At 41.9% G+C, this 53,880-nt stretch carries 73 protein-coding genes and 2 pseudogenes (2 of these 75 cut by a window edge); 17 read left to right on the top strand and 58 right to left on the bottom strand.

Translation table 11 applies throughout. The features are described 5' to 3' along the window. The 6 genes from H0S56_RS06440 to H0S56_RS06415 form a co-directional block, all read right to left on the bottom strand. On the bottom strand, positions 1-987 hold the start of the coding sequence (locus H0S56_RS06440) for a phage tail tape measure protein (RefSeq protein ID WP_195725951.1). 1,824 nt of this gene lie to the left of the window's left edge; only the first 987 of its 2,811 coding nucleotides appear in the window; it begins with the start codon at positions 985-987; the stop codon falls past the left edge of the window. 67 nt (positions 988-1,054) lie between these two features. Next, positions 1,055-1,462 carry a J517_1871 family lipoprotein gene (locus H0S56_RS06435; protein ID WP_195726061.1) on the bottom strand — a complete coding sequence of 136 codons (408 nt, stop codon included), beginning with the start codon at positions 1,460-1,462 and terminating at the stop codon, positions 1,055-1,057. Positions 1,463-1,470: 8 nt separating this feature from the next. Continuing rightward, on the bottom strand, positions 1,471-1,887 hold the full coding sequence (locus H0S56_RS14510; protein ID WP_195725950.1) for a DUF4236 domain-containing protein: 417 nt from the start codon (positions 1,885-1,887) through the stop codon (positions 1,471-1,473). A 9-nt stretch (positions 1,888-1,896) separates the two neighbouring features. Next, positions 1,897-2,022 (bottom strand): YHYH domain-containing protein, encoded by a 126-nt coding sequence (locus H0S56_RS06425; protein ID WP_195725949.1) that lies wholly within the window; start codon positions 2,020-2,022, stop codon positions 1,897-1,899. A 97-nt stretch (positions 2,023-2,119) separates the two neighbouring features. Continuing rightward, on the bottom strand, positions 2,120-2,965 hold the full coding sequence (locus H0S56_RS06420) for a KilA-N domain-containing protein (protein WP_195725948.1): 846 nt from the start codon (positions 2,963-2,965) through the stop codon (positions 2,120-2,122). Positions 2,966-3,045: 80 nt separating this feature from the next. Beyond that, positions 3,046-3,210 carry an Arc family DNA-binding protein gene (locus H0S56_RS06415; protein WP_068975694.1) on the bottom strand — a complete coding sequence of 55 codons (165 nt, stop codon included), beginning with the start codon at positions 3,208-3,210 and terminating at the stop codon, positions 3,046-3,048. Between the two features lie 114 nt (positions 3,211-3,324). Here H0S56_RS06415 and H0S56_RS06410 point away from each other — a divergent pair, with 114 nt between their 5' ends. After that, positions 3,325-3,663 carry an Arc family DNA-binding protein gene (locus H0S56_RS06410; protein ID WP_195725947.1) on the top strand — a complete coding sequence of 113 codons (339 nt, stop codon included), beginning with the start codon at positions 3,325-3,327 and terminating at the stop codon, positions 3,661-3,663. A gap of 443 nt (positions 3,664-4,106) precedes the next feature. On the opposite strand, the gene H0S56_RS06405 is transcribed toward H0S56_RS06410, so the two are convergent. The 36 genes and pseudogenes from H0S56_RS06405 to H0S56_RS06235 all read right to left on the bottom strand — a co-directional run bounded on the left by H0S56_RS06405 (position 4,107) and on the right by H0S56_RS06235 (position 24,663). Further along, positions 4,107-4,616 carry a hypothetical protein gene (locus H0S56_RS06405; RefSeq protein WP_154771687.1) on the bottom strand — a complete coding sequence of 170 codons (510 nt, stop codon included), beginning with the start codon at positions 4,614-4,616 and terminating at the stop codon, positions 4,107-4,109. 40 nt (positions 4,617-4,656) lie between these two features. Then, the gene (locus tag H0S56_RS06400; protein ID WP_195725946.1) at positions 4,657-5,595 is read right to left on the bottom strand and encodes a phage tail tube protein; all 939 of its coding nucleotides are present in this window, start codon (positions 5,593-5,595) and stop codon (positions 4,657-4,659) included. A gap of 78 nt (positions 5,596-5,673) precedes the next feature. Continuing rightward, positions 5,674-5,991 (bottom strand): hypothetical protein, encoded by a 318-nt coding sequence (locus H0S56_RS06395; RefSeq protein ID WP_195725945.1) that lies wholly within the window; start codon positions 5,989-5,991, stop codon positions 5,674-5,676. 194 nt (positions 5,992-6,185) lie between these two features. After that, positions 6,186-6,524 (bottom strand): annotated as a pseudogene (locus H0S56_RS14425) (phage antirepressor N-terminal domain-containing protein); the annotation flags it as partial. A gap of 156 nt (positions 6,525-6,680) precedes the next feature. Next, positions 6,681-7,091, bottom strand: coding sequence for a hypothetical protein (locus H0S56_RS06385; protein ID WP_195725943.1), 411 nt, complete (start codon positions 7,089-7,091; stop codon positions 6,681-6,683). Further along, positions 7,088-7,480, bottom strand: coding sequence for a hypothetical protein (locus tag H0S56_RS06380; RefSeq protein ID WP_195725942.1), 393 nt, complete (start codon positions 7,478-7,480; stop codon positions 7,088-7,090). Before H0S56_RS06380 ends, H0S56_RS06385 begins: the two co-directional genes overlap by 4 nt. 176 nt (positions 7,481-7,656) lie before the next feature. Beyond that, a complete protein-coding gene (locus tag H0S56_RS06375) occupies positions 7,657-8,022 on the bottom strand; it encodes a glutamate 5-kinase (RefSeq protein WP_195725941.1) in 366 nt (121 codons plus the stop codon). Continuing rightward, the gene (locus tag H0S56_RS06370; protein ID WP_195725940.1) at positions 8,022-8,399 is read right to left on the bottom strand and encodes a DnaT-like ssDNA-binding protein; all 378 of its coding nucleotides are present in this window, start codon (positions 8,397-8,399) and stop codon (positions 8,022-8,024) included. The genes H0S56_RS06375 and H0S56_RS06370 overlap by 1 nt, the downstream gene beginning before the upstream one ends. Positions 8,400-8,401: 2 nt before the next feature. Next, positions 8,402-8,623, bottom strand: coding sequence for a hypothetical protein (locus tag H0S56_RS06365; RefSeq protein ID WP_195725939.1), 222 nt, complete (start codon positions 8,621-8,623; stop codon positions 8,402-8,404). A 10-nt stretch (positions 8,624-8,633) separates the two neighbouring features. Continuing rightward, positions 8,634-9,653, bottom strand: a complete 1,020-nt coding sequence (locus H0S56_RS06360) for a hypothetical protein (protein ID WP_195725938.1) — start codon at positions 9,651-9,653, stop codon at positions 8,634-8,636. A gap of 9 nt (positions 9,654-9,662) precedes the next feature. Continuing rightward, complete coding sequence (locus tag H0S56_RS06355; RefSeq protein WP_195725937.1) at positions 9,663-10,382, bottom strand: hypothetical protein; 720 nt, start codon at positions 10,380-10,382, stop codon at positions 9,663-9,665. A 78-nt stretch (positions 10,383-10,460) separates the two neighbouring features. Continuing rightward, the gene (locus H0S56_RS14310) at positions 10,461-10,844 is read right to left on the bottom strand and encodes a hypothetical protein (RefSeq protein WP_227554937.1); all 384 of its coding nucleotides are present in this window, start codon (positions 10,842-10,844) and stop codon (positions 10,461-10,463) included. Between the two features lie 17 nt (positions 10,845-10,861). Next, on the bottom strand, positions 10,862-11,215 hold the full coding sequence (locus H0S56_RS06345; RefSeq protein WP_195725936.1) for a hypothetical protein: 354 nt from the start codon (positions 11,213-11,215) through the stop codon (positions 10,862-10,864). After that, complete coding sequence (locus tag H0S56_RS06340; RefSeq protein ID WP_195725935.1) at positions 11,212-12,333, bottom strand: minor capsid protein; 1,122 nt, start codon at positions 12,331-12,333, stop codon at positions 11,212-11,214. Before H0S56_RS06340 ends, H0S56_RS06345 begins: the two co-directional genes overlap by 4 nt. Next, positions 12,299-13,741 carry a DUF4055 domain-containing protein gene (locus H0S56_RS06335; protein WP_195725934.1) on the bottom strand — a complete coding sequence of 481 codons (1,443 nt, stop codon included), beginning with the start codon at positions 13,739-13,741 and terminating at the stop codon, positions 12,299-12,301. The genes H0S56_RS06340 and H0S56_RS06335 overlap by 35 nt, the downstream gene beginning before the upstream one ends. Then, entirely contained in the window at positions 13,742-15,232 is a 1,491-nt protein-coding gene (locus H0S56_RS06330) for a terminase (protein ID WP_195725933.1), read from the bottom strand. Between the two features lie 15 nt (positions 15,233-15,247). Continuing rightward, positions 15,248-15,760, bottom strand: a complete 513-nt coding sequence (locus tag H0S56_RS06325; RefSeq protein ID WP_195725932.1) for a terminase small subunit — start codon at positions 15,758-15,760, stop codon at positions 15,248-15,250. 4 nt (positions 15,761-15,764) lie between these two features. Next, complete coding sequence (locus H0S56_RS06320) at positions 15,765-16,250, bottom strand: hypothetical protein (RefSeq protein ID WP_195725931.1); 486 nt, start codon at positions 16,248-16,250, stop codon at positions 15,765-15,767. A 17-nt stretch (positions 16,251-16,267) separates the two neighbouring features. After that, entirely contained in the window at positions 16,268-16,495 is a 228-nt protein-coding gene (locus H0S56_RS06315) for a DUF551 domain-containing protein (protein WP_195725930.1), read from the bottom strand. Then, the gene (locus tag H0S56_RS14305; protein ID WP_227554936.1) at positions 16,495-16,773 is read right to left on the bottom strand and encodes a hypothetical protein; all 279 of its coding nucleotides are present in this window, start codon (positions 16,771-16,773) and stop codon (positions 16,495-16,497) included. Before H0S56_RS14305 ends, H0S56_RS06315 begins: the two co-directional genes overlap by 1 nt. Next, positions 16,703-16,936, bottom strand: a complete 234-nt coding sequence (locus H0S56_RS06310) for a hypothetical protein (protein WP_227554935.1) — start codon at positions 16,934-16,936, stop codon at positions 16,703-16,705. The genes H0S56_RS14305 and H0S56_RS06310 overlap by 71 nt, the downstream gene beginning before the upstream one ends. A 793-nt stretch (positions 16,937-17,729) precedes the next feature. Next, the gene (locus tag H0S56_RS06305) at positions 17,730-17,966 is read right to left on the bottom strand and encodes a hypothetical protein (RefSeq protein ID WP_005262234.1); all 237 of its coding nucleotides are present in this window, start codon (positions 17,964-17,966) and stop codon (positions 17,730-17,732) included. A 172-nt stretch (positions 17,967-18,138) separates the two neighbouring features. Further along, positions 18,139-18,636, bottom strand: a complete 498-nt coding sequence (locus H0S56_RS06300; protein WP_195725929.1) for a hypothetical protein — start codon at positions 18,634-18,636, stop codon at positions 18,139-18,141. Between the two features lie 12 nt (positions 18,637-18,648). After that, complete coding sequence (locus H0S56_RS06295; RefSeq protein ID WP_005026858.1) at positions 18,649-18,891, bottom strand: hypothetical protein; 243 nt, start codon at positions 18,889-18,891, stop codon at positions 18,649-18,651. Positions 18,892-18,903: 12 nt separating this feature from the next. Next, the gene (locus tag H0S56_RS06290) at positions 18,904-19,416 is read right to left on the bottom strand and encodes a RusA family crossover junction endodeoxyribonuclease (protein ID WP_195725928.1); all 513 of its coding nucleotides are present in this window, start codon (positions 19,414-19,416) and stop codon (positions 18,904-18,906) included. Then, on the bottom strand, positions 19,409-19,783 hold the full coding sequence (locus tag H0S56_RS06285) for a hypothetical protein (RefSeq protein WP_195725927.1): 375 nt from the start codon (positions 19,781-19,783) through the stop codon (positions 19,409-19,411). Before H0S56_RS06285 ends, H0S56_RS06290 begins: the two co-directional genes overlap by 8 nt. A 224-nt stretch (positions 19,784-20,007) precedes the next feature. After that, positions 20,008-20,307: pseudogene (locus H0S56_RS14505) on the bottom strand (hypothetical protein); the annotation flags it as partial. Next, positions 20,300-20,539 (bottom strand): hypothetical protein, encoded by a 240-nt coding sequence (locus H0S56_RS06275; RefSeq protein ID WP_195725926.1) that lies wholly within the window; start codon positions 20,537-20,539, stop codon positions 20,300-20,302. The gene H0S56_RS06275 and the pseudogene H0S56_RS14505, both read right to left, overlap by 8 nt. Then, positions 20,536-21,048 (bottom strand): hypothetical protein, encoded by a 513-nt coding sequence (locus tag H0S56_RS06270; protein ID WP_195725925.1) that lies wholly within the window; start codon positions 21,046-21,048, stop codon positions 20,536-20,538. The genes H0S56_RS06275 and H0S56_RS06270 overlap by 4 nt, the downstream gene beginning before the upstream one ends. Continuing rightward, positions 21,045-21,308: an IclR family transcriptional regulator gene (locus H0S56_RS06265; protein WP_195725924.1), complete on the bottom strand. Its 264-nt coding sequence runs from the start codon at positions 21,306-21,308 to the stop codon at positions 21,045-21,047. The genes H0S56_RS06270 and H0S56_RS06265 overlap by 4 nt, the downstream gene beginning before the upstream one ends. Further along, entirely contained in the window at positions 21,305-21,490 is a 186-nt protein-coding gene (locus H0S56_RS14295; RefSeq protein WP_227554933.1) for a hypothetical protein, read from the bottom strand. The genes H0S56_RS06265 and H0S56_RS14295 overlap by 4 nt, the downstream gene beginning before the upstream one ends. A 185-nt stretch (positions 21,491-21,675) precedes the next feature. Next, positions 21,676-22,338: a hypothetical protein gene (locus H0S56_RS06255; RefSeq protein WP_195725922.1), complete on the bottom strand. Its 663-nt coding sequence runs from the start codon at positions 22,336-22,338 to the stop codon at positions 21,676-21,678. Further along, complete coding sequence (locus H0S56_RS06250) at positions 22,331-23,176, bottom strand: hypothetical protein (protein WP_195725921.1); 846 nt, start codon at positions 23,174-23,176, stop codon at positions 22,331-22,333. Before H0S56_RS06250 ends, H0S56_RS06255 begins: the two co-directional genes overlap by 8 nt. After that, the gene (locus H0S56_RS06245; protein ID WP_195725920.1) at positions 23,176-23,874 is read right to left on the bottom strand and encodes a phage antirepressor KilAC domain-containing protein; all 699 of its coding nucleotides are present in this window, start codon (positions 23,872-23,874) and stop codon (positions 23,176-23,178) included. The genes H0S56_RS06250 and H0S56_RS06245 overlap by 1 nt, the downstream gene beginning before the upstream one ends. 51 nt (positions 23,875-23,925) lie before the next feature. Then, the gene (locus H0S56_RS06240; protein WP_195725919.1) at positions 23,926-24,417 is read right to left on the bottom strand and encodes a phage regulatory CII family protein; all 492 of its coding nucleotides are present in this window, start codon (positions 24,415-24,417) and stop codon (positions 23,926-23,928) included. 57 nt (positions 24,418-24,474) lie between these two features. Next, a complete protein-coding gene (locus H0S56_RS06235; protein ID WP_005266906.1) occupies positions 24,475-24,663 on the bottom strand; it encodes a hypothetical protein in 189 nt (62 codons plus the stop codon). A gap of 92 nt (positions 24,664-24,755) precedes the next feature. Between H0S56_RS06235 and H0S56_RS06230 the strand changes: the two genes are divergently transcribed. From H0S56_RS06230 to H0S56_RS06175, 12 genes are all read left to right on the top strand, one after another. Then, the gene (locus tag H0S56_RS06230) at positions 24,756-25,457 is read left to right on the top strand and encodes a LexA family protein (RefSeq protein WP_005266908.1); all 702 of its coding nucleotides are present in this window, start codon (positions 24,756-24,758) and stop codon (positions 25,455-25,457) included. A 67-nt stretch (positions 25,458-25,524) separates the two neighbouring features. After that, positions 25,525-26,523: a hypothetical protein gene (locus H0S56_RS06225; RefSeq protein WP_175967855.1), complete on the top strand. Its 999-nt coding sequence runs from the start codon at positions 25,525-25,527 to the stop codon at positions 26,521-26,523. A 22-nt stretch (positions 26,524-26,545) separates the two neighbouring features. Next, on the top strand, positions 26,546-27,148 hold the full coding sequence (locus tag H0S56_RS06220) for a hypothetical protein (RefSeq protein WP_175967856.1): 603 nt from the start codon (positions 26,546-26,548) through the stop codon (positions 27,146-27,148). Between the two features lie 217 nt (positions 27,149-27,365). Then, entirely contained in the window at positions 27,366-27,608 is a 243-nt protein-coding gene (locus tag H0S56_RS06215) for a hypothetical protein (RefSeq protein WP_195725918.1), read from the top strand. Next, the gene (locus H0S56_RS06210; RefSeq protein ID WP_195725917.1) at positions 27,605-28,111 is read left to right on the top strand and encodes a hypothetical protein; all 507 of its coding nucleotides are present in this window, start codon (positions 27,605-27,607) and stop codon (positions 28,109-28,111) included. Before H0S56_RS06215 ends, H0S56_RS06210 begins: the two co-directional genes overlap by 4 nt. Position 28,112: 1 nt before the next feature. Next, positions 28,113-29,033, top strand: a complete 921-nt coding sequence (locus tag H0S56_RS06205) for a recombinase RecT (RefSeq protein ID WP_195725916.1) — start codon at positions 28,113-28,115, stop codon at positions 29,031-29,033. Then, on the top strand, positions 29,030-29,689 hold the full coding sequence (locus H0S56_RS06200; protein ID WP_195725915.1) for a PH domain-containing protein: 660 nt from the start codon (positions 29,030-29,032) through the stop codon (positions 29,687-29,689). The genes H0S56_RS06205 and H0S56_RS06200 overlap by 4 nt, the downstream gene beginning before the upstream one ends. Continuing rightward, on the top strand, positions 29,686-30,120 hold the full coding sequence (locus H0S56_RS06195; protein WP_195726099.1) for a hypothetical protein: 435 nt from the start codon (positions 29,686-29,688) through the stop codon (positions 30,118-30,120). The genes H0S56_RS06200 and H0S56_RS06195 overlap by 4 nt, the downstream gene beginning before the upstream one ends. Further along, positions 30,113-30,352, top strand: a complete 240-nt coding sequence (locus tag H0S56_RS06190; protein ID WP_195725914.1) for a hypothetical protein — start codon at positions 30,113-30,115, stop codon at positions 30,350-30,352. The genes H0S56_RS06195 and H0S56_RS06190 overlap by 8 nt, the downstream gene beginning before the upstream one ends. Next, on the top strand, positions 30,345-30,659 hold the full coding sequence (locus tag H0S56_RS06185; protein ID WP_184104073.1) for a hypothetical protein: 315 nt from the start codon (positions 30,345-30,347) through the stop codon (positions 30,657-30,659). The genes H0S56_RS06190 and H0S56_RS06185 overlap by 8 nt, the downstream gene beginning before the upstream one ends. Further along, complete coding sequence (locus H0S56_RS06180) at positions 30,656-30,889, top strand: hypothetical protein (protein ID WP_195725913.1); 234 nt, start codon at positions 30,656-30,658, stop codon at positions 30,887-30,889. Before H0S56_RS06185 ends, H0S56_RS06180 begins: the two co-directional genes overlap by 4 nt. After that, positions 30,889-31,182 (top strand): hypothetical protein, encoded by a 294-nt coding sequence (locus H0S56_RS06175; protein ID WP_184413194.1) that lies wholly within the window; start codon positions 30,889-30,891, stop codon positions 31,180-31,182. Before H0S56_RS06180 ends, H0S56_RS06175 begins: the two co-directional genes overlap by 1 nt. Here the strand turns inward: H0S56_RS06175 and H0S56_RS06170 are convergent. The 8 genes from H0S56_RS06170 to H0S56_RS06135 form a co-directional block, all read right to left on the bottom strand. After that, positions 31,175-32,194: a tyrosine-type recombinase/integrase gene (locus H0S56_RS06170; RefSeq protein ID WP_195725912.1), complete on the bottom strand. Its 1,020-nt coding sequence runs from the start codon at positions 32,192-32,194 to the stop codon at positions 31,175-31,177. The genes H0S56_RS06175 and H0S56_RS06170 overlap by 8 nt on opposite strands. Before the next feature lie 254 nt (positions 32,195-32,448). Continuing rightward, positions 32,449-33,672: a sodium/glutamate symporter gene (gene gltS, locus H0S56_RS06165; RefSeq protein WP_195725911.1), complete on the bottom strand. Its 1,224-nt coding sequence runs from the start codon at positions 33,670-33,672 to the stop codon at positions 32,449-32,451. 124 nt (positions 33,673-33,796) lie between these two features. Next, positions 33,797-34,018 (bottom strand): hypothetical protein, encoded by a 222-nt coding sequence (locus tag H0S56_RS06160; RefSeq protein WP_195725910.1) that lies wholly within the window; start codon positions 34,016-34,018, stop codon positions 33,797-33,799. A 115-nt stretch (positions 34,019-34,133) separates the two neighbouring features. Next, complete coding sequence (locus tag H0S56_RS06155; RefSeq protein WP_195725909.1) at positions 34,134-34,865, bottom strand: hypothetical protein; 732 nt, start codon at positions 34,863-34,865, stop codon at positions 34,134-34,136. Between the two features lie 133 nt (positions 34,866-34,998). Then, on the bottom strand, positions 34,999-37,638 hold the full coding sequence (locus H0S56_RS06150) for a bifunctional aconitate hydratase 2/2-methylisocitrate dehydratase (protein ID WP_005252103.1): 2,640 nt from the start codon (positions 37,636-37,638) through the stop codon (positions 34,999-35,001). A gap of 297 nt (positions 37,639-37,935) precedes the next feature. Further along, a complete protein-coding gene (locus H0S56_RS06145) occupies positions 37,936-38,205 on the bottom strand; it encodes a hypothetical protein (protein WP_004645372.1) in 270 nt (89 codons plus the stop codon). Positions 38,206-38,412: 207 nt separating this feature from the next. After that, positions 38,413-38,772: a hypothetical protein gene (locus H0S56_RS06140; protein ID WP_195725908.1), complete on the bottom strand. Its 360-nt coding sequence runs from the start codon at positions 38,770-38,772 to the stop codon at positions 38,413-38,415. 113 nt (positions 38,773-38,885) lie between these two features. After that, positions 38,886-39,320, bottom strand: a complete 435-nt coding sequence (locus tag H0S56_RS06135; RefSeq protein ID WP_195725907.1) for an I78 family peptidase inhibitor — start codon at positions 39,318-39,320, stop codon at positions 38,886-38,888. Positions 39,321-39,670: 350 nt separating this feature from the next. On the opposite strand from H0S56_RS06135, the gene xseA reads away from it, so the two are divergent. Together xseA and xseB are read left to right on the top strand one after the other, a co-directional pair. Beyond that, positions 39,671-40,942 carry an exodeoxyribonuclease VII large subunit gene (gene xseA / locus H0S56_RS06130; protein WP_195725906.1) on the top strand — a complete coding sequence of 424 codons (1,272 nt, stop codon included), beginning with the start codon at positions 39,671-39,673 and terminating at the stop codon, positions 40,940-40,942. Continuing rightward, positions 40,932-41,126, top strand: a complete 195-nt coding sequence (xseB, locus tag H0S56_RS06125; protein WP_005103445.1) for an exodeoxyribonuclease VII small subunit — start codon at positions 40,932-40,934, stop codon at positions 41,124-41,126. Before xseA ends, xseB begins: the two co-directional genes overlap by 11 nt. 228 nt (positions 41,127-41,354) lie before the next feature. Here the strand turns inward: xseB and H0S56_RS06120 are convergent, their stop codons facing one another. The 7 genes from H0S56_RS06120 to H0S56_RS06090 all read right to left on the bottom strand — a co-directional run bounded on the left by H0S56_RS06120 (position 41,355) and on the right by H0S56_RS06090 (position 51,377). Beyond that, positions 41,355-41,555: a hypothetical protein gene (locus H0S56_RS06120; RefSeq protein ID WP_195725905.1), complete on the bottom strand. Its 201-nt coding sequence runs from the start codon at positions 41,553-41,555 to the stop codon at positions 41,355-41,357. Positions 41,556-42,208: 653 nt separating this feature from the next. Beyond that, positions 42,209-42,496: a hypothetical protein gene (locus H0S56_RS06115; RefSeq protein WP_195725904.1), complete on the bottom strand. Its 288-nt coding sequence runs from the start codon at positions 42,494-42,496 to the stop codon at positions 42,209-42,211. Positions 42,497-42,656: 160 nt separating this feature from the next. Then, positions 42,657-42,797, bottom strand: a complete 141-nt coding sequence (locus H0S56_RS06110) for a hypothetical protein (RefSeq protein ID WP_004645377.1) — start codon at positions 42,795-42,797, stop codon at positions 42,657-42,659. A gap of 157 nt (positions 42,798-42,954) precedes the next feature. Then, entirely contained in the window at positions 42,955-43,224 is a 270-nt protein-coding gene (locus H0S56_RS06105) for a hypothetical protein (RefSeq protein WP_195725903.1), read from the bottom strand. Positions 43,225-43,532: 308 nt separating this feature from the next. Beyond that, positions 43,533-43,736 carry a hypothetical protein gene (locus tag H0S56_RS06100; RefSeq protein WP_004278758.1) on the bottom strand — a complete coding sequence of 68 codons (204 nt, stop codon included), beginning with the start codon at positions 43,734-43,736 and terminating at the stop codon, positions 43,533-43,535. A gap of 324 nt (positions 43,737-44,060) precedes the next feature. Further along, a complete protein-coding gene (locus tag H0S56_RS06095) occupies positions 44,061-48,584 on the bottom strand; it encodes a translocation/assembly module TamB domain-containing protein (protein WP_195725902.1) in 4,524 nt (1,507 codons plus the stop codon). A 36-nt stretch (positions 48,585-48,620) separates the two neighbouring features. After that, positions 48,621-51,377, bottom strand: a complete 2,757-nt coding sequence (locus H0S56_RS06090; protein WP_195725901.1) for an autotransporter assembly complex protein TamA — start codon at positions 51,375-51,377, stop codon at positions 48,621-48,623. A 174-nt stretch (positions 51,378-51,551) separates the two neighbouring features. Between H0S56_RS06090 and H0S56_RS06085 the strand changes: the two genes are divergently transcribed. Further along, a complete protein-coding gene (locus H0S56_RS06085; RefSeq protein ID WP_195725900.1) occupies positions 51,552-52,871 on the top strand; it encodes an MFS transporter in 1,320 nt (439 codons plus the stop codon). Between the two features lie 3 nt (positions 52,872-52,874). Beyond that, positions 52,875-53,510, top strand: a complete 636-nt coding sequence (coq7, locus tag H0S56_RS06080) for a 2-polyprenyl-3-methyl-6-methoxy-1,4-benzoquinone monooxygenase (protein WP_195725899.1) — start codon at positions 52,875-52,877, stop codon at positions 53,508-53,510. A 146-nt stretch (positions 53,511-53,656) separates the two neighbouring features. Here coq7 and H0S56_RS06075 read toward each other — a convergent pair whose 3' ends face one another. After that, positions 53,657-53,880, bottom strand: the 3' end of a protein-coding gene (locus tag H0S56_RS06075) for a DUF1003 domain-containing protein (RefSeq protein WP_195725898.1). Its footprint extends 478 nt past the window's final position; 224 of the gene's 702 nt are visible here — the last part of the coding sequence; its start codon lies off the right edge, out of view; the stop codon is at positions 53,657-53,659.

Raw genomic sequence — 53,880 nt, 5'->3', positions numbered from 1 at the left:
TGCTGAAGCAAGCTCGCTCTTAAGGGCTGTAAAGCGCATTTGTACAGATTCGGTTTGAGCAGCCAATTCAATAGACTGCTCAACAGCCTTCTGACCAGTAAGAATTCCAGCCTCTTCCATTGCAGCCTGGTAGTCTTTCCATAACTTCCCACCATCCACAAGCAATGGAGCCAAGGCTGTGAGATCCGAACCCATTGATTCTAGATAGAATGACATTTCCTTTTGGTTAACACCTGCTTCCTCAAGCTTATCTACATAAGTTTGAAGTGCATCAATGCCATCCATCTTTGACATTTCTTCAGCAAGTTTCTTAGCGCCTTCAGCACCATCTTCAGTCTTGACAGCAATTTGCTCAAAGAAGTCAACCGCACCACCTGCGCCAATGGCATTAAACTCGCCGATTTTTTCATTGAAATCTTTCAGCATATCGGAGGTTTTTTCTTGAGAGACTCCGAAGGTTTGAGCGGCACCTGATAGGCCTTGAAAGTTCTGAATTGTAGTATTGGCTATTGCGGCAAATCTGGACAGCTCAACATTGTTTTTCGCTACCTCAATCGCAAGCCCTGCCAAGTAACCAGTAGCAGCAACCACCCCACCAACCAGTGCACCTGTTACGGCAGCTCCCACAAGAAGCGCACCTCCGCGAAATTCGGATAACTTACCGGTAGCACTTTGGATTTGTGAACCAAATTTTCCATCATTAGCTGCTTGAGCAAGTATATTTCTCAATTCACTCATTTTGCCTGACGTTGTTTTGGCTTGGGTTCCGGCACCACCTAAACTTTTAGATAAATCATCAACTTTTTTTGCTGATGTTGTTGATGTGCTTCCTGTGTCAGAGATAACTTTAGCAGTGTCTTTAACTGATTTTTCTGTTCTATTACCCTGAGTTTCCACATCCTTTAAAGACTTGGTAACATCATCAGCGCCCTTTTTGGCTTTCGCTGTGTCGATGACAATCTCTAAGCGACTTTGTTGTGCGGTCATGGAAACTCCTAAATTTTGGCAATAAAAAACCCCGCTTTCGCGAGGCTTCTTGGGATCTATTTAAATTTTAATTAATTTCTTTAGCGCATCTTGGTGTTGCTAACTTTAGCTCGTTATCAGCTCTATATTTCATATCAGCATTAAAAGCTGAGAAAGTTGTTTTGACATTTAAAAGCTGATTATTGATAGTGATTTTTTTTAATGCCATTCCATTTTGAGCATAAATCAAACTACCGGAATTGCGAAGTTGGTAGACATTAACGCTATTGCCATTATCTTCACACATTATCCCAGTGCCATCTTGGTTAAGTTTAATGGTTGATAAACCACCCGCAGCAGCAGTTGTCCAAATTCCTGTAACTTCAGGTTGTGTCAACTGCACATCTAGAAATTTATTATCAATCATCTGGGTTGCTGGACTAACACAACCTCCTATCAACAACCCCGAAATACCTATCAGTAGAATTTTCTTCATAAGCTTACTCATTTCAATAGCAAAATAAAAAAGATCATCCATCCAAAACTAACAAATCTTGCAAGTGTTGAATATCCTTGTCTTAGAGTAAACCATGAAAATATGTAAGGCATGAAAAATATTCCCAGTCCAAGAAGAATCGAAACACTTCTTTCCGCCTTGTAATTTAAGGGAGGTGGGGTGTCGCTGAATAGTGAATTTGGCTGACCGCGAACAGGTTTATTTTGAGTATTCTGCTTAAATGGCTGATGTGAACTATATGAAAGACCTGTGCCGGGTGCACTTATTGTAGATCTTGCACCCTTTTTCCCTACACTTACCCGAGCACCTTTGCCACCTACCGAAAGACTGCTAATACCTTTTTTACCTACATTAAGGCGAACACCTGGAGCAATCTTAAAGCTCTTTCTAAAATTTAGGCCCATATTTCCCCCTTAATGGCAGTGTCTTTCGCCTGTCTTTGTTTCCTTGTGGCAGCCGTTCTTGTCAGTACGCCCACCATGAGAATAAGCAGTTGTCGCAAAGCAGGTTATTAAAATCAGCAATATAACTTTTTTCATGATTATTCCTATTTTTATAATAAGAATAATAGTTATAGCTGACTTCGTATATTTTTCAAGCATTAAAAAACCACTCCGGAGAGTGGTTTGGTTTTAATTAAGCATTTCGCTCTTTTAGAAAATGCCGGCCTACTCGCAGCGTATCAGTACCATAAAGAAGATCCAGAACACTATCAAAGCGTTTCGTAAACTCAGCAATATCCATTGTTGGGTAAAAACCCGGCGGCAATGGCATTGCAGTCAGCACACCATTGCGAGCACTCACATGCCAAGAATCATACTTAGAGTTATTGAACTCATTGCTAATCTGTTGAGCCACCTGAATAACTTCTTGTGGATAAGGTAGAGCCTTAACCTCTTCTTTCTCAACCCTTTGCTTAACCTCCATTTCCAGCAGGTACTTAACTGCATCCTCAAAATGAATAGCCAGTAGCTCGTGATAAGAGTTAATTTTGAAGTGTCGGTTATGTCGCGTCCAGACCTGTGCACGTAAACCTTGATTGCCGTTTACCTTATGGTCAACGATTTTGTGAAGCGTGTCTTTTTGCTCAGGTGAAATGGATTGACGACTACCAACCTTCCATTGTGTTGTCAGCATTTTATACGCACGAATCACAATTAAGTGAAACTTTGCAGAAATCCACATAGCGTATGAGTAGACCAGATCTTCAACAACATAAGTGCCTCGGTTGTTGCCCCCATGGATGGTGTTGACTGCTTTCTGATCAAGGTGCAAATTTGCACCTTGCTCTATTTCGGTGATCAGGTCTTGAGTTTGTTGGTTTCTGATAAAAAATCTAGGCGCATGCTTTGCCTCACTGCCGCTTGCCTTATGCAAGTCATTCAGGCAATAACGACCATCTTCATCCTGACGAATAGAGAAATCACCAATAACCAACGGTTGAGTATTTGGATTTACTAGATTTTGTGTTAAATTAGACATGTGTTTACATCCTTAAGTGATGGCAACTGAACCTTGTTTTTGATTGGTAGTCTGGCAAGGTTTTTTTGTGCCTATTGATTTCATGCTTTCGCACTCTTTTGGTTTTCTCGCTTTTCTAACCATTCTTCAATGATCATATTTAGCTGAGCTGTGATAGTTCTGCGGTCTTTCTGAGTTTCCTCTTTAAATCGCTCTAAAGTTTTTTCAGGTATACGCACGTTTACCTGTGGATCTTGTCTTGCCATTTTTGCCTCCATTTCAATGTTAGCACTAGCTAACAATTGCTAACATAGCAAACAATTCAAACTTGTGTCAACATATTTTGCTAACAATTGCTATCAAAATATTAGGACTAGAAAATGTCTGAAGATGTTCAATTTAACTTACGCATACCATCTGAGTTAAAACAGCAGATAGTTGATGCTGCCAAGCGAAACAGCAGATCTATTAATGCTGAAGCTCAATTGCGACTAGAGAGAACATTTGAACTCGATAGCCTCCCTGAGCCAACCAACCCAAAAAATATTACTAATCCCGATAAACTTGAGGCTTGGGCTAAGTCAGTATTAAATGAATTATTAAGGCTTAAAGAATTGGATACGCGAGTTGAAGAACTTGAAAAAAGTGTCGAGTATTTAGAGTCTTTCCAGAGTGAAGCTACAGATAGGTTGAATTACTTGGATGGACGAGATTATTAATTCAACGACCCTCAAATTGAGTGCCGTTACCATTGACCCTCAAATTGAGTGTCAATGCTCACATCTGAGCCTTACCTTCAGAGCCTCAATTTGAGGCTTTGGAATATGATGCTGATTTTCCGGCATCATGATATGCAAATTCTCACATCGCCTCTGCAAATTTGCAGAGTACTTCTCATATATGAGAAGCAAGAAACCAAGCTAACCTGATTTCTTACTTATCTTCTTATAAGCCTTGTCTAGAAATAAGTTATCCAGAGCAGTTATGCACTCAGTAAGAATATAAAGCTCACATGGTGCCTCGTGCACTTCCAGAAATGCCGCCATATCCTTTGAGCTTAAGGCTATTGGCACACCACTGTGATGAATATCACGCGCTCTGGCAATCATATTAAATGCTTTTAATACAGAGTTAGCGGTGTAATTGTATTCTGGTGGCTCACTTATTTCTTTTCCGAGCTTTTTGTAGATCGCTTTTTGGTGGTCGGTAAGACGTCCTGATTCTTCTGCCCATCTGTAGAGTTCAATGACTTTCCCAGTATTTCAGACTTTTTGCGATCCGCTTCAATCTGAATTCGCTGCGCTTGAGTGATTACCCAAAGGCCTAATTTCATGCCATATTCATCATCTTCAGGCGATTTCCCATAAGCAAGTAGATCATGAGCCATTTGTGCTGAATATTCGATTTTTGCAGGAATATCACGCCAACCTAAAACTAAATACTTGCCAACAATGCCACTGAATACGCGGTTAGATTGCTCCACAAAGTCATCGGTAATTAGGGCACCACTTTCGCGCACCATGCGTTCTTTTTGTTGGTGGCTGTCCTGCATGTACTGGAATGATGGGCGATTAATTCCCGCTATAAGGTAATCGCCGCCATCTGGATGGGTAACCCATTCTGATGGATGTTTTTCAGTACTTAATGAATCTTTTGAAATAGTAATTTGCATTTTTTCTTTTCCAATAATAAAGCCCCTTTCGGGGCCAATGTTATGCAACTGAACGTGTGATGGTTGGTGCCACTTTGACCTGCTTAAACTCTAAAGCCAGCGTGTGGTCATCGGTCGCATTGGTATCTGACATGCCATCATTATCGAGTTCCAGTTTAGGGAAATGGAACCCGTAAGCATTGCCTTGAGTGTCTTCAATGCCAATTTCCGCAGTCATGGTTTCACGTGATTCAACGTATGGAATCCAGGCTTTAGATTGCTCGGTTAAGACCACTGTTGCACTCAGACCAATATTCACTTTGCCTTCGGTATAGCGGTTTGGAATGATGCTCTGATTACCTAAACATGGCCGAGCTGTCAGGTTGTTGTTAATCGTAATACTGAAGGATTCAGCACATGCAGTACCTACCGTGCTCACACCATTAATTTTGAATGTATTCACGTTAATGGATGACATAAATGGCGTATCAGGTGCAGCAAGTGGTGCAGTTACAGGGCTTGCTGCTGGGTTTGCATAGCCTGTAGCGCTAATTGTTGCAGAGCCTGTGATTTTGCCTTCGGTGTCGCCTTGAATGGTTAATTCACCGATACGAGCACCTGAGAACACCTGAATAAAGTTTAATTTTTTATCATGCTTTACAATGGTAAAGGTGTCTAGTTCAGGGCCGCCGATTTCAAGAGTAGCAACACCTGTTACACCATCTTCTACAAATATATTACCGGCTGCACCTTCAAGCAGAATATCTTGGCTTAAAGCCGATAGTTCATACTCAATGGTGCCAGTCGCTTCACCAGAAGTTGCTACTGAACCTTGATCAAAACGAGAATCTACAATTTCATCAGATTCGGTAAGCGAAACGGTTTTCTTTAATGAGTCAGAGTTTCGACGCAACGTATGCCAGACAGGCACTGCAGGCAAAACATTAGGTGACTCTTCTTTTGCAATGTAGATAACTACATCAGTGCCTTTGGATGACATAGTGTGCTCCTTAATTTTAGGCATAAAAAAACCACCTTTCGGTGGCATTGAAATAATTAACCCCGCACTTGGCGGGGCTTATGTCTGTGTAAATGAATAAATAAGAATAATGATCATGAGCACCAAAAGGACATAAAAGGATCTTTTCCAGTACAGCCCTTTTGCCACAATCTCATCTAGGTCTTCATTCCATTTTTTGAAATTTTCAGAAGTGGATTCGAGAAATCTACGACTATCCTGAACTTCTTTCCGAAGCTCTTTATTTTCATTCCAGTTATCAATAACAATTTGCTGTTGGAATTTCATTCGATTGATGACTTCTTCAACAAGCTCTGCATGCGTCATTACCTCAAGCTCTTGGCGCATTTCGATGTATTCATCTAAATCATCGCTCATAGGTCAGCACCAAAATTAAGCAATAGGGTATTTTTATCAATCCAGTCTTGACGCTTCTGCTTGTTGATTTTCTTTTCGCGTTTACGCTGGTGCATACCAAGGCTAAAAAGAGTTCCTTTTGCTTTTGATATCTTGTCATCCATATCAATTGCATTCAGCTCATCAAAAGCCTTGTGTCTAGCATTTAATTTGCCTGTCCAGTGATTCCATAGCACATCATCACATTCTTCTTGGTATTTGATGACGGTATCTCGAAGTTCTGGTTTTACTTTGTTTGGACTGATAGTCATCAACCAGCCAAAAAGCTTTTTAAGAGGCAAGCACAACATTTGATACTGCTTGCCATCTTTACCGGTTGTCATGATTTCCATGATAACTGAACCAAAGCGCTGTTTTAACTTATCAAACTGTGCCTGCCATGCTAAACCCATGCCCTCAACAACTGGACGCATTGGAACATAAGGTTGCCCATTGTGCTCAACAATAGATAAATTGGCGTTATGAAAAAATATAGTCTGTGGTTGCGCTACCATCTTCATAGCATTCTCCTGATCATGCTCAAAAAAAAGAAACTGGCAGGCACGTTGAACATGGAAACGTGCTTTTCGGGGATCAGCCTAGCCAGTGGGTTGCCATATTTCAGGCATAAAAAAACCGCCCAATAAGGACGGTTTAATTAAGTGTTTAAGCTAGTTCACTCGGAACTCAGCTCTAATTATTTTTGCGTAAAAATCTTGGTCATCCATGCTTTGCGGTGCATGAACCTTATAGACTTCAAGATGAGATACACCGAATGATTGCAGTAATGCACGCCACTTATCACACAATTCAGTCATAGCAAGTGTTCCGCTATTCTTTGGCGTGAAGCACTGAATTGAAATAATGCCGTAATCACGGATACATGGGCCATCACCAATGGATGCCACTTGACTGTCAGCGTACTGTATAAAAACTTTACACCACGCTTTATTTGTTGGCGCTTTAAAGTGCTGCCCTCTGCCTAGTGGTTGGCTTTCAATACGGAGATTAGCCTTCTCTACACCAGTGAATTGACCTATTTTTTTATAAATTTCAGTTTCAGCCTGAGTGAGTGTCATCATTTGTATTTACTCGCTACTGAAAGGAATGTGAGTGAGTAAATTCCAAGTGATGCTTGCTGTGAATGTCCATTCTCAAGCCTTAGGGCGTATGGCAGATTGTTTTGTATATAGACACTATCCCCAAGCTTGGCTTGCAAAATTTTATCTGCTCCTTCCGCAAACACTTCTTGATCCAGCGTACCTTTTGGTGCCTTATTTCCATTACTTGGCACTGTCTCATTTGTGGTTTTGTTGACTGTGACCCTATGATTGGAACGGAATGCACCGTCCATGACTGGACTGCCCATAATCACGCCTTGCAGCATCTCAGCACTCACTTTTCGCAAATGCTCATCGCCAATTTTCTCTATCTCAAGCACAAAATTACTCGGTTTGTTTTTCCAGGCCATTTAGCACCTCGGCAGATTCTCAGTTAATTCGCGCTCATCGTATGAATTGTGAGTATAAACACCATCTTCATAAGAGACACCGCACGCACAATTGGGATTGAAATCATGTGGCTTTAAATCATTTTGAGGTATCACATGAACTGAATCATGGATTTCGTGTACTTCCCAAGCCATAACTACACCTTTCTAAGTTGACAGGTCCAAATGCTGTTTGTTGGATCTTGGCTAATATTTTTAACCTCAAAACCACCATCGGCAAACTGCCAGACATCACCTATCTGCGGAATACCTGTAAGCTCATTTTGAAGGACAATGGCCTTTGCATCAGTAGTTTGGTAGTCGATAGGCTTAACCATGTCTCGAAGATAATTCCCTCGCACACCACGCCCTGAATATGACTCATCACCAACAATGGGATAAGTCTGCGTTTCAAAATCAAACTCACCCGAGTAAATCAGTTTTGTGCAGGTGAAGGTGTCGACAGCATCGGCCAATTTTGTACTGAATGCTTGTGCAACCTTGGCTTGGATTTTATCTTTCATTACTTCACCACAAATGTATTAATTGCAAAGCCTTTGGACATATAGGGAGCAACCAAGTCTTCAATGAATAACATCGTCGAGCTTTTGCCCTGCTCCATACCTGCCACGTACTCTGTCTGAACCTCTACGGTATCTGCTTTGACGCGTTCGGATTTCACCACACCATCCGTACGGTCTTTATATAGCTCACCTTTAGCGGCCAACTGTGCAGCATAAGCCCCTGCAAGTAATACATCTGCTGGGATTGCTTCAAATTGACGCAAAGGCTTGGCACGAAGCCAAGCATTCGCTTGAGTAACTGCGAGATTAGCGTCACCCGATCCAGCCCAATCTGGGCCAAGGCTTTGAGTGACTGAGTCGATAGTGACGTAATTCATAGTTAACCCTCGGAAGTTCCAGTTCCAGCACCATTGCCAGTTTCGCTTTTCGTACCAGTTAGTGGTTCAGTCACATCTGGGTCTTTAATGCCGTAGTCTTTACCCGACTTGGTTTCATCAAACACTTTGCCGTTGGCTAAAGTGCTTGTACTTTCATCCAGGTAAGCACGTTCCGATGGATACGTGTAGTTAATGGCTGGCTTTACTAAGTCTTTAGGAAGCATGTCCTACTCCTTACAAGTTGGTAATTAAGAAACGGAATGGAACTGCTGATGCACCGTTGACCATTTCCCAGTTTTCGGCTTTCTGTAGGTCGCCCCATGAAGCAGATAAGGCTTCATTCTTCGTACCACCAGTCAGGGTGTTTTCTGGAGCAACAAAGCTAAAGCCTTGCGGGTGAATCAGCACATTGCGACGAGTGCGCAAGATGCGATGACCAGCACCATTACCTGTTCCGCCGGTACGTTCAATTTCTAAATCATCTTCACCCGGTACAGAGTCGTATGAGAACGCACCATTTGAAGCAAGAATAGAAATGAATTGAGCATTCACACCAGTTCCAATTTTGGTGCCAAAGTCGGTTTCAATAACTGCACGTCCGTTATATACATCAACTGGTGGCAAGTTTGAGCTGTAAGTCAACTTCTCAATCAGGTTTTGTTTACGCATTTTGGCTGCGATTAGCGGATGCACGAAAATAACACCATTTCCACGCATACCGCGACTCATCGTAGCCTCAGCATCAATAAATGCGTCCACGCTAAAGCCTGATGCTTCGTTAGCAGATGATGTTTTTGAAATGTCGGTAGTCAACTTCTTACCGTTGGCCCAGTCATAGTTACGAAGACCAGTCACGGTTGCGCGTGCACGGTTTTCAGCAACACCTTGCCACATGCCATCAATCAAACCACCAATAACTTCAAGTGCATTCACCTGAGATAAATAGCGACCTAAGTTTGACTCCTGAAATCCTTCATTCAGGAAAGCAACACGACCACCCATTGAGCCAGCGTCAATTTCTCGCGGAACTGCAATGTCTGTGATGATAGTGTTGCCGTAGTTTGGCTCTAGGTTTGCATCAATGCCATTGATATACGGCACTTCGAAAGTTTTAGAGCCACTTGTTAGTAATGGACGTAAACGAGCATCACTAGCAAATGCACCTGACTGCACTAAAGGTGAGCGTTTTAATGGGTCTGGTGCGATATAAGATAGTAAAAGCTCGCGGTTAAATACTTGGGCTAATGTAGCCATAAATTACTCCTAAATTGAGTTAAATGCGCCACTTGCGACAGCTTGGGCAAATCCTTCTGGATCATCCTTCTGCCATGCAGCACGCTCTGTTTGATTCATTTCGCTTGGTTTTTTAGTAGCACCGCCACTTTGACCACCAGAAGCCCCACTTCCTGATGCGTTTGACGCACGAATCAAAGGCTTGAATGCCTCATTCGCACGAAATTCTTTTTCTAAATCTTCAATGCTCAATGCACTTGGCTTGCCCTGCAAATCAAGAACACGGATTTTGATTTCACCATCTACAGTTTCAACCTGTAGACGATTGCTAATATGTGGAAGTAAAACTGAGTCACTACCTGGTACAGCGAGTTTTGCTGCCAGTTCAGTGGCTTTGCTTCCCACCGTTAATTTGTAGACTTGCGCCTCAAGCGCCTGTTTTTCGTTTAACAGCTCGGTTTCGCGTGCTGCAAGTTTGTCACCCCATGACTTTTCCAAAGCGTCAATGTCGCCTTTTTTACGAGCATTTTCTTCAGATTCTTTTCGGGCCTGTTCTTCAGCTTCTTTGCGCTTTTGCTGTTCAGCTTTCTTTTCAGCAAGCAGTTCATCAACCTTTTTGCGTAAGCCGTCATCATTTTGTGGCTGTGGAATGCCTTTTACTTTCAGGACGAATTTGCCGTCCTTTTCTTCATAAAAAGCTTTCTGTGATTCTTCTAAGCCCTCTAGGCTATCGAGTTCATATTCAAACATGCTGCTCTCCGAGCGATTGTGCAGTCACAAACTGCGGGCATAAAAAAAGACCCGTTTGGGTCTAGGTTTGGATTTGGTTTATTTGCGCTGATTGCTCAACTCAATATCTTTTTGATTAATTGAGCTTCGCATAACAGGTGTCTTTTTCTTAGGTGGTATCTGGAAGGTTGCAGTCACAATCGTCATTCCATCCACACTACACTCAGCACTAACATTTGACTGAATGCCTATCTCTTGTTTGGTTTCGGCATCTACAAGTACAAATTGATTGGCGCCTTCAATAAGCTTTAATTCAACGTCTTTCATGTTCATTTCACCTAGTAATTTCTTGGACTTCCTGAACCCCAGAATTTCGGCTTCCCATTCGGTCATATTTGAATATATACATTGAGAGGCCAGGAGCATCTGTTGGATTAGTCCCTCTTTTGTTGACTCTACATAACCACCCTCAGAGAACTTCATACCTAGCCCCTTCCAAGTTATTTCTTTAAAATCGGAGCGTATAGCAACTCATGAAACTTGAGCGCCTCGCCCCCGCATGAGCACACAACACCATAATGATCTTTAAATTTCTTGTAGAAATTAATCTCCAGCATTCGAACAATGGAAGGTGACACCTTGTAGGATCTCGCGACATCTGCTTTTGTCTCACCGTTGATCAATTTTAAAATAATCTCAGAATTTATTTGGTTTTTAGCTGTCGGATATAGATAAAGTGCATTTGTATCCCGCGGCTTTTCATTTCTTAAAGCCCTCAACCTTTCAATCAGTTCTGATATTTCACTGTATTTTAGAGTTTGAGCCACCTCTAAAATTTTACCTATATCACTCACAATCCCAACTCCTTAAACGTCTTAGCATCCAACGCCTTTAACTCATCCAGCGTATACATAGCGCCTTGCGGATCGACAAACTTATCGATGCTATACTTACCTTCTTTGTAGAGCTTGTAACGCGATGGACCAAGCCATTCCTTTTGGAAAAACTCATCGGTCTGGTCGAAAAACTTCTTAAACGATGTATTGGCATCCAACTGGCCAATCAGGTCTTTACGTTCATCTTTTGGAATATCCTTAACCTTGCGCTCATCCATTACAAACGGACGCTTGCCTGATAGCTTTCCATCAGCATCAACTCCAATGAGAACGCTGCGGCAGTTATAATGCAAAGGCGGTTGCGGATGTGGCTTATCAATCTCATACACCGACTGATCTAGTACAGAACACGTTTTGGACGTTCTCCCATCCAAGGTGCTGACGAATTTCACATGAGTGAATCCAAGCGCCTTCCAAGTGTCATCATAAGCAACATTCGCCACATGACTTCGTGCAGTCCTGACAGTTCGCTCAATCTCCACCTTGGTTGCATCCCAAATGCCACCAACATAAGCGTACTGATTACCTACCTTGGTTCGCTTGCCACGGATGCGGGTAATAATTTCCTGATTGGTCTGGCCTTGATTGATACCGTCACGAATGGCGTATTCAACCTGCTTTCGAGCCTTATCCAGTACAAAGCCAAACATTTCATTAATGAGTTGACCGCCTGCCAATGGAGTAGACTTCGCTTTTTTATAAAGCTGCTCACCACTGACCGAAGCTGCTGCACCTGTCATTAACTGACTGACATACGATGCTTCATACACTGCCATGCTGACCGCTGACTGGTGAAAGGTTTCTGGTACCTCTACTGAAATCTCTTTAAATCGATCATTCAGTAAGGTGCGAATCTCTTTCAATTGATCAGTAGTGTATTGACCACTCGCCAATGCGGTTTTTTCAGCGTCAGACAGGTTTTCAAGCAATTCCCTTAGCTCTGATACCATCTTATTGGACAGGCCGTAAAATCGGCTTAAAACTTCATTTACAGCTTGGGTTGATGCTCGATAGCTATAGGCTGAATGTTGGCTTAAAGCATTAAGTATTGCTTTCTGTGCTATTTGGTCGTTCATAGTTCATACCTGGTAAAGCACTGGCCGTTTCATCCTCAATCCGTCTTTCTTCTTCCTCATAATCAATCTCAGGGACTTTGCCAGTCGTGCGGATTGTGTGGAAGGTTTCACGGCTCAATTTGCCTTGCTGGACAAGCTCGTTATAAAACTTCAGTGCGTCCAGTGAAAGCTTGCCTTTAGCGAAGTCCTGTTTGATCGTGAACTTAGCTTTGCCTGAACCGAAGTACTTGGCACACCAGCGCAAGACAATTTCAGAGGCTTCATTTAAGTTAGCCACACACAATGACAAGACAGAATATTTCGCCATGGACTCATTGTTGGATTCGGTTGCAGTTTTCACTACCTGATTTTCCTCAAGCAGTTTTGCACCCAAAGCTTTCATGTGCTTCTCTTTGGCTTCCATTGCTTCTTTAGCAATCATCTGTTCCTCTGCCTGAGCAAAGGTAAATGTTGATCCTACTGGAAGCATTAAAGGAGTTGTAGAGCCAAGCATTACACCATTCTCTTGCAACCAATCACGCCACTCGGTATCAAGGCCAGTCATTACTGGTTGAATCTGACCGCAAAGAAATACACTGTTCTCATACTCAGCTGAGTTGTGATAATGCGCGATATTCATTAAAGCCAGTGACTCAAGTGGGATATTGTCAATCTCCCAATCATTGGCCACCGATCCAAGCGGGATAAATGGTATCTCATTCCACTTGGCACCATTTGCATCAGTTGGATAATACGGTTCGCTATCTGCTTGCAAGGTACCAGTGCGGTCAGAATAAATCTGAACACAATATTCACCGTTCTGATCCAGTCGCAATACCCGATAAAGCTGAATCTCTTTTAGGCTAAACTCGTCGCTTGGATCCACGATGGAATCTTTCTCAGCAAGGACTACCAAAGCTGTCTTAAAGTGAGCACCAACCTTACGTACACCCCAATTGATGATGCTTAAGGTTTTGTAGTGCACCACGGTCGGCAGAATGCCTAAACGCTCTACCTCAGCAACCGAAGTCGCGCCATCTGTCTGCGGATAATCCACAAAGAGTCCACCACGGCCAGCATCAAGTAATCCACCTAAAGCACTTTGCATTAAGTGATAGTAAGACTTACCAGTACCATCAGCGTTGTATTTCAGGAAGTCCATACCATCAGGATCGAAGTTCGGATCTTCCGAGAAGGCAATACCAATCAATTCCTGTTTAGTATCTTTAGTGATTTCATACAACACAGCACGATCACGATATGCCTGATTGCGTAAATCATTCTCACGCTTGTCTTTGCTCACATTGATTTCAGGCAAATATAAAGCACCTGCCTTTTTCACTGCATTTGCACCATCACATAGATCGTGAACGACCTTCCAACGGCCTTCAAATTCAGCATATTTAGGATGTTTTGAATTGACTGCCATTTAGTACACCGTGCTTAATGAAATAGTTTTAGGTTTGATTTTCTTCGTCATCGCCACAGCAAAATATCTAAACCCATCGGCACCATGCGAAGTGTGGTCATGCAAAGGTTTATCCTTCCAGCAGCCTTTCTTGTCATCCCACTCTTTGCGATAGTTTTCCAGATGAGAAATACCTTCCTCACACTTGGTTTCGTCAAACTCACATCGAGGCAGGATTTCACGGGCTAATTCAATGCCGTCCATGATTCCAATATTGGGAACCACTTGGAACCGAACTGAGTATTTCACTCCGTCAATCTCATAACCTTCTTTGGCAATATCAAGACGAGATTTACCATCATTCATCAATGAGCGGTTTTGAATATCATGTGGAGCGTAATGTGCTGAATAGGTATAGCCACGATCCTTCAGGACCTTGAAGTAGTGACGCATACCTTCGCCTGAGTTCTCGTAGTAATCAATCACCTGATAGCGGTCTTCACCGATCTTGCGAATGAACCAGATCACCATAGAATCTGATACACCCAAGTCCCAGAAGGTCATCACATCCAAATGTGAATTATCAGGCAACTCACCAATGCGGCCATTCTCATACAAGAACTTAAATTGCTTCTTGTAGTAAGCGCCTTCCACTGACTGAGCAAATGCTTCAGACGGAATAGATGGATATTCACGCTTAATATCTTCACCAAGCGTTTTCTCTTTCTGCCAGTACCATTGCTGCTGCTCTGGTGTGGTGTGGATGTTGTATTTGGCTTTTAGTTCAGCAAAGTAATCTTTTAGACGCTGCGGAATCTCGGCTGTAACTGGTAAGGCATAATCATGATTCTTCCACCATGAGAAGAAAAAGAACTTCCAGTCGAGGATGCCAAGTGTTCTGCCTTGAAGTTGTAACTTCTCAGCAGTCTGGCAATAGTCATAGAAATAACCTGACTTACCCTCAGCCGTAGACTCAAGCGTAATCTTTCCACCCAAACCAACTGCTTCAAAAGCACCAGTAACAATCTCACGCGCTTTATCTGGGTATTTCGCACAGATCTTACCGAACTCGGAGATATGTAATCGCTTAAGCGTTCCACCACGAAATGATGTACTGACTGTGACCGATCCACCTTTGGAGAATACAAGTTCTTCCTTGGTTTCAATGCTCAATGGATTGGCTGCACGCAATGGATGTGGCAGCTTTTCATAAGCGTATTTGACCTTTTCCCGAAACAGGCGTTTAGCGTCATGTAAGGTATGTGCAATCAAGGCACATTTATCCGACATGAATAGTGCAGCATCCAACTGGATAATACACATCTCAGTCGTAAAGCCGAGCTGACGCGCTTTCAGGATGATGTTTCTCGACCACTCATTTTCAAAGTATTCAAGCTGCTCAAGTGTCATCTTGAACTTAACCTGCTTACCGTTTTTATCGGTGATGTGGTAGAGATTGTTTAGCCGCCAATGCTGATCAATAAGTTTTGCTCTATGCTCAGGTTTAAGCATATGCCCTCCTTATTTTCAGTCGTTGCTTAGCTCATCCATCAGGTCAGATAGTGATTGAATCTCAAGCTTCCCTGAGTGCTCCACTTTGTCTTTAAATGCGCCCACAGAGACATGCCTACCTAGTAACTCAAGATTCTTCACCTTGTCAGGCCATTTGATCTTTTTAAGCCAACCCTCACCATCATCCATGCTGATTGTTTCGATGTTTGATATGTATTGACGCCAAATCTTAGGCCAATCGCGCAACGGCTTAACATTGCCGTCGTCGTCCATGATGTCCAGGACATCCATTTGATCAATTTCGACCAGACGTCTTAAGACATAGGCAGCATCAATTTGGGTTTGTTCAGTACGTTTGTTTTGCGCTTCCTCAATTGCTTTTGCAATGTTAGGTTTTGTGAGGTTTTCGCTTCCAATCTCTTTGGCTGTCTTCTCACTGTACCCAGCACGAATCGCGGCTTGCGTAGCATTCAGGTCTATCAGATATTCTTCGACAAACCTTTGCTGTTTAGGCGTTAGGTTCGCCATATCTTTACTCCATCACATATTTAAGATCATCCGGACAAGTCAGCTTCACACCATCTTTCAAGCACCACATTTCAATATCAGTTAAGAACTCAGCCATCTGCTTTGTTGTGGCTTCTGTGATACTCATTCGATTTGATACAAATTGCCTTAATGGCTCATAACCCGGATTGCGCGATTCTCTTAAATCCCGAATGACCTTGAATGTTTCTGGATATTCGCCAACATTGTCGCGATTAAAGATGATCGACAGATATTTGTATTTGAAGAATGCTGCTGATTCTTCTTTATCTAAACCGCGCTGCTTTCCATACTCAGTCATCCATAACCAGTACAGTCTTCGCTGAGCATCCGAAAGCTTGTCTTCCTTCTGATCAATCACCACCCTTAACGGCTTACCCTCATTAATCGCCTGAGTGTAATTGGTGTGCATGAAGTTAATGGCTTTAGTGATGTCGGCATGACTCTGGATAGGAAACACGGCTTTTTGCATTTCCTATCTCCACTAAATTACTTCTTTGGTAGTTTTGGTATTGGCATCCAGTGCGTTGCATTTGATGTGAAGCCAGACCAGTATTCGGTTGTTAGGTCGCCACGACCACCCTTGCAATAACGCTGCACTTCCGGGTCTTCATCACTTCTTAAATCCACTGTTAAAACAGGTTCACTCCACCCAGTCACACGACCGTCTTCAATAATAATTTCAGGCTTTTGCTTTTTGATACTAATCCACTTCATCAAAACACCTCTCTATCTTCCATTACCAACATCCGATTCACTCTCACCAACCACTGATCAAACATTGCTTCACTCTCTGCCCGATTACCCAATTGGAATGTATCGAACTGGAAGTGGCAGGAATGGCATAGGCAAACGGTTTTGCTGTCATCGGCCTTGATTCCCCTGCCTTTACCGTCACGGCTTGAATTTGAATGAGCAGCCTGGCTATTGGGATTGCCGCACCGAATACACGGAAGCTTTCTGATTGCTGCGAGTCTTTTGGGGTTGCGCTTCATAGAGATTGATTCTGATGTTTCTTGCTCGCTCTCGGTGGCGTTTAAGCTTTTCATCAATATTCACCATCTCTTTAGCAGTCATCATGCTGCGGGACAGACTGAGTAAAATATCAATCTGGTCGCAATGCTCTTTTAATTCCCTTTGTGCAGATACTATGTCCATGATCACCACCAATAAGAAAAGAAAAACCCCTCAACATCTAGAATGCGAGGGGCTTTGATTGCCGTAATACGTCCGGCGAATTTTAGTCAAAAAAATACCCACACCATTGGGGTCGATGTGGGCGAAACTTTAAATTCAAAATGTGGAGTCTTTGAACAAGTGGTAAATTAATAGAGAATTAATATAACGTCCAACTTATTTTCAAAATAAATTATTAATTAATAAGTGAATTTATCGATTAGTTTATTATAGATTACTCAACCTCTTTCAAACAGTCCCGACACACCTTGATTTCTTCATCATCAATCGTGTAATCGATCTCAATCGCACCATGCAGGCCAAATAAACACATCAGTAATCTAAGCATGATTTTACTCCTGGACAATCAAGCAATCATGTCGCAAGAAATGTCAGTTATTTTCACTTATAAAACATAAATTTATAATATTCATTGCTGAAATAATGTCATTAACTTTGTCGAACTAAGCAAGATTCCTTCCTGGTTAATCAAGCATTTTAACTTGGTGTGATTACACTAGTATTTCTCAGGGCAATAAAAAAGCCCTTTTCGCAGGGCCAGACGCTACTCACAATCACACACACCTAACATGCACGGTCTGCTTTACTTGCTTTCAATCCTCTTTAGGTCGGGACGCTACTCCCTAGTCTGGATTCCCGAAGGAAGTTTACTCGATGGCATGTTCCACTGGTCAGCACTCCAGCAGGAATGGGTTGCCTTTTTACAGGCAATAAAAAAGCCCACCATTTGGCGAGCTTTCCTTGATGCTTAAACCTATTTTTGACATTTCACGTTAAACTGGTATTCGTCTTGAGTGACCTTAATTTTAATATTTTTATATTTTCGTTTGTTTGGATCCATTGCCGAGCCAGCCACTTCCTCAAAAAAGCTACGATCATTCATTAGCTCGCCATACGCTTTATAGCCTAATAAAATCTTTTCAGGCTTTTTGCCTTCAGCCACTAATTTACCGAGAGTATCTTCTAGTTTTTTAACAGTTAAAATCGCCATTTCAATTAGAGCTCAAAAACAAAAAAGGCATTATCACTTAATTTTATGAATAAATAATGTCAAAAAAGCCCACCTTTCGATGAGCCTTCTATCAGTAGTGCGACTTACTTACACTTCGCGCCACTATACCATGAATTTAACAAATGCTTTCCGGAAGGTCAAGAAGTTCTAATCACTTATATTCAATAAATTTATATCGGCAATGCAGTGCAGCCAATCCACACTTTACATCTTGCTCTGCCCCATACCTAGATCGCTCTGGTGTAACCATCTGCGACCACGAATTCCCATAAAAATAACGGCAGATAATCGCATCCATCCATTCATCCATAATTTCACTTTGACCCTGCATATCCAGAATTAAACGCTGCACTGCTCGCGCCTCATTATCATCAATCTGGCATACAATGTTTGTGCGTGTCAGCCTTGGCTTATCCTCAACCAACATAGAATCAGCAATAACTTGACGGGTCTTTCTCACGCCCAACTTAAACTTGCGCTGCTTTACAATCGCTTCATCCATAGCAACAGCAATAGGGTTAATGCTTTTGCCACATGTCCCAGCCACGCTATTCATCCAAGCCCCAAATTGATAAAGCCATTCCTCTAGTGAGTATTTACCCCAATCAACCGCCTGCATAATATTTTGAACCTTAACCATCGCATTCATCCCTATTCCCTCTTACAAATTCACGTATTTAAAAAACAAGGTGGTCCCGTCCTGTTGAGGGATTGAAACGCTTTGGCCCTGTTCTAAAGTTTCAATCTGTTCTGTTGTTAAGTGTTTGCCTGCGTGTTTTAGGAAGTCTTCCTTGGAATCAAATTTGGCTTTTCCATAGATATTTGTATTGGTCTCATTCCAGTGCTCATAAAGCCAATACTTACCATTTGAATAAAGCGCCCAATCAAAATTATTAGTACTCATCCCCATCCACCCTTAAACCCTTAACTTTTCAACTTGAATAATCAGCTTCCCGCCTTTTTCTGATGGCAACCGCTTCACAAGCAATTCATCCACCTGGGAATCATCCAGAATCAGCCCGCCTTTCGATAAAGCATCAAAGCAAGGCTTAACGATGTTATCGATGTCCCTTATTTTCGCATCAGGTGGTGCGTATTCGATCTTTACGCGAACTCTACCCTGATACCCTGCCGGCTCGATAAAACGCTTCATAACGTCAATAAAGTGGATTGCTCGCTTACTTAATCGATTGGTCTTGTTTGCCCCGCGAATCCAGTAGTGATTTACCGAAGGAGGCGTGATTAAAACTTCACACCAGAGCAATTCATCATTCACCACACCAAATCCCTTCCCTTCGACCAAATGGGCCGGAACCTTTGGCATTGGATCTGGATTGGATTTCTTTTTCCCCGACTTGGCTGTTACACCAAATCGAGGGCCAATACCGGCTTTTCGTGCCTGTGCTGCGGTGATACGGAGATTAGTCATTGGCACCTCGCAAAGTTTTCTTGATCTCACCAATGCAATATCGAATCGCAAAAACTCGCTCAGATTTTCCAGATTTCTTGTTCTGCTCTAATGCAAATTCAAGCTGCTTGATTAAGCTCGCAGAAGAAGTTCTTAAATTGTCATTTTCCTGCTTAGCCTGATGAAGTTCCTGAGCCAAACGATCTACTTCTAAAATAGCCTGCTCTCTTGTGAGTTCCTGATCCGCAAAACACTTCCCGTCTGCGTGACAGAATCCATCAACACCACAGTAAGGATTTCCGCCTTTGCATCTCATTACAGCATCTGCCCAGACATTGTGGTTCTTGCTTAGCAAGTCATGTTCACACGGTATTTTTATTGCTTTCATGACTCACCTCGCAGGGTCTTCTCCAATCGCTTACAAGCATGTGAAACAGCGCCTTGCAACACATCAAAGTCAGCTATGCAATCTTCACCTGTGAAGCGCTCTAAGCCTTTTACTTCTTGAAGTGCCTCATCAATCCGTTTTTGAAGTTCAATATTTTTACCGAGTAACTTCTGTTTATTTTTGGAGTTCTTCCGCAAGCCTGCCTCTAGGCTAATATTGGTTTTTTGCAACTCCTCAACCTGCTTCTTCTTCTCGATATAACAAGCCTCCATGTTGTTGAGCTGGGCTTTTAGCTCATCAATCTCACCCTGACGAGCATTCCAGCCTTTGGTGTGCCATTCTTGAGTGAGTTCGACAAATTCATCCTTAGAGCGCTGACGTTGTGTGTTCCAACCCTGATAAACCATCTGAACCGGCAACACCCGGTAAACATCACCATCCCTATCAAACAGCTTGTCACCGTGAATGAATCGCATGTTTGTGTAGAAGTCTTGATCCTTAAACCACTTTTCAAAATCACTCATGCTCAATCACCTTCGTATTTGGGCTAATGTGGTTCTTGATGTCCGTGCATGTATCAATGCGGTCGTGGTCGGCTAGAGCGGTGCGTAATTCACCATGAGTAAAGCCATCCGAACTTCTTTGCCACATTCCGTTGATTACAGCGATTTTCCAACTCTCAGGTACACCATGCTTTTGAAGCATCCCATCAAGTGATCTTGCGTTTTCCAATCCCAATTTTTCGATTAAGTTCATGCTGCTTTCCTTTTTTGATATCTTCTTTTTTGTATTGTTTTTTCTTTAAGCACCTTCCTTTTAAGCACTTCATCGTCGCGCAATTTCTGCAATTCTTCGGCCTTCGATATCACCGCACAGATTTGCTTGTACTCACCCCGAGTTAAGCGGTTGCTATGACCCATCACCGTGGTATGTCTAATTCGTTGAAGCGAAATACCAGTTAATTCAGACAAAATATTGCGCCTCGGGTTCGAATGTCCGCCCGAATTACACCAGTTCGCCAGACGCGTTTTCTGATACTGGGAAATATATCCATTTTCACTGCTTTCCACTGTTGACCGCTGTGGACGTGGTTTAAATTCCGTACCTGGTAACTGCTCAACCTGGCCACCACTCTTAAGAAACTTCTTAACGTCCCGGTTTAACTGTTTACGCAGCTTTTCTCTCTCAGTCGGAACCGCTGTTGATTTACGCGCTACGCTTTCAGCTTTTACGAGTTCTAAAAATTCTGCTTTATTGATGTTCATCCCTGTACTCCAAATAGTTGTTTGGCTTTAGGTGTAAGGAAGTAGCGATATTCGTCATTACCACCTCCAACAAATCCAATAAGACCGACTTGCACCAAAGTTTTTAAGTAGCGCTGTACCGATCTAATCGTCATGTATGGCAGCGCTTGATCTTTGATTTCCTTGGTTGTGGCGATTGGTGTGTTTTTAATAACAAGTAATACGTCAATGCCACGATTTAATGAGGCTGCCTTGTTGTGTTGATATGCTCTTTCGTTCATGCTGCAATCTCCGCCAGGTATTCGTTACGCCCTTTTGTTAGACATAGATCGCAAGTACACCCGAATGAATATGCTTCCGCAGTTCCATGCTCACGACGCTTCTCAAGCATCGGCACATCATTAAGGTCATCAAGCGCAGCTTCTTTGTTGAGCTTGATGTACCCCATTTGATAACCACGCATGAAGGCCTTACAGATTTCACAACGACACCCGTGATAGGTGTATGCGTTTGACGTCCCATGCTCCAATGGTTTTGGGTAGACAAATTTTGGCTTCTGTAGTCGGGCTTTTTCATACTCAACAATGGCTTCTCTGCAATCATTACAGCGGCACTTGTAGTGCTTATAACTGCTTATGGTTCCATGCTTCACACCCCACCCCCTGCGCTTTGCTCATACTTCAGCTTCATCGCATTCATCATCGCCATTGGCAAAGACATGCCCGCTTCCTGAAATTCCTTCACCTTGCTTTCCACCCATGATTTTTCCTCTGGGGTTGGCTCAGGTAGCCATGATTTAAGTCTGGGCGCTGCCTTGGATGTACCAATCATCTTCGGTGGCACATACCACTCTTGCTGACGACCTTGCATCTGAGCTTTGGCCAGATAGGTCTCATAGATCGATTTGAACTGCTTGAAGGCCTCCTTCATGCTTCCCTGCTCAACCAGCCAGTAAACCGAATCCCATGCCTTTTTGGTCAGGGTAGTAACTTTCAATTTGCCTTCCAGTAACTCAAGCTCAGATTGATTTGAATAATCACAAGCACGTTGCCAAGCTTCTGTTGCTGTCCACCAGCTACCAGCCACACACCAATTCTGAAATTCAGCAATGTCAGGCATAAACTTGTTGCCAGGTGCCAGTAGCCGAGTCATCCCTTGATTAAACTGCTCATCACTCAAGCCATGGATTGCACCACTGATAATCATCTCAACCATCTTTGGGTTCATATCACCGAAACGCTTTGCGAACTGAGATGCAAACTTGCCTTTCAAAGTTGCAAGCAATGTCTGTTCTTTGGTGAACTCATGCATGACCCACCTCCTCAATCAGTAGTGACTTTTTTGGCGTGATATCCAGTTCACTTGATTCCTGTTGACCAAGGTTTTGGAAGTAGCCAGACCATTTGTCTTGGTTTTGAGATTGATTTTGTTTTGGTGTTGCTAATGGTGTTTCTTGTTGACGTTTAATCCACTCAAATGCTTTACCAAGGATCTGGTTTTTCACCATTTGCTTTTTGTGTGAATAAGCATCCTGAAGTTGAATCAACAAAACATTCAAATCATGTTGAGAGATATTCTTTAAACCTGCCATTGATAAACGAGTGTTCACATCAGACAGAGAGAGATCAAAACGAGGATCTCGGTTTTCTGTATTCAGGTTTAAGGAATCAGGGTTGAGGGAATCAGGAATCAGGTTAAGGGAATCAGCAGGATCGGTTTCGTTTTGATCGTGAGCAGTTCCGTTTTTATCGTGATTATTCTCGATATTTTCTAAACCATTGTTTTGAATTGAATTAATACCATCAACATCATCGCGCAATTCAATATCGGGAATATCGGAGCCTTTCTCTTTTTCATTCTTGTGTGGATTTTGGTGCTTATTGAAATTAAGCACTTTCCCATATGTTTGACCTTGTACCGAATAGATCGAGATAAATCGCGATTTATCTAGAGCACTCACGAGCTGCTCGATATCACAATCGTCATAAGGCAGGAGTTGAACTTTGAGACGCTTAGGTTTGTACTCAAAACAACCTTTGTAGTCAGCAATAGTCCACAGGCCAATAAACAATAGGCGTGCCAGTGGTGATAATTCGGAAAGCTCATCATTGGTAAAGAATGCTGGTTTGATGTTTCTTGCTCTAGCCATTATGCTGCTACCCCCTGCTCCAACCACTTCGCAATGCGAGTAATTAATTTTTGAGTAAGTTTTACCTGTGTGAATACCTTTTCACCCGACTCAAATAAGCGAGGTGCAGAGGTCACAACATGAATAAGCTTTTGATCAACAGATTTTTGATAAGCCTGAATTTTTCCGTGCTGGTCGCGGTATACAACCTTGTGGTCGATTAGGTATTGAACCAACTGATTTTGACCAACCTTGAGAACCTTTGCAGATTCGCGGATGCCCAACACATTGGTGCAGTCAGCAATGCGATCTAGACCTTTGGCTTTTGGTTCCAGTACTGCTACTTTTTGAGTAAGCTCAATATTGAGTTTGGCTTGTACTTCGATTGCTTGAAGTAGGTGTGCTGGATTGGTGATATCGAATTGCTTCTGTTTTAGAATTGCTAATACATTTTTCCGGACTGCTTTTGATTCGCGCATACCAATTAAAGTGCATTGCTCAATACTTAAATTAAAGCCTTGTGAGGTTGTGCCATTTGGATTTCTTACTACGAAACTTTCGTAGTGCTCCCCATCCAGTTCATCAGCAATACGATTATTAAAGTCATTTAGGCGAACAGGCTTTTCGTTAAATTCCTTTCTTGCCTGATTAATAACTTCCAATAATTCAATATTGGACATGCTCTGTTGATTATGATTAAATTGTGTCATCATATTCATGTTTACTTTCCTGTCAGTTAGTGAACAACCGAAAAAGCCTGACCTTGACCGTCAGGCTTTTTCTCGTTGTAGAGCTGATAAATACTTTGCACACTCGCCTTTCATGGCCTTACGCAAAGATTGAATTTTCTGTTCGATTTCTTCGAGGATGCGATCTGTCTCATCCATTTCAGCAGGTGTCACTACGCCATCTTCTAAAGCAGATAAAACCTGCTTATTTGCTGCACCATTGCCTACATTCATGCCAAGAAGCGATTCAAGAACACCCAGTTCATGGTCCTTGCCTTGAGCCTGATCTACTGGAACCAATACAAAACCTAATTTGTGCGCCCATACTTTTAAAGAAGCGGGGTTTTGCGTATAAGTCAGCATTGCTTCAAATGCCTTTAGACTCGGCAAATGGTTTTCCATGTTTGGATTGGCATAGTTCAAAATCGTGTTATGAGACACGCCAACAAGATCAGCTATCTCTTTTGGAGTAATGCCGTTCGACTGGTGCACCATCTTGTGCAATGCGGTTTTGGTCTCTTTCGATATATCCATGTGAACACCTTGTTTACTTTCACGTTTATTAAAAACGCTAAGTTGTTGATAATTGGTTTAAGCAATTAAGGCTTCTAAATTTGCCTTTAACTTGCCTTTACTTTGAATCTGGAGAATTGCTTGGGTTGAAGCTGGAATTCCATATGAGCGCCATTTACTAATTGCTCCGCGAGTTTTTTTTAAAATTCGCGCTAGGTCTGCATCAGTTTCAGCTTTGTAATGCTCCTTTACGTCATCGACAGTCATAATGTTTACCTTGATAAACTTTTAGTTTCCCTAAGTAAACCATAAGTTTCTTTTTAGGTCAATAATAGTGTTTACCATTGGAAACAATAGTTATGGGTATTTTTGCAATGAGCAGCGTTTCTGAACGTATCTTGATGAGAATGAAGGAGCTTAACCTTCAGCAAGTTGATCTGATTGAGGCTACAGGCCTTAGTAAAGGCACGGTCTCCAAATGGATCTCGGGTGTGAATGTCCCTAGTGGAAAAAGCATCACATCTCTTGCAAAAGCCCTAAAAACATCACCTGAATGGATTTTGGATGGTGAGGGTCTTAAGAATCTTGGTGGCCCTGCAAAAGAAGAAGACGATAAAGGCTTTAATAACGTCAGATTTAACGGAAAAAAACTTACAAGGATTCCAGTGTTGGATTTTGTTCAGGCAGGATTGTGGCGAGAAGTCGCATATGATGGCGGTGAGCCAAAGGGATATACCCTCACCACATATGAGAATAAAGACCCGAGCACTATTTTTAGTGTGACAGTCGAAGGTATGAGCATGTATCCAGACTTTCAGCCAGGTGATGATATTGTGATTGATGCGTCAATCGTTCCTCAGCCTGGTGATTATGTGGTAGCTCAAAATGGTGATTATGAAGTTACTTTCAAAAAATACAGGGTTGTGGGCTTTGATGAGCATGGCCGTGAAGTGTTTGAATTAGTTCCGTTAAATCCAGACTTCCCTATTCATAACTCACAAAAGCATCCTATTTCAATTATTGGTGTGGTTGTGCAGCATCACAGGGAATTTAGAAAATAATAAAAGCCGCTATATGCGGCTTGGGTATTTTATATAGTTTTTTTAAGTATTTATTTTGAGGGTAAATATGTCAATTAATATCAGGTTTGATTACTATCATTTAAAAGCTGATAAAGCACGTCAAAGAAAAGTTAAAAATGGTCAAAATTATTTTGGAAAAATAGATTTAGATGATTTTATTTTAAAGTTAAAGGAGTATTTTGATCTTCATAAAGATAAATTTGATAAAAATGGTCTTTTAATTAAAGAGTTTAATAATCAAAATAAGTGGATTAAATGGGTATCAATAGAGAACAACGATAACTATTGCAAACTATTATTCACATTTAATGATAAGCAGGTGGATCCAAGGGTATTAGAAAGCAGAGAAAAAGATGTCTTAGCCCAAGAGATTCCTGATACCCATGGATTAAGAACGCTCCTACATATAGTGATCAAAAAAAATGTAATTAATAGAAGATATTCAAACTTATGTATTCAGACAGTCTCAGGTTTAAGTGGCAATTATACAAAATCTTTATTCTGTGAACTATTTTCAATGATTTATGATGATTCTTTTTGGTTGGAGAAAGACCCTGTAACTGAAAAGAATGTGAAATGTAAACCAGAAGTTGAAATTGATCCTGTGACTACTAGTAGCATTATTGATGCAGTTAATAAGGGGCTCTTAAATAGTATGCAACTAGTAGAGCAATCGGAAGTAGACTCTGGATTTGATGAGAATAATGTACTTAAGGACGTGACAAAAACACTTGGTATTAAGGTAGATGATAAGCGATCATTTTTTGAGAAAATATCTCCTACTGCTTTTAAAAATTGGATAGATAGTATAAAAAGTAAAAGCCAAAATCAGTTTGATGGCGATCCTAATGTTTACTTGATAATAAAAAGTCCACAAAACAAAGGGGAAATTAAATACCCCTATACAGATGATGTAACCACTGGCTTAATAAAGAGAGCTTATCTTAATTGGGAAGATAGAAACACAGAAACCACAAAGGCTTTAATCAAAAAAGACCCGACGGCCATCAACCAGTGTTATGATAAAATGATTGATAATTTTTAATATTTCCTTTTAGGGAGGTCGTATGTTGAGTCAAGCAGCCAACGTTTTTGGCTTCCTGAAGATCAAATATCCAGACAACTCGCAGCTGAAGGCTTTATACATTTATCCTTTTTATGCGGCAGTACTAGTGAGCGGCATAGCCACTTGGTGTGCTGTGAACTTTGAGGATGGGAATTATTTTAATAGTAATAGATTTAGTGACTTATTCACTTTGTTAGCTATTCTGCCAGGATTCTACATCGCTTCATTATCTGCGATAGCAGCAATTAATAGGGAGGCTATAGACAAGCTAATTAATTCGAAATCAGCGCCATACTTAATGAAATCAGAACCCAATAGAACTGAAAAGTTTAAACAAGTTTTGACTCGCCGAATTTTTCTAACAATGCTATTTGCCTACTTATCAGCTCTTAGTCTGTTATTAGCACTTTTTCTAACTCTTGTGCGTTTCATTTATTCAATCGAGGCTATCGGTGATTTTATTACAGTAACTAATGGCGGTTATGTCTCTGTATCAGTATTCTTCACCATCAGCTTAATTACATTATTTTTTATATTTCAATTACTTATATTAACAATGATTGGTGTAAATTATTTAGGGTATAAGGGTCTAGTTGATAACTAGCCATGTGTTATTTTTGTGAACCAACCCATCCCTGCGATGGGTTTTCTTTTGTCTATTAAAGCATAAAAGTTTCCATAAAGAATAAAAAGTTTCTTTTAATAAACTTTTCTCTTGACTATAAAGTTTCCTTTGGTAAACTAAATCTCACAAACAAAGAAAAGCCCCAACGTAGCTGGAACTACTTGAGGCATGACCCACCCTAGTGAGTGAAATTATTATGAATAAAAACCCAATTCAAAGCAACCTGCCGGAGTTCAATGCGTCACGCATGATCTCGCAGCGTTTGTATCAGCATCCGGTGAAAGCACCGCGTAATAATTCTATGGCTCAGCATGTTATCGCTTGGCTTATCCCTGTCCTGATTTTTGCAAGTCTGGGTTATATCGCCGGCACTGTTGCGGATCATGAGTCTGCCAAGCAGGTCGAAGCTATCTCTGGCGCTGTTGGGGGTGTGAAATGAACACTTACGCTCAATTCTGTGGATGTGGTGCGGCAATGCGACCTATCAACCACATCGGAAACCAGTCTTTATTCCTGTGCCGTGATGGTCATAACACACGTGTGACAAGCTGCAAGGTAAATGAAGATTTCACCCGTGACCTGTACTTTTCAGACCTGCCGAGCTTCAAAGTGGATCTGGATATTTCGATTGAAGATAACGTGCTGACCTTTGGTTTGTATCGCCAGATTAGTGAAAACCTGTGGGCAACGGCTGATTGTTCGATGGCTGTATTGCCTCACACGATGACGCAAATGCGTAGTCCAAATGGTGATATGCGATATGCCGAGCCAGTGGATATTGATTCTTGGTTGGTGGTGAAAGATACGCCTGTGACTTTGCTGGATGTTTGGAATTTTGAAGCTGAGGAAGGCCAGACATTTACGCTGAATGATGAGCAGATTCGGGAATTACAGCGTCTTGTGAATGAGTACGCGGAACAACTATTTGAAGAGGTGGCTTGAGATGAATGCACCAGTAAAAACAGAAAATCAGGTTGCTGAGCATGATCCTAAGTCCATCAAGGCTTATGTGTCAGACGCAAAAATCCGCCAAAAATTTGAAGAAGTGCTTGGTAAAAAAACTCAAGGCTTCTTGGCTTCGGTAATGCAGGTGGCAAACCAGCCTCAACTTAAAGGTGCAGTACCGGCAACTGTAATCAATGCAGCAATGATGGCAGCAACGCTTGATTTGCCAATCAATAATAACCTTGGCTTTGCTTACATTGTTCCGTACAAGCGCAAATTTAAAGACGCTCAAGGCAAGTGGTCTGAGTCTTTAGAGGCTCAATTCCAAATGGGATACAAAGGCTTTATTCAATTGGCTCAGCGTTCAGGTCAGTTTGCGCGTATTGCTGCAACGCCAGTATTTGAAGGTCAGCTAGTTTCAGCAAATCCCCTGCTTGGTTATGAGTTTGACTGGACTGTTCCAAATCAAGGTGAAGCAATTGGTTATGTGGCTTTCTTTAAGCTACTGAATGGCTTTACCGCTGAGCTTTACATGAGCACTGCTGATGTGAAAAAGCATGCTGGGAAATACAGCCAGTCATTCAAATACGGCTCTGGTGTATGGAAAGATAATTTTGAATCCATGGCCCTTAAGACTGTGACCAAGCTGCTTCTATCAAAACAGGCGCCGCTTTCAATTGAAATGCAGACAGCGCAACTTGCGGATCAGGCAATTGTTCGTGATGTAGAGACCAATGATTTTGATTACATCGATCATAACGAGTCGGTAGGCGCAATCGAAACCAAAATGACTGTTCCAGATGCTGAGTTTCCTGTGCTACTTGAGCAAATCAAAGGTGGTGCATTCGAGAAAGATTATGTGCTGAGTGAATACGCGCTGACAGATGCACAACGTCAAGCTGTGGAGGTGCTGCCATGAAGTTATTCCGCTGTTCCTCCTTGAGCAACTTGATTGGTACGCCAAAGCTTAAAAGCGAAGTGCTTACAAGTGATGCTAAGAACTCCATTCGCAAGATTGTGAAAGAAGATCTTTATGGCTTCCGATCATTCACCGGCAACCAGTACACGGCTAAAGGGAATTTGCTTGAAGATGTGGCGATTGAAATGTCTGGAAAGATGCGATTTCGCAAGCTTACAAAACATGTTGGTCGGGTCAGTAATGACCTGATCACTGGTGAGTGTGATGTGCTGGATCTGGAACGTAAACTGATCATCGACACCAAATGCACCTGGGATATTGGCACCCATCCCTTCTTTGTTGATGAGGCCATGGAGAAGGTAAAAAAGGCAGGCTATGACGTTCAGATGCAAGCCTATATGTGGCTGTATGAATGTGAAGTTGCTGAGGTGGATTTCTGGTTATTCCCCACTCCACTGGAACTCACAAAGGATTGGGATGATCGGGAGCAACTGATCGACATGGTTGAGGCTATCGACATTCGTGAACGCCTGACCACTGTGACTATTGAGCGTGATGAATCAATCATACAAAAGATCAAAGACAAGATTCCGCACTGTCAGGAGTATTACGCAAAGCTTATGGCTGAACGTAGCAAGGGAGTGAAAGCAGCATGAAAATTAAAGAAGGTGGCGTGATGGATATTGAAATTGATTTAAGACGTGGTGATTTTGAAGGGATGCACCCAAAAGCAAAACTGTTTAGCTTTGATGAAGATAAAAAGCTATACACCGGAGATGGTGTTGAGAGCATTAACGACCAGTGGACGACTTGGTGCGCGTGTATTGGTATGTTGCACTTGGATGGTAAGGAAGCCCAAGCGGTGCCGAAAAAGACAGTGCAATTACATCTTGTCTGGAATGAAAACAAGGATGAGTGTGTTGGTTTTCTTGACAGTAAAGATGCACGTTATACGGCCACTGGGGATGATCGCGGTATGTTTGGCGTGACAGCATTGGGTGACTATTTTCGTGATCTTAATGATGAGCGTGATGAATTTGAAAGTCAGATTGTAATGGTCGAAGCACAGGAGCCAGCCAATGACTAATCAATCAAACCTAGAAAAAGTTATGGCCATCCATGCGGAGATGCTTCAAACCAACCATTACTGCTACTTTGAATTGGCATATACACGCTATACAGACTGGATGGTTTGGATTTGCAGCAATGCGCGTGAGCAAGACCCTAACCGTAAAATTCTATTGCAGGGGCAAGGTTGCACACCAGAAGAAGCATGTATTGATGCTTTAAATAAATATGAGGGCCGAGCCAATGACTGAAATTCAATTAACCAATGTGCAGTTCGCCCAGCTTCAGATCGATAACCTCGTAGCTAAAGACAAGCCATACATTGAAACGTGGTCTGCCGGTGATGTTGGCTCATTCAATGCGATTTTAAACGCGGTGGATTATGACAATGAGTTCACATATCACATGCGAGGTTGGTCACGTCAGCGGGTTAAAAGCGGTACTGGTGGGATTATCACGGTAGATGAAAGTAATGCGGATAAGTTGTATCACCTATTCACCTGCTATTTGAGCAAGTTACCGAGTGGTGTGGTGTTAGCTTTGGGAGAAGTGTCGTGAGCAAATACGACTGGTCAAATGTGCCGGATGAAGTTGAATGGATTGCTACAGACTCAAACGGATTAGTTTTTGGTTACGATGTAGAGCCAATACAGAAAGAATGGGGGAAATTCATACATCACAGCGATTTTATTTATTTTCCTCACAAGAATTGGATTAAGCCATTTAAGGGTGACTGGCGTGAGAGCTTAGAGAAAAGACCGGAAGGTAAAAGATTGGAGGTGAACTGATGGGAGCGCTTAAGTACACCATTACAGTTGAAGCTGATGTTGAGCCTCAACTTTATCTTGGACAGAGCATCTTTGGTGGGAAAATTGTTCAACTTAAGATGGAGGATTTGCCCGCTTTGGTTCCAGTGTCGTGGTTGGTTGAAAAATATGGATTAACCAAAACCACAATCATCAAAAAGCTTGAAGGCTATAACCAAGGAACTGAAGGTAAGCATCTTTATGAAACCAAGGTGGCCATGATGATCCTATCGAAGCCACAAAGGAATAAACGCGGAGCAAAACGGGTCAATTAGACCCGTTCAGCATCTCACTGATTTCGCTTGCTGTGGGATTATAATAAGTATTAATCAAGATACCGGCAGTCTTGTGACCGGTAATTTTCATTAGAATCTCAATTGGCACCTTTCTTAATTTAACCAATCTGGTAATCCCTTCATGTCGGGTATCATGGAAATGTAGTTCCTTTATATTTGCCTTTTTCACCCTTTTGCTAAACGTATTTTGAAAAGTGCTGCTACTTATCTCAATTAGCTTGTCAGACCCATTGTCTGGAATTAATTTTAATAACTCTTTCGCACTATCCATCAATGGCACATCACGCGAATGGCCATTCTTTGTGTCAGGCAGATGGATATAGTCTTTATGGATATTCGACCTTTTAATGGATAGTATCTCCCCTTGCCGCATAGTTGTTTCAATGGCGAAAAGAAAAGCCCAGGCAATAAAATGCTGTATCTCGGTTGGGATCTGCCCTCTCGCATAATTATGAGCCTCTAGCACCAAATCAATTTCAGCATTGCTTATGCGTCGATTTCTTGATTTTGGCTGAGATGGTTTGCTAACCATGGAGAACGGATTACTTTCAATAAGGAAGAGTTCTTTCTGTGCATAGGTAAAGATGGCAGAAAATAAAGATATATCACGAAGTACAGTGCCAACACTCACGCTTTTCAATCTTGAGTTGCGCCAGTCAGTCAGAATTTGCGGCGTAATGTCGTGTACTGACATTTCCGAAATAACAGGATAAGTATCAAGAAACTGTTTGATTGAAATTCTGATGGTTCTGCTAGATTTCTTATGCCTCCCAATTTCCTCATAGTACTTATGCATTAATGCGGAAAATGGATAATGTTGTTTGACTTCGCTCTGATTCTTATTTTGCTCAGTTTTCAATTCTAGAATTTTGAGCATGGCCCATTGCTCACATTCCTTTTCGGTATCTCGCGTAGCACTAATGCGCTTACCATTAAACATCAGTTCAATGCGGTATGACTCTCCACGTTTCCTTGCTTTTGGTAGTTTCATTTCTGGCGTAATCTTGGCGTAAATAGTCTTTCATCTTAACTTATTTTTTGTCTAAAACGTCCAATATGTTCAATTTGAATGGATTTAAGAAGAAGTTTTTAAGGTGGATCACGTTATTCATTTTTATTTAATTTGTTGTTTTATATAGTATTATTAAACATCCCCATAGAATATTATTATAATTCAGCTATTTGGGATAGCACTTAACCATGGGGCTTTTTATTGCATGTATGATTTTAAAAACGTATTAACATTTAGCCGAAAAATGCAATGATGCTTTGGATCACCACAGCATTCACAATATCAATAAAAAATGCACCACACAGCGGTACAATTAAAAAAGCTTTATGTGATGGACCATAGCTATTGGTCACCGCCTGAATATTGGCAATCGCTGTCGGTGTTGCCCCCATACCAAAACCACAATGCCCTGCCACTAATACTGCTGCATCGTAATTTTTGCCCATGATTCTAAAGGTCACAATTGCAGTAAATAAAATTAATACCGCTGTCTGCGCCAATAAAATGGTAATGAGCGGACCTGCCAAATCGGCCAGTAACCAGAGTTGCAGTGATAGTAAAGCCATAGATAAATACAGGGATAAAGACGCATTGCCAAATACATCGATTGCACGGTCGAAGATATCGACTTTCAGCACATGCTCCAAGACATTACGCACAATCACACCTGTGCCTAAAGCCCATACAAAAGTGGGCAATTCAAACCATCTTCCGTGACTGAAGTCTGTCATCTGATTGGCGACAAAAATACACAGGGCAAACATCCCCAAAGTCGACACGGCATTACTGGATGTAATCAATCGGGTTTTCTTTGGATATTCAAAGGGCGCAGTGTTGATGTGCGATTCGAGCTGCTGTTCATTGGTCTCTTGCGCTACTGTTTCAGCCAGTTGGTTGCGTTTAATCAGGAACTTGGCAACTGGACCGCCCACAAGTCCACCAATAATCAAGCCAAAGGTAGCACTTGCCATACCAAGGACAACTGCTCCCTGGATCGCATATTGAGTTTCCAGAACCTCGCCCCAGGCACCGGCGGTACCATGACCACCCGTTAAGGTGACGGAACCGACAATCAAGCCAATCAATGGATCAAGTCCAAGCGCTGTGGCTAAACTCATACCGACAGCATTTTGCACGACTACAAATAAAATGACACAGACCAAGAAGGTCAGGAGCGATTTTCCACCTTCTTTCAGTTTCAAAAAGTCTGCACTTAAGCCAACAGAAGTAAAGAACATCAGCATCAGGATGGTTTGAATTTGTGCGTCAAATGTGGCACTGATATTAAACAATTTATAGAGAATAAAGGCCGTAATCGCTGCGACTAAACCACCGATTACAGGTTCAGGTAAGTTATAGTTCCTAAAGAAGCTAATTTTACTAACAAGATACCGCCCAATAAAAAGAAAAAAAACAGCAATTACTAGAGTGCCAAAGGCATCTATTTCATAAGTCATAACATTCCCTATTAGCTTTATTTTCATACAGTTTTGGGAAAGAGAGATGAAAAATCAATCACAGAAATGTAATGCAAGTTATTGTTTCTAATAATTGTTTAATTTATAGCCTGAATAGACGCAATTAACGTGATGGAATATCATAAACCCAGTTGCGTGCTTGCTGATCTGTGGTGCTTTCACAGACATAATAATCATGATCCCAAGCGTCTGGATGGAAGATTTCCTTTTTGGTATAGATGACATTTTTGCCTTTTTCGACGCAGACAAAGCTGTCACCTTGGTCTTTGATTTGGCTTCCATTGAGAAAACCACCAATACAGAGGAATCGGGATTGTTTTGCCATTTGATTAGATCAACTTTTTAAATCATTTTTCAATGTGGCGATTAAACGCTGTATTGAGTTAGGTGTAAAGAGAGAAATATTAATGAGTACAAATTCATTTTAAATGATTAGTCCCTTATAAAGTTTTGGAAATATTCTTTTCATCATTCAAAATGTGATATGTCATCCCAAAGGACGGATTATATTTAAATGCTTCATTTAACTGCACCACAGGAATTTTCAAAATTTTTTTATGCTTCTTTCCAAATGAATCAACTATACAGATTTTTATTTTAGTGATTTTATTATGTACAACTGGCGACATCGCTCCCCAACTTTCTTGCTGCTCAAAATATACAACACCACTAATACCTTTTCCTACTTCTATATATTTTTCTACTTTGGCAGGAGAAAGCTTATTTAACTGAGTTAAAAATGGATATACCTTAATTTTATCACCAATTTTGACTTGAAAATCATCTAAAGCTATTACCTGCTCTTTTAGCCAAAACCAACCCAAGAAACGATATTTAAGCCAATTAAAACTAAAAGGGATTATATTCCAATGATAGCCTATCTGTATTTTTTCAATACTTGAAGATGCTGAACCAATGTTTGCAATCTTTAAATATATTGCAAATGCTGTTATATGTGCATCATGGCCATTAAATGTATTTCCAGTATTATAAGTACAACAGAAAGTTGGCCCATCTATAGTCCCTATTTTGAATTTTGGTCTTTTTCTCAAAGCACTAAAGATTCCTGAAACCCAACCTAATAACAATGTCAAAATAAAAATAGCTAGGCTTACCACTCCTTGATTATCATTCAACCATGAAACAAAATCATTAAAGTTTCCATATATCATAATATTTATCAAAAAATAAGGGCTGATTACTCAGCCCTTATCTTATACCGCTTATTGCCTAATTAACAAAGCAAATCATAGATTTGCTCTTGCGCTAGGGAAAAGCCTTTCGGCTTTTCTTGATCCTAGCTCATTAAGTCAACTGAGCAGCAGCAATTTTCTTAGTATCAACGTCTTTAGCAGCGTCAGTATATTCGCTCATCTTGTCGAAGCTTAAGTATTGATAGATGTCAGCTGACATGCTGTCAATTTGAGCTGCGTACTGTTGATATTCTTCTGGAGAAGGTAATTTACCCAATACAGCAGCAACAGAAGCAAGTTCAGCAGAAGCCAAGTAAACGTTAGCACCTTGACCTAGACGGTTCGGGAAGTTACGAGTAGAAGTTGATACACAAGTTGTGTTCGGAGCTACACGTGCTTGGTTACCCATACATAATGAACAACCTGGCATTTCAGTACGCGCGCCAGCTTTACCATAAATGTTATAGAAACCTTCTTCCATCAACTGATGTTCGTCCATACGCGTAGGTGGAGCAATCCACAAACGAGTTGACAATGCACCACCTGGAACTTTCTCTAACAATTTACCAGTCGCACGGAAGTGACCGATGTTCGTCATACAAGAACCAACGAATACTTCGTCAATTTTCGCGCCTTGAACATCAGAAAGAAGTTTTGCATCATCTGGATCGTTCGGGCAGCAAAGAATAGGTTCTTTGATATCTGCAAGATCGATTTCATACACTTTGGTGTATTCAGCATCAGCATCTGCTTTGATCAGGCTTGGGTTAGCCAACCATTTTTCCATGTTCTCAACACGACGAGCCATCGTACGCGCATCGCCATAACCTTCAGAAATCATCCACTTCAACATAGTGATGTTTGAACGAAGGTATTCAGCAACTTTCTCTTCAGAAAGTGTGATAGAACAACCTGCAGCAGAACGTTCAGCAGAAGCATCAGAAAGTTCGAACGCTTGCTCAACAGTCAGGTCAGTTTCCATTTCTGTTAAGTCGATCTCAAGGATACGACCAGAGAAGATGTTTTTCTTACCTTTCTTCTCTACAGTTAAGTCACCTTCCTTAATTGCGTAGTAAGGAATTGCATGTACAAGGTCACGTAGAGTGATACCAGGCTGCATTTTACCTTTGAACTTCACAAGTACAGATTCAGGCATGTCTAATGGCATAACACCAGTTGCTGCAGCGAACGCTACAAGACCAGAACCCGCCGGGAATGAAATACCGATTGGGAAACGAGTATGCGAGTCACCACCAGTACCAACAGTATCTGGAAGAAGCATACGGTTTAACCAAGAGTGGATAATACCGTCACCTGGGCGTAAAGACACACCACCACGGTTCATGATGAAATCAGGAAGCGAGTGTTGCATTTGAACGTCAACTGGCTTTGGATAAGCAGCTGTATGACAGAAAGATTGCATAACAAGGTCAGCAGAGAAACCTAGGCAAGCCAAGTCTTTCAATTCGTCACGCGTCATTGGACCTGTTGTATCTTGCGAACCAACAGTAGTCATCTTAGGTTCACAGTAAGTACCTGGAAGTACGCCTTGACCTTCAGGAAGACCACAAGCGCGACCCACCATCTTCTGAGCTTGAGTGAAACCTTTGCCAGTTGCAGCAGGTTGAACCGGAGTACGGAACATTGTAGATACTGGAAGACCTAAAGCTTCACGAGCCTTAGTCGTCAAACCACGACCAACGATCAGGTTAATACGACCGCCAGCACGTACTTCGTCTAGAAGAACTGGAGTTTTAAGTTCAGCTTCAGCGATTTGCGCGCCGTCTTTGAACGCAGTTACTTTAGCAGCAGCGTGATCGATCTTAAGAACGATTTCATCGCCCATGTTCATGTTGGCAACATCGATCTCGATCGGTAACGCACCAGCATCTTCCATCGTGTTGAAGAAAATTGGAGCGATTTTAGAACCTAGGCAGTAACCACCGTCTTTTTTGTTCGGGATGTGTGGAATGTCATCACCGAAGAACCAAAGTACAGAGTTAGTTGCAGATTTACGAGATGAACCTGTACCAACAACGTCACCCACGTAAGCAACCTGGTTGCCTTTCGCGATCAATTCTTTAATTTGGTTAAGTGGACCCACTTCACCAGGAACTTCTGGATTGATCCCGTCACGTACGTTTTTCAACATTGCATTTGCGTGCAATGGAATGTCTGGACGGCTCCAAGCGTCTTGTGCAGGTGACAAGTCGTCAGTGTTGGTCTCGCCAGTTACTTTGAAAACAGTCAGTTTGATTTCTTCAGGAACGTCTTTACGGCTAGTGAACCATTCAGCGTCAGCCCAAGACTGCATAACTGCTTGAGCATTTGCGTTACCAGCTTTTGCTTTATCAGCAACGTCATGGAATGCATCAAATACAAGAAGCGTTTTTTTCAATGCTTCAGCTGCAAGTTCAGCAAGCTCAGCATTGTCTAAAAGTTCAACTAAAGGCGCTACGTTATAACCACCAAGCATAGTACCTAGTAAGTAAACAGCACGTTCTTTAGAAACGAGTGGAGAGGTTGCTTCGCCTTTTGCCAATGCAGCTAAGAACGCAGCTTTTACATATGCAGCTTGGTCAACACCTGCTGGTACACGGTTTTCAAGCAAATCTACCAAGTATGCTTCTTCACCAGCTGGCGGGTTTTTTAGTAGTTCAACTAATGCAGCTGTTTGGGCATCGTCAAGTGGCTTCGGTGGGACTCCGAGTGCGGCACGTTCTTCAACGTGTTGGCGGTAAGCTTCTAGCACAGTGTTATTCCTCTTTTTTAAAAAATTACTTATGAATTCCTGCTTATTCCAAGCTTCATAAATAATATGGACTCCGAAATTTTACTAAATTTCCAGTTAAAAGTTAATGCAACTCAAGTGTTTCTTCGTGATGCTCGTTATTTTATAACTAAATGATGCTCTTAATGATTATTCCATAATCAGTTCCAGCTTACACCACACGAAACAAGCCCATGAATAGGCCCTTTTAACTGAATTTAATGCATAAAAAAGGCAACCCTGATGTTGCCTGATTTGAAGTTAAAAAGATACTCCACCTTAGTGTACAGTGGTCGAGTTTAAATACTGCTGATATGAGTCTCGGCAGCCTTGGAATTTCACCACGCATTCATCTTCATAGGTGCTACTGTGATTATTGCTGGCAAAGGAAATATCAACCTGATAAAGCTTTTTATCTTGTTCTAGTATCTTCTTTAAAACGACTTTGTCACCGACGCTGAGTACATAGCGACTGCCGCCAATAATGACTACACCCTCTTCATCTTCCAGCAGCAGATCAGAATGATGCAAATATCTTACGACTTCCATATTGTGCTACTCCTCGGTTAATTGGAGTTAAATTCATTATTCAATATAAAGATAAGTATTTCTATATTTTAGATTTAGAAATTGTCACAAAGTGTACATTTTGCTTAGGCTATTTTATTATTCAGTCTTTTGAAGATGCGTATGTTTAAATACATTTAATGGGAAATATTAGTTGGAAATTTTATCCAGATATAAAAAAACCGTCCTTTAGAACGGTTTGTAATCTGGTAATTCATCATGCGGTGTCGCAATACACTTTGCAGTAAATTCAGCGCGGACTTTTTCACGGGCTGCTTTTACATCAGCCTTAATCTCTTCGGCTGGAATTGCATAAACTTCATCAATAATATTCCGGATAAAACCTTTAGTGGTTTCGTCGTCGATCTTGTTAGCATGCTCGATTGCTTTTTCTTTCTCAATCGCATTCTGACGATCCAGCATAATGGTACGCGCCGCATTTCCGACACTTCGACAATAACCTTGCCACTGCTCTTCAGGGGTTAACGGTTTCTTCTCGGCACAACCGGCCAGCGCCAGCATAAACGATAAAGCCAATAACTTTTTCATGAATTTCTCCTTCCGAGGGGCAATATAAAAGATCGGGGAAGATTTGTCATTTCAAAATGCCAGTTGTATGGAATTAAAAAAAGCCCACTCATGGGCTTTTTCATTTTATGTGATTAACCGCATGAAGCTTGAATAATCTTTTTGCTTACAGGATCTACGGTGACAGTCACTCGTTCTTCACGATAATCCATCGTCACCGCTTGACCCGGTTCGACCATACGTACAATTTGTGCCTTGGTTTTCTGCTTGATTTGCGCTTCAGTCAAATTGGACTGACCGACCAATTCCGCTGCCTGATCAGCAATACATTTAGGTTGATTTATGTGCAGTAATTCCCACTCCTCGACCACCTGACCATTCTTTAAATGGCAATATCCGACCTGACCATTGCTTTCAGTACGAATTTCAAGCTTGCCACCCTGATTGACACAATAAGCGCTTGCAGGATTCGCTGAACCTATTTTAGGAGCTTCCGTCTTAGATTGCGGCGTGGTAGTACATGCGCTTAAAGCGACAGCCAGCAAACCGAACAGCATTGTTTTTTTCATGAGAGCCTATTCTTCTTTAATAATTCTTCACCAATTTAGCATATTTCCTTGTCCTCGCCAGACACAAGTCTGTGTACATTTTTAACTGTACTTTTTCATTAAAAAATGGAAATAAGACCTTTGGAAATTAAGGACTTCAACGCTATAACTTCTTTCAATGAACAAGAAAAACAGAAGAGAAGAACCTCTACAAAATACGAAAATTCCGGATGAATAGTCTGAACCAAGTAATTATGCACCTCAATAGCATTGCATTGTCATTACATCAATCAAATATGACTTCACTTTTAGATTTGTGATCTGTGCTGGATTGATTTAATATTTGATTGAATTTTAAACTTTCTATTGGCATGACAGACGATCCTCAACTCTCCCTCAAGGAATATCTTGCTACGGTTCAGGAAGTGGTCAAACTCACTTTCGATACACCAGTATGGGTCAAAGCCGAGATTCGTAATCTAAGTATTAAAGCTGGCCATTATTATCTGGAGCTGGCAGAAAAAGAAGTCGATAGTGATCAGGTCATTGCCAGTTGCCGAGCAACCATCTGGAAATTTAGTGCCCAGAAAATTGTCACGCGGTTTGAACGTGAAAGCGGGATTGAGCTGAGTCGTGATTTGAAAGTGCTGATTAAAGTCAAAGCTAATTTCGATCCGCAGTATGGTTTTTCTTTAAATATCGTTGAAATTGATTCAGGCTATACCTTAGGAGATATTGCCCGGCGTTATCAGCAGATTGTTGAGCGCTTGACGACTGAAGGACTGATTCAACGCAATAAAAACTTGCCCAGCCCTTTTGACCTGAACCGGATTCTGGTGATTGCTCCCGAAAATGCAGCAGGCCTCGGAGATTTCAAAAAAGATGCCGATGCACTACAGCGCGCGCAGGTGTGTGAGTTTATCTATCACAGTGCGACTTTTCAGGGAAATACTGCTCCGCAAAGTATTATGTACAGTCTGGCACAAGCGCTCAAACAATGGGCACAGACCTATAACACTGCACCGGATCTGATTGTGATTATACGAGGTGGTGGCGCAGTCAATGATCTGGCTTATTTGAATGATTATGATCTGGCTGCCCTGCTTTGCAAGCGTTCGGTGCCGGTCTGGGTCGGCATCGGGCATGAAAAAGACCGCACCATTCTGGATGAGATTGCGCATCGCTCCTTTGATACTCCGAGTAAAGTCATTGCAGGAATCCGCAATCATATCTTTGAACTGACCCAGGATGTGCTTAATTATCTACAGCGAATTCAGCGTTTATCCCAGCAACAGATTCAGGCTTATCAAAATCAGAATGATCAATTTTTGAAACTGATTCAAAGTCTGGCCAACAACCAGATTATGGATGCGCTGCAACGTCTGCAACAGGTCAAGGCCAATACTGCCAGTCTGGCCCAGCAGCATACCCAGCTGATTAATCAGCAGCTCGATGCCCTGATGCGGGAAACACTACTACAAAATCCTAAACATGTTTTATCCAAGGGTTATGCCATCGTGCGTCAGCAAGAACATGTGGTTGCATCTATTCAACAGATTCAGCCCAATGATCTGGTTGAAGTCGAATTACATGACGGCATTTTTTCAGCACAACTTATACAGGTACTTCCTCATGAATCATGATACTTTGAGCTTCCAACAAGGCTATGACATCTTGAAAAAGAATGCGGAATTGCTCGAATCTCAGCAAGAACCGGATATTGATAACTTGATGAAAATCGTGGAAGAATCCATGACTGCTTATAAAGCTTGCAAGGCACGTGTGGAAGCGGTTCAAACTGCGTTAAATGATACTTTTAAAGATTAATTATATGTCGTTTCAAATATTAGCTTAGGCTATTCTACTAGATTGAATTGACATAAAAGCTCTCATTAATGGGGGCTTTTTTATTAAGTGAAAAAATCAGTTCAATGAATATTTAAATTTTCTAGGTGGCTATTTTGATAAATCCGCTCAATTCTAAATGGGAAATATTGTATTTTCATTCTCATCCACCAGACGATAAAAAAGCCCAATATTAAATTGGGCTTTTTATTACTCATCTATTTCTATAGGATCACCGTCTTCAGGGCGAATATGACGCGTCCCATCATCTGCAGGATCAATACTTGAACCATCTTTGGTAATAGCATTGTACATTTCATCCTCTTTCTTATCATCGATAAATTCTTCATCTTCGAAATCTTGAGGTTCACTATCATCGTCAAAGTTCAAAGGCTTTTCTTCATCTATCATGGCGATCCATCTCTTATTTAACCAATAAAATATCATGCTCAAATATTTGAAAGATTCATTCAATAGTCAACGATGATCATTTGTGTAACTGAATAAACACAATAGGAATTGGAACTTTACTTTTCCATAGATAAAAAAATGCCTCCTTAGGGAAGGAGGCTGAAATTGGAAAGAAACTACAGCGATAGAATCTATTCATACATTATATATAAACTTATAATTTATACATTAGCATAATATTACATTAATTTTTCAATTAAAAAGCCCGCTTACTCTTTCAAATAAGCGGGCTAGTGCTGTAGTCATTTTCTTCGTATTATTTGCGTTTTCTTGTTTTCGCAAAATGACTATAGCACTGTGAATTTATCAATAAAGTATAGGGAGTATTAATAAACTGTTCTCTTACATTCGCTTTAAGTTACTTTTCGTTCAATAAGCTATACATATTAAAAAAGCCCATCTTTCGATGAGCCTTCCCCTTTATCACTTTTGCGCTGATTTAGGTATGTTGTCAAAGTGAGCAACGACTAGAGAATACGCAAGCTATTGATAGAAATATATAAATAGACCATTAACATATAAAATAACTATGATTGTATAAAAAATAACTATGCTTGTTAAATTGATTGACGATTTTAACCTTCAACGACACTTTATAACTGACTTAATTTGCTAGACATATAAGTTAAAAATAACGTTTTATCATGAAAATCAGGCATTTCAAACACCCAAAAAATGTAATTTTTAGATCTTAATTTAAGTTTTACATTCACGGCCTTTACCTGAATTATTGCATCCTCATGCTGCATTTCCGCGAATAACTCTAAAATCAGGGCAAAGAATCTGAGTTTGTTGACTGTGTTGTATTTTGTTGGTTTATATATTCTCAAGGCTTCAGAATATATAAGCTCGCACCATCCATTTACCTCTTCATCATCCATTAGCTCTCATTTAATTATTTAAAATAGATTACGAAGTAGGTTTATAACATGGTGGCTATAATTAAACTGCTTTTAATCTGAATATTAAAATTATACGTTTTTAGAAAATAAAAAAGCCCATCATCCGATGGGCTTTTTTGGGGGAAATATATCGTGAAGACTAAGCTGCAAATTCTTGCAGTACAAATCGTTTTACACTTTCATCAAAGTCAGGTTTTGAAAGAGCAAGCTTGCCATTTTTCATAGTTTTATAACAATAACTCGCTGCTACTCCCATACCAACCAAAGTCAACAACTTCATTGCTCACCTCTTTACTGGGAAGATTTGAATACAAAGTTATCATTCAAATTTGTAGTTTTCCAGCTCAGTTTCGATTGTTTTCTGTACTACATGTTAATGAATGTATGAATAATAAATGAAAACCTGCCGTATGATGCGTTTGCTTAAAGTCTTTCAACTAGTGGTTAATTTGCGTATCTATCCAGTTAAGGAAATTTTCCTTATTACTGAATTCTGGCATAGACCCTAAATTTATAGTTTCTTTAGCACCAAATTTTCCAGCGACAGTATTCGGTGTTTGAACTCTGAAATCCAAAGGATCACTTTCATGTAGAGTTCTAAAATATTCTACCGCTTTATCAAATTCACTTTTATCCTTAAAACCTGGTCGTTCCTTTAAAAAGTCATAAACTTGTTCTAGAGCTGATAGATAATTATTTTTAGGCATTCTGTTTTCTCTAAAATGATGAGTTTTATGATGAAGACCTATTTTGAATGAATAATGATAAGAATATTCCCTTATTTCTTAGAGTTTATGTAAATTATGATGATTTGAGAGTTAAAGCCAAATTCTGGAGTAAGCTGATAAAAAATGAGCGTAAACATACACTCATTTTTACTACATTTTCTGATGCATGCTTAACTGACCCGCATTGCTTTAAAATAAGGTCTATTTTATTGAACAAAGTGCAAATGCCGGCTGCTCTATCAGCAAAGATCAGATGCACTTTAAATGCGCCAGTTTAAGGTTCAAGCCTAATTAACGCTATGAATATCAAGTTCATCATTGGTGGTCAATACAACAGAAGCCAAAATTGGTATGCCCAAAATGAAAGGTACAGCGAAAATCCATAGAACTACAGTTACATCCGGTTTAAAGAAAAATTGAATGGCTAATGCAGTCAAAATGAGTACAGAAAATAAAATCGCAGCAAAACGGATGATAAATTTAGTCGACATGCGAGGATGCTCTTATGCGTGAAATCGTATTTTCAATATACACCTATTTTTATTATGGGTTTATTGATTTTCAGTCTGTTATTGCATGTTTTAATTGATTTTCTATATGTGATAACTGAATTATACGACGATCAGTTTTCTTCACCCTGAAGTCTCATCCTAAATTCTTTCTCTACTCGTGATTTCATTGTCGTATATATAGAGAGATTGAATTCAGACATTAACGCTTCTGCTGATCCATAAATCAATCTACTGTATGACCAATAAAATCTGTGTGCTATCTCAAATTAAAAAAGCCCTAAAATTAGGGCTTTTTTAATGAGATTAGAATCGCCAATTATAAAACAAGTCAATCGCACGTTCTAAAGACTGACTCGCTTCCAGATACAGACGCTGATTTACCTGATAACGTAAAGTCAGCTTATTCACTGGTGTGAATACCCCGACCCCATAGCGCAGATATAAATCAGGCGTAATATAACCGGTCACAGAAACCTGGGTATCATCTCCTGTACCTTGGGCATCCAGAGCTAGACCAGTTAAGCCAAAACTGCGCCCGATCTGGTTGGTCAGTGCGCGGGTGCTACCCAAGCCCAAACTAATCCCCGCAGCAGCGATCGTATTATTCACATCGGACCTAAATCCTTCAGCCTGGCTTAAACCAGATACACCCTCATTAACACGACCGGTAATCAAGGCATTCAGGGCTTCCTGTTCTGACAGGCCCGCATCATTATAAATCTGAATACTTGGACTCGATGCAGTCCCTGTTACCCGTACCCCGACTGTACTACCCTGAACCGATTTATTGGCATCAATGTCCAGTGTCGGATTGGTAAGTTCACCATTAAAACGCGCGATAGCACGATTCAAGTCCAGACTTTGGCCATAGGCTTCGATTTTCACCCGCTGTGATACCCCGATTGCACCATTGGCACGCATTGCAGTTTCCAGACCACGCTGTGACAGATTGACTCGACCCAAGAGTGGAATACGACTGTCAAAGCCCTGGAAAATCACCTGATTGCCTAAAGAAACAGCAACATCTGCCCGGATATCCCAAGGACGTGCAGACTTCAAGATCGCCAGCTGATCATCACCTTCATGTACGACACGTACATCTGAAGATAAACCGACTACAGGTTCTGAGGCTTCAGGCATTGAAATCAGCGCACGCGGTACATCGACTGTGCCACTTAGACTCAGTTTTTTATTAAATGGATACATGTCCAAAGTCAAATCAGGTGTCACTACAGCGGTAATTAATGGAGCCTGACGAATCAGCAGATTGTCACCTTGCAATTTTAACTGCACCCGCGGATCACCTTTCCAGTCCACAGAACCGGTTAATTTTCCTACACCACGGCCACTGTTAAATGCGCCATTGATGCTAGCCGAATTCTGACGTATGGATGAATAGAGCTGTACATTGGTCAAGTTCACCGGCAGAGAAATCATGCTAATCGATGCATCTTTGATCCGAACCTCACCTTCAAGCAAAGGATCCGTTAAAGTTCCGCTAATTTTTCCGGCATAAGATAAAATCCCGTCCAGATTACGGATGTCCTGAATAAATGGCTTAAAGACCTTGAGCTGTACCTGGTTAAAGGCAATTTCGCCACGCATCGGTTTACTGTCACGATAAGGATCAATGATGACATTGGCATAGCCGGTTCCAATATCCGGTGTTTTAACATCCAGCCGAAGTTGCAAGCCATCTGCCACACTTTTTGCTACCAGACCGACTTCATCATATTTGAGTGTAGAACCCAAATAATCTGGATCTTCAGAAGATAAACCCACCACACCATTACGCGTCACCAGACGCGCGTCAATTTTAGGTTTGGCACCTTGCGCCCAGGCTGCCTTGGCATAACCATTGACTTTACCTGTCAACGCCAATCCATCAGGCAGGAATGCACTGAAGTCTTCCAGATCAAGGTTTTGGGTAATAAAAGAGGCACTGCCACGGTTTTTGTTGACCCGAATCGGCTGATCAAAACACAACTGGCTTTGCTGACTCATCCAGCAATGAGCACCGATGAACAGATCCGATTGAGCACTGTTATAAATCACTGCTGCATTTTGACGCTGTACCAGACGGGCACGTAAAGAGTCGAAATCACCTTTTTGAATCTGACCCAGCCAGTTATTTTGCGCATTAAAGCCACCGGCGAGCTGTACAAAGAATTTTGACAGGCGGTTTTCTGCCTGAACTTTAAGAATGTGTGCAGCCCGGGTACCGGCCAGTGATATCTCACCGCGTACAATCTCGCGTGAACCGCTACGCAGGCGATCCATTGTCGCGGTTAATAAAGTTGGTGTGCTTTGCGATGTTGGCAACTGTCCGCGAACACGAACTTTCTGCACGCTAAACAGGTTTTTAAAGGCAAAATTATCAATCGAAAGGTTTGCCGAAGCCTGCAAACGTGGCTGCGCCTGCACATTGATATAGCCCTGCGCACGACCTCTTAAGCCCGGATATAACTCATACAATGCTGGTGCGTTGACTTTGAGTTGCAGATTTTGCGCATTGCCAGTGGCCTGAATCTGGTTGCTGGCATAAGACAGGAACAGGTTATTGGCTTCAAACTGCTCTGGGACAAAACCACGCTGATTTGAATTAATAACGACTGATAAATTACCTGTACCTCGTACCGGCTTGTTATTTAACATACCGGCCAGATTCAAACGCTGGATCTGAATGCGTTTTAAGGCATCTGACCAAACCCCTTGGGTTTTTACATTGCCCGACAACTCGCCTTTCAGGTTGGCATTAAAATATTGCGGCTTAAAGCGGATTAATGAAGCGTTAATATCCCAGCCAATACCATTTGCCAGATTCACCAGACCATTGGCATTAATCTTGCCAGCGATACCATCATGACGCAATTCATTGACTCTCAATACTTCTGGTGTACCTGAAACACGCAGTTTCAGGATTCCCTGACTGGCTTGCAACTGACTGGCATTTAAAGCTCCATCATAATTGACTGCATAGCCTCTAAAACCACCGCCGGCTTTTTCATTATGGAATAATAAGGCAATGGTACTGTTACCGATCAGACGTACTGTTTCGTTCTGTTCTGCCAGGCGCCCAGTCAGGTCTACATTAGACAGTTTAATAATCTGCTGATTGGGTTGTGCATAGCCATTTGCCTTGATCTGACCATTTAAACGGTCTATCGGTGAAGCTGCAGCCAGACTTCGGGTATTTAAGTCTTTGGCGTTTAATAATGCAGTCCATTTCAACTGGCGTTTTTCTTGTGGCAGTTCAATTCGCGCATGACCGCTTAAGCTACCTGCCTGTGCATTGGCGCTGTAATTGAAGCTTGGGACATTCAGGATATTTTTGTTCAGATTGAGCTTGGCTTGGTACATGCCTGCAGGTAGAAGTCCTTCTTCATGCTGCTCGACTTTAGTCGCCACATGAATATTCTGCTGACCTTCGACCAATGCCAATTTGACATCGCCAGACTCACTGCTGAGCCAGCCCACATAAGGTACGGCGCGATCAATATTTTTCCAGGCAACATCTAACAGCATCGGTTGTACTTTATTGCCTTTGACCGGGTTTTGATCCAGCTTCAGATTCCAGCTTTCATAACGGTCGAAATCAACCAGCCCGGTAAGGTGCAAGCCATTTTCCAGGTTACCCGCAGAAGCAATATTCGCATCCAGACTTGGCGGCAAGAAATCTTGTACGACTTGCGGAATGCGCTCGTGCTTGGGATCAATCCCGTTCAAACGCCCAGCCAGATCCCAGCTGACCCGGTCTTTCCAGCCTACTGTCCCGGCAAGGCTAACTGCACCTTTCATCAACTGACCATTCAGATCGGTAATATTCAGCTGATTGACCAGATCGGTATACATCACCGCACTATACTGACCTTGCGGAATATTTTCCCCAATCAGGTCAGTCTGGACATTCAGATCTAGACGTTGGATATCACCATTGAACTCGGCAATGCCGTCTTTGGTAAACAGTTTCTGTTCGGCTAGAATAGGCCAGTGATAATCCTTGAACTTCAACTCGCCGCGCATCGGTACCTGAGGGCGCATAGGATGTACAATAACCCAACCGGTTAATAAATCAGGCGTATTGGTCGCTACGCCAGCCTGAATCGTGTCCAGTGTTCCACGTGCCCGAACCTGAATATCATGAATATTCAAGCTGTCTCTTAAAGAAGGCAGATTGACGATTGCGCGGGCATCCAGTGGATATTTGCCTTCAAACTGCATTTTACCCGTCGCTTCACGCACCGAGAGATAGCCCATATCCATTCGGGAATCTTCAAAATTTAATTCGGTGCCAGACCAGAGCGCCTCATTTAATTCAATATTATAAAAATCGACTGCATTGGTCTGGGTTTTAATCACCAGATGATCGAGTAAGAGATGATCAACGCGCAAGATAAAAGGTAAACGGATAGCATTAAACTTGAACGGTTCGCCTGTTGAAGGTTGCTTGTTAATAATTTGCAGATTGAGGACATCGGCTTCAGTCAGATGAATTTCTTTTTTGACAATCGCGCGCCAACCCAGCTTGACATCAGCACGATCAATTTTGACATCGACCGGTTTCAGGCTGACCAGCACATTTTTAAGAATAATTCCACGCCATAAATTTCCGCCTTCATATTCATAATGAATAATTTGCTGGCGTTGTAATACCTGATCTAGCAGGAACTTACTGCCCTGATTGGTCGAAAACAGCAGCGCCAGCACAGAGAGCAGGAAAATGAGTGAGAAAAGTACCGACAATAGGATACTTCTCAATATACGGCGCTTTTTCGGCACAACGCTATCTTGTGGTTGTTGTTCTGGCTGTGGTTGGTTCTCGACCATGATGTACCCAAATAACTATTTTTAAAAAATGATGTTTTATAACTGCGAACCAATAAAGAAATGCAGACGAATTGGGTGATTGTCATCAGACAATCCAGTCGCCACATCGATACGAATCGGTCCAATCGGTGAGGCCCAACGTATCCCCACACCCGCACCATATTCGGTCGGATTACTGAACTCTTTATTATAAGCATTTCCGGCATCTGCAAAAACCGCAGCACGCCAGCCTTCCCTAAACTGATAGTTATACTCTAAGGAAGCAACCCCTAAGGCCTGACCACCGACTTTAAAGCCTTCGATTTCCGGAGAAAGACTCTTGTAATCAAAACCACGAATGCTCTGGTCACCACCGGTGAAATATCTCAGGTTATACGGCACTTTGGCAAAATCTTCAGTGAAGATATAACCGGCATCGGCACGTCCAACAAACTGATGATCTGCATTTTCACCCAATGAATAGATAAAACGCCAGCCTGCATTTACAATCGCCATATCTGCATCAGACAATAACGCCTCACTACCCAGCTCGACTTTGTAGGTCTGCTTGAAACCCTTGGTCGGATTGACCCGACGATCGGTATCGGTACGTGAAACTTCATAACCGACCAGTAACGACTGCTGTTCATCTTCGGTATTAAAGCGAAACGCTTCCGGAATCTGGTTAAAATCAACAGAACCATTCTGCTTCAAGCGATCCAGACGGTAACGCGCTCCAAAAGTACGCTGCCAGTTACCCAGCGGGTTTTTAATAATCCGGTCTACACCCAGCACTGCCGATTCAATTTGCAGACCTTCGCCTTGAGCCACGCCATCACGTTCTTCGCGCTCATAACCACCGACAATACTGACATAATCATTCAGCGGATGGTGATAAGGAATGTTATAACGACCATCAATGGACTGCCGGATACCGGACAACTCGAGGTTGGCATCAAAAGAATGTCCGCGCTTATTTACAATGGCGCGGCGGTACTGACCACGTAGGCGTATATCGGTATCTGTTCCATAACCCAGACCCAGTTCAGCACTGTTTAAACGGTCTGCATTTAAAGTCACAATCACTGGAACTTTCTTCTCTTCCCGCGCTTGTGCCTTTAAACGCTCCTGCTCATTTTCTTTGGTCTGCTGCTCGACCCGCAAGCTTCTTAAATTTGGATTTTCCTGATCGCGGCTACCGGCAAACTGGTCTTCATCGACGACATTTTGAGTGACTTCTTTAGCAGATGCCACTGAGCGATCAGGCTGTGTCGCAGTCGCCTGATCTTCAGAAAGTTTCTGCTCTTCTATCAGGCTTTGAATATCCGGTGCCAGCTCCAGCTCCCTGTCAACAGGATCAGGGCGAATCGCATCCACCAGGGTATAGTTAAAATAGCGCGAGTTGGTCAGGTTATTGGCCAGGCTATTGACCCGCCAGAAGGTATAATCTGCACCATCTGTCCAGGTGACCAGACTTTCCAGTACGTCTCGGTCCAGCGGGAATTCCTTTTCAGGATCACTCATTCTAAACTCGACATTGCCCAGCTTGTAACGCTCGCCTGTCTCGAAACGTAAATTTACATCGGCGGTATTTTGTGGCTGTGCAATCTTGACATCATGCAAGCGCCAGTATGAATCAAAATAACCGTTGTTATTGGCGGCAGTATTAATCCGTTGTTTGGTCTGTTCATAATTGCCGTGATTGAAAATATCGCCTTCTTCCTGCTCAGGCAAAAGACTGATGACCTGGAATTGTGGCTGTTCCGCCCCCTCTCCAGTAAATTCAATATTTTGAGTACTGATCAAGACAGGTTCATTCGGTGTCACAAAAACCCGGACCCGACTGTCATAGAGCTTTTCAAACCTGAACTGGGCATTATAATAACCCACCGCCTGCGCTGCCTGTCTGGACAAGGTACGTAATTGCGGCAAAGCTGAATTAAAGTCGCCAAAAGACTCCTGAGTAAAACTGGATAATTTGGCTTTGACATTATTTCTTAAATTCACATAGCCTTCAGGCACATCTTTACGGTTCAGCATACCGTTGCTTTGCGCAATACCTTCGCCGTTCATAATCACCACATCCGCACTAATTCGCGGAACTCTCGCGGTCATGATCTGACGTGGCGGACGGATTTTATAAAATAGTCGTTTAAAAATATTGGGACGTTTCTCATCTTCAGCAACAAGTGGCCCCGTTACTTCTGGCAAAGTCATGCCGGCTTCATTATTTTGTACAATAATCTGGCTGTCTGCCTGAATTGATTGCATCAACTGATCGACATTAACCGGCGCCTGATTGATTTCCAGCAGCTCTTGCTGGCTGATGTCCGCCACCACCGTTTCGCTGGTCTGAGTATTACGATAGTTTTGTGCTTCCTGTTTGGCTTGCTCGGCTACCTGGTAAATTTCATTGGCCATGTTCTGATCAATAGTCTGTACTGGCAGATCTTCCAGATCATCAAACTCGATCGGCGTAAATTCACCCAGACCAGATACTGCATTTTGCTGTTGTTCCAGCATCAACATGCTGTCAACTGGTACCTCCGGTTCCAAGGCTTCTTCAATTTTTTCTTCTGCTTCCGTTTCGGACGTGGCCACCCCCTGACGAATCGCTTCTTTGGAAAGCTCGTCCACCATTTCTGCCTGAGAAATGGCCACGGGTGTTTCGGGCTGTTCGGTTTGTGCCATGCTCTGATGGGATAACATCATAAAAAAAATGCTCATACACAGCTGTGCCCCACTCTGAAGTGGTATAAGCGACCCCATACTGCGATGAAGCATCGTTTTTTTAAATTTTTTCTTTGCAGGCATGGCAAACTCGAAACGAATACATTCTTTAATTGATTATTTGACCGAAAAATATAAGCTAAGAAGCTTAATTAATTGGTTTTTACCTTTACATGGCTGAAAGTATCTTACATGATTTTTCTCAATGTTTACGCATAACTGACATTTCTTAATAAAACTTAATGTAGCACGGCCTATATGAACAAAAATGAACATTTGTTAGCTTCTCGGCGTTTTTTACCGATGTTTCTGACGCAGTTTTTTGGTGCATTAAACGATAATGTATTTAAACAGGCATTGCTGCTGGTGATCACTTATGGCTGGATTCAACAGCAATCCGCCAGCATCAGTACCTTGAATAATCTGGCGGCTTTACTGTTTATCTTGCCCTATTTTATTTTTTCAGCCACGGCCGGTCAGATTGCCGACAAATACGAACGTTCACAGCTAATTCGCTATCTTAAGCTTCTGGAAATTGCCATTATGTTGCTGGGAACTGTCGGTTTCCTCATGGGTAATTTATGGATTCTGTTATTTGCCCTGTTCCTGATGGGCACCCATTCCACTTTCTTTGGCCCGATCAAATATGCGATTTTACCTGAAGTGCTGAAACCAAATGAACTGATGTCCGGCAATGCCCTGTTTCAGTCCGGAACTTCTCTGGCAATCCTATTCGGTATGATTCTGGGCGGTGCAGTCATTGCAGCTTCCGCCGGCAACCTGATCTGGATCGGTTTAACCGTCATCAGCATCGCCTTGATTGGTTATATATCCAGTCACTATATCCTGAAACAAAGTATTCCCGCGCCTGAGCTGCAAGTTGACTGGAATTTCTTCCGCACCAGCTTGCAGACCTTGAAATATGCCAAAAGCTTACCTCTGATTTTTACCATTTTACTGGGCAACTCATGGTACTGGTTTTATGGTGCAACCTATCTGACTCAGATTCCACAGCTGACACTACAAAATCTGCATGCCTCGGAAAATGTCGCCAGTCTGTTGCTAACTTTCTTTTCTGTCGGAATCGGACTAGGTTCTTTCCTGTGCCGTAAAATTGGCGGCAGCCAGGTCAATATTAAAATGGTGCCTTTTGGTGCAATCGGTCTTGTGATCTTTGCCCTGTATCTGGCCGCGAGTCTGGCTTTTGTTCCGGAACGTACAGGTGCATTAATCGGTCTAGCAGAAGTTTTTCAGCAGGGCTGGAGCTATTATCATGTGATGCTAGCAGTGACCTTACTCGGGGTGAGTGGCGGTTTTTATATTGTACCGCTGTATGCCATGATGCAGGCGCATTCTCCTCGCTCACATCGTGCGCGTGTGGTTGCAGCAAATAACATTCTGAATGCCGTTTTCATGGTATCTTCTGCTATATTCTCGATTATTATTTTGAGTGTTTTAGAGCTTGATCTTAAAATACTTTTTTGTATTACCGCAGTATTAAGTGGCCTGTTTACCCTATGGCTACTTTACCGTCTAAAACCGATGATCAAAATTGCACAAGCGCCCTTGGAGGATTAATTCATGCGTCAATATACAGGTCTCGATAAACTGATTCATTCTTTTGACCAGGCATTACGCAGTCTAGTCCCGGGCACGACTTCAGCTCAACGTGAAAATCCAGCCCAGCCAGTAGAAACGCAGTTAACGGTCAGTGATGCACGTCATGTGGCAGGTTTAATGCGGGTCAATCATAGTGGTGAAGTATGTGCACAGGCGCTGTACCATGGTCAGGCCATGACGGCGAAACTCCCGAATGTGCGTCGCGAAATGGAACAGGCAGCGATTGAAGAACAGGATCATCTGGCTTGGTGTGAAGACCGCTTAAAAGAACTGGATAGCCATACCAGTCTGCTCAATCCGGTCTGGTACGGTCTTTCCTTCGGTATGGGCGCGATTGCCGGAATTGCAGGCGATAAATACAGCCTGGGTTTTGTGGCTGAAACAGAACGTCAGGTCAGCATGCATTTGCAACACCATATTAGTCAGCTGCCACCGCAGGATGAACGTTCTCGTCGTATTCTAGAACAGATGAACGAAGATGAACTGCATCATCGGGATACAGCGTTAAACGCTGGCGGTGTAGATTTACCCGTTCCAGTCAAGGTCGCCATGACCAGCATTTCCAAATTGATGACTAAAACCAGCTATTTTATTTAAATTACACTATTTTAATTTTCGCCCACTCATGTGTGGGCTTTTTAATATGTGTCAAATCTTAAGCGAGATAATAGTAACTCAAGGCATCTGGCGATCTTATTACTTATAAGCTCTATAAAATGATAGAAATTCCCCACAGCATCCTTTTAATCTTTTTTGTTCATTTCAGAGAGTAAATCCAGCTGGATTTCCTGTATTTGAGCCAGCCTTTCCCATTGATGCAGCAACAGATGATCTAGTTTTTCATGCAAATGCTGGATTTCGAGCTCGGCTTTTAAATTAATCTGATAATCATTTTGCGAACGTAAGCGGTCTTTTGCTTCCTGTCTGTTCTGGCTCATCATAATAATAGGTGCCTGAATCGCCGCAA

Source organism: Acinetobacter lwoffii, from assembly GCF_015602705.1.
GTDB classification, from domain to species: Bacteria; Pseudomonadota; Gammaproteobacteria; order Pseudomonadales; family Moraxellaceae; genus Acinetobacter; species Acinetobacter lwoffii_E.
This window is presented reverse-complemented; position numbering and strand designations above follow the sequence as displayed.

Excerpts from the sequence above, each read along its gene's own strand:
- H0S56_RS06435 (WP_195726061.1), bottom strand. The coding sequence starts at position 1,462 with ATGAAGAAAATTCTACTGATAGGTATTTCGGGGTTGTTGATAGGAGGT.
- H0S56_RS14510 (WP_195725950.1), bottom strand. The coding sequence starts at position 1,887 with ATGGGCCTAAATTTTAGAAAGAGCTTTAAGATTGCTCCAGGTGTTCGC.
- H0S56_RS06425 (WP_195725949.1), bottom strand. The coding sequence starts at position 2,022 with ATGAAAAAAGTTATATTGCTGATTTTAATAACCTGCTTTGCGACAACT.
- H0S56_RS06420 (WP_195725948.1), bottom strand. The coding sequence starts at position 2,965 with ATGTCTAATTTAACACAAAATCTAGTAAATCCAAATACTCAACCGTTG.
- H0S56_RS06415 (WP_068975694.1), bottom strand. The coding sequence starts at position 3,210 with ATGGCAAGACAAGATCCACAGGTAAACGTGCGTATACCTGAAAAAACT.
- H0S56_RS06410 (WP_195725947.1), top strand. The coding sequence starts at position 3,325 with ATGTCTGAAGATGTTCAATTTAACTTACGCATACCATCTGAGTTAAAA.
- H0S56_RS06405 (WP_154771687.1), bottom strand. The coding sequence starts at position 4,616 with ATGCAAATTACTATTTCAAAAGATTCATTAAGTACTGAAAAACATCCA.
- H0S56_RS06400 (WP_195725946.1), bottom strand. The coding sequence starts at position 5,595 with ATGTCATCCAAAGGCACTGATGTAGTTATCTACATTGCAAAAGAAGAG.
- H0S56_RS06395 (WP_195725945.1), bottom strand. The coding sequence starts at position 5,991 with ATGAGCGATGATTTAGATGAATACATCGAAATGCGCCAAGAGCTTGAG.
- H0S56_RS06385 (WP_195725943.1), bottom strand. The coding sequence starts at position 7,091 with ATGATGACACTCACTCAGGCTGAAACTGAAATTTATAAAAAAATAGGT.
- H0S56_RS06380 (WP_195725942.1), bottom strand. The coding sequence starts at position 7,480 with ATGGCCTGGAAAAACAAACCGAGTAATTTTGTGCTTGAGATAGAGAAA.
- H0S56_RS06375 (WP_195725941.1), bottom strand. The coding sequence starts at position 8,022 with ATGAAAGATAAAATCCAAGCCAAGGTTGCACAAGCATTCAGTACAAAA.
- H0S56_RS06370 (WP_195725940.1), bottom strand. The coding sequence starts at position 8,399 with ATGAATTACGTCACTATCGACTCAGTCACTCAAAGCCTTGGCCCAGAT.
- H0S56_RS06365 (WP_195725939.1), bottom strand. The coding sequence starts at position 8,623 with ATGCTTCCTAAAGACTTAGTAAAGCCAGCCATTAACTACACGTATCCA.
- H0S56_RS06360 (WP_195725938.1), bottom strand. The coding sequence starts at position 9,653 with ATGGCTACATTAGCCCAAGTATTTAACCGCGAGCTTTTACTATCTTAT.
- H0S56_RS06355 (WP_195725937.1), bottom strand. The coding sequence starts at position 10,382 with ATGTTTGAATATGAACTCGATAGCCTAGAGGGCTTAGAAGAATCACAG.
- H0S56_RS14310 (WP_227554937.1), bottom strand. The coding sequence starts at position 10,844 with ATGAAGTTCTCTGAGGGTGGTTATGTAGAGTCAACAAAAGAGGGACTA.
- H0S56_RS06340 (WP_195725935.1), bottom strand. The coding sequence starts at position 12,333 with ATGAACGACCAAATAGCACAGAAAGCAATACTTAATGCTTTAAGCCAA.
- H0S56_RS06335 (WP_195725934.1), bottom strand. The coding sequence starts at position 13,741 with ATGGCAGTCAATTCAAAACATCCTAAATATGCTGAATTTGAAGGCCGT.
- H0S56_RS06330 (WP_195725933.1), bottom strand. The coding sequence starts at position 15,232 with ATGCTTAAACCTGAGCATAGAGCAAAACTTATTGATCAGCATTGGCGG.
- H0S56_RS06325 (WP_195725932.1), bottom strand. The coding sequence starts at position 15,760 with ATGGCGAACCTAACGCCTAAACAGCAAAGGTTTGTCGAAGAATATCTG.
- H0S56_RS06320 (WP_195725931.1), bottom strand. The coding sequence starts at position 16,250 with ATGCAAAAAGCCGTGTTTCCTATCCAGAGTCATGCCGACATCACTAAA.
- H0S56_RS06315 (WP_195725930.1), bottom strand. The coding sequence starts at position 16,495 with ATGAAGTGGATTAGTATCAAAAAGCAAAAGCCTGAAATTATTATTGAA.
- H0S56_RS14305 (WP_227554936.1), bottom strand. The coding sequence starts at position 16,773 with ATGAAGCGCAACCCCAAAAGACTCGCAGCAATCAGAAAGCTTCCGTGT.
- H0S56_RS06310 (WP_227554935.1), bottom strand. The coding sequence starts at position 16,936 with ATGGACATAGTATCTGCACAAAGGGAATTAAAAGAGCATTGCGACCAG.
- H0S56_RS06305 (WP_005262234.1), bottom strand. The coding sequence starts at position 17,966 with ATGGCGATTTTAACTGTTAAAAAACTAGAAGATACTCTCGGTAAATTA.
- H0S56_RS06300 (WP_195725929.1), bottom strand. The coding sequence starts at position 18,636 with ATGAATGCGATGGTTAAGGTTCAAAATATTATGCAGGCGGTTGATTGG.
- H0S56_RS06295 (WP_005026858.1), bottom strand. The coding sequence starts at position 18,891 with ATGAGTACTAATAATTTTGATTGGGCGCTTTATTCAAATGGTAAGTAT.
- H0S56_RS06290 (WP_195725928.1), bottom strand. The coding sequence starts at position 19,416 with ATGACTAATCTCCGTATCACCGCAGCACAGGCACGAAAAGCCGGTATT.
- H0S56_RS06285 (WP_195725927.1), bottom strand. The coding sequence starts at position 19,783 with ATGAAAGCAATAAAAATACCGTGTGAACATGACTTGCTAAGCAAGAAC.
- H0S56_RS06275 (WP_195725926.1), bottom strand. The coding sequence starts at position 20,539 with ATGAACTTAATCGAAAAATTGGGATTGGAAAACGCAAGATCACTTGAT.
- H0S56_RS06270 (WP_195725925.1), bottom strand. The coding sequence starts at position 21,048 with ATGAACATCAATAAAGCAGAATTTTTAGAACTCGTAAAAGCTGAAAGC.
- H0S56_RS06265 (WP_195725924.1), bottom strand. The coding sequence starts at position 21,308 with ATGAACGAAAGAGCATATCAACACAACAAGGCAGCCTCATTAAATCGT.
- H0S56_RS14295 (WP_227554933.1), bottom strand. The coding sequence starts at position 21,490 with ATGCGTGGTTATCAAATGGGGTACATCAAGCTCAACAAAGAAGCTGCG.
- H0S56_RS06255 (WP_195725922.1), bottom strand. The coding sequence starts at position 22,338 with ATGCATGAGTTCACCAAAGAACAGACATTGCTTGCAACTTTGAAAGGC.
- H0S56_RS06250 (WP_195725921.1), bottom strand. The coding sequence starts at position 23,176 with ATGGCTAGAGCAAGAAACATCAAACCAGCATTCTTTACCAATGATGAG.
- H0S56_RS06245 (WP_195725920.1), bottom strand. The coding sequence starts at position 23,874 with ATGAATATGATGACACAATTTAATCATAATCAACAGAGCATGTCCAAT.
- H0S56_RS06240 (WP_195725919.1), bottom strand. The coding sequence starts at position 24,417 with ATGGATATATCGAAAGAGACCAAAACCGCATTGCACAAGATGGTGCAC.
- H0S56_RS06235 (WP_005266906.1), bottom strand. The coding sequence starts at position 24,663 with ATGACTGTCGATGACGTAAAGGAGCATTACAAAGCTGAAACTGATGCA.
- H0S56_RS06230 (WP_005266908.1), top strand. The coding sequence starts at position 24,756 with ATGGGTATTTTTGCAATGAGCAGCGTTTCTGAACGTATCTTGATGAGA.
- H0S56_RS06225 (WP_175967855.1), top strand. The coding sequence starts at position 25,525 with ATGTCAATTAATATCAGGTTTGATTACTATCATTTAAAAGCTGATAAA.
- H0S56_RS06220 (WP_175967856.1), top strand. The coding sequence starts at position 26,546 with ATGTTGAGTCAAGCAGCCAACGTTTTTGGCTTCCTGAAGATCAAATAT.
- H0S56_RS06215 (WP_195725918.1), top strand. The coding sequence starts at position 27,366 with ATGAATAAAAACCCAATTCAAAGCAACCTGCCGGAGTTCAATGCGTCA.
- H0S56_RS06210 (WP_195725917.1), top strand. The coding sequence starts at position 27,605 with ATGAACACTTACGCTCAATTCTGTGGATGTGGTGCGGCAATGCGACCT.
- H0S56_RS06205 (WP_195725916.1), top strand. The coding sequence starts at position 28,113 with ATGAATGCACCAGTAAAAACAGAAAATCAGGTTGCTGAGCATGATCCT.
- H0S56_RS06200 (WP_195725915.1), top strand. The coding sequence starts at position 29,030 with ATGAAGTTATTCCGCTGTTCCTCCTTGAGCAACTTGATTGGTACGCCA.
- H0S56_RS06195 (WP_195726099.1), top strand. The coding sequence starts at position 29,686 with ATGAAAATTAAAGAAGGTGGCGTGATGGATATTGAAATTGATTTAAGA.
- H0S56_RS06190 (WP_195725914.1), top strand. The coding sequence starts at position 30,113 with ATGACTAATCAATCAAACCTAGAAAAAGTTATGGCCATCCATGCGGAG.
- H0S56_RS06185 (WP_184104073.1), top strand. The coding sequence starts at position 30,345 with ATGACTGAAATTCAATTAACCAATGTGCAGTTCGCCCAGCTTCAGATC.
- H0S56_RS06175 (WP_184413194.1), top strand. The coding sequence starts at position 30,889 with ATGGGAGCGCTTAAGTACACCATTACAGTTGAAGCTGATGTTGAGCCT.
- H0S56_RS06170 (WP_195725912.1), bottom strand. The coding sequence starts at position 32,194 with ATGAAACTACCAAAAGCAAGGAAACGTGGAGAGTCATACCGCATTGAA.
- gltS (WP_195725911.1), bottom strand. The coding sequence starts at position 33,672 with ATGACTTATGAAATAGATGCCTTTGGCACTCTAGTAATTGCTGTTTTT.
- H0S56_RS06160 (WP_195725910.1), bottom strand. The coding sequence starts at position 34,018 with ATGGCAAAACAATCCCGATTCCTCTGTATTGGTGGTTTTCTCAATGGA.
- H0S56_RS06155 (WP_195725909.1), bottom strand. The coding sequence starts at position 34,865 with ATGATATATGGAAACTTTAATGATTTTGTTTCATGGTTGAATGATAAT.
- H0S56_RS06145 (WP_004645372.1), bottom strand. The coding sequence starts at position 38,205 with ATGGAAGTCGTAAGATATTTGCATCATTCTGATCTGCTGCTGGAAGAT.
- H0S56_RS06140 (WP_195725908.1), bottom strand. The coding sequence starts at position 38,772 with ATGAAAAAGTTATTGGCTTTATCGTTTATGCTGGCGCTGGCCGGTTGT.
- H0S56_RS06135 (WP_195725907.1), bottom strand. The coding sequence starts at position 39,320 with ATGAAAAAAACAATGCTGTTCGGTTTGCTGGCTGTCGCTTTAAGCGCA.
- xseA (WP_195725906.1), top strand. The coding sequence starts at position 39,671 with ATGACAGACGATCCTCAACTCTCCCTCAAGGAATATCTTGCTACGGTT.
- xseB (WP_005103445.1), top strand. The coding sequence starts at position 40,932 with ATGAATCATGATACTTTGAGCTTCCAACAAGGCTATGACATCTTGAAA.
- H0S56_RS06120 (WP_195725905.1), bottom strand. The coding sequence starts at position 41,555 with ATGATAGATGAAGAAAAGCCTTTGAACTTTGACGATGATAGTGAACCT.
- H0S56_RS06115 (WP_195725904.1), bottom strand. The coding sequence starts at position 42,496 with ATGGATGATGAAGAGGTAAATGGATGGTGCGAGCTTATATATTCTGAA.
- H0S56_RS06110 (WP_004645377.1), bottom strand. The coding sequence starts at position 42,797 with ATGAAGTTGTTGACTTTGGTTGGTATGGGAGTAGCAGCGAGTTATTGT.
- H0S56_RS06105 (WP_195725903.1), bottom strand. The coding sequence starts at position 43,224 with ATGCCTAAAAATAATTATCTATCAGCTCTAGAACAAGTTTATGACTTT.
- H0S56_RS06100 (WP_004278758.1), bottom strand. The coding sequence starts at position 43,736 with ATGTCGACTAAATTTATCATCCGTTTTGCTGCGATTTTATTTTCTGTA.
- H0S56_RS06095 (WP_195725902.1), bottom strand. The coding sequence starts at position 48,584 with ATGGTCGAGAACCAACCACAGCCAGAACAACAACCACAAGATAGCGTT.
- H0S56_RS06090 (WP_195725901.1), bottom strand. The coding sequence starts at position 51,377 with ATGCCTGCAAAGAAAAAATTTAAAAAAACGATGCTTCATCGCAGTATG.
- H0S56_RS06085 (WP_195725900.1), top strand. The coding sequence starts at position 51,552 with ATGAACAAAAATGAACATTTGTTAGCTTCTCGGCGTTTTTTACCGATG.
- coq7 (WP_195725899.1), top strand. The coding sequence starts at position 52,875 with ATGCGTCAATATACAGGTCTCGATAAACTGATTCATTCTTTTGACCAG.